Source organism: Fundidesulfovibrio soli, assembly GCF_022808695.1.
GTDB lineage: Bacteria > Desulfobacterota > Desulfovibrionia > Desulfovibrionales > Desulfovibrionaceae > Fundidesulfovibrio > Fundidesulfovibrio soli.
In genome coordinates this window covers 1-57,218 of record NZ_JAKZKW010000001.1, presented here as the reverse complement: position 1 = coordinate 57,218, position 57,218 = coordinate 1, and the positions used below count along the sequence as shown (strand labels likewise).

The 57,218-nt window shown below is 61.6% G+C and carries 51 protein-coding genes, 1 tRNA gene, 1 other RNA gene and 1 pseudogene (1 of these 54 running past the window's edge); 29 read left to right on the top strand and 25 right to left on the bottom strand.

The genetic code is table 11. The annotated features are described in order from the left end of the window. Nucleotides 1-804, top strand: partial view of a DNA mismatch repair protein MutS gene (gene mutS / locus MLE18_RS00260; protein WP_243366205.1) — the final stretch only. 1,893 nt of this gene lie to the left of the window's left edge; 804 of the gene's 2,697 nt are visible here — the last part of the coding sequence; its start codon lies off the left edge, out of view; its stop codon occupies nt 802-804. Nucleotides 805-808: 4 nt separating this feature from the next. After that, nucleotides 809-2,050 carry a diaminopimelate decarboxylase gene (gene lysA / locus MLE18_RS00255; protein ID WP_243366202.1) on the top strand — a complete coding sequence of 414 codons (1,242 nt, stop codon included), beginning with the start codon at nt 809-811 and terminating at the stop codon, nt 2,048-2,050. A gap of 426 nt (nt 2,051-2,476) precedes the next feature. Here the strand turns inward: lysA and MLE18_RS00250 are convergent, their stop codons facing one another. The 4 genes from MLE18_RS00250 to MLE18_RS00235 all read right to left on the bottom strand — a co-directional run bounded on the left by MLE18_RS00250 (nt 2,477) and on the right by MLE18_RS00235 (nt 6,752). Further along, on the bottom strand, nt 2,477-3,082 hold the full coding sequence (locus MLE18_RS00250) for a hypothetical protein (protein WP_243366186.1): 606 nt from the start codon (nt 3,080-3,082) through the stop codon (nt 2,477-2,479). 1 nt (nt 3,083) lies between these two features. Beyond that, entirely contained in the window at nt 3,084-3,575 is a 492-nt protein-coding gene (locus tag MLE18_RS00245; RefSeq protein WP_243366173.1) for a MamS/MamX family magnetosome protein, read from the bottom strand. Between the two features lie 50 nt (nt 3,576-3,625). After that, the gene (locus MLE18_RS00240) at nt 3,626-5,263 is read right to left on the bottom strand and encodes a hypothetical protein (RefSeq protein WP_243366171.1); all 1,638 of its coding nucleotides are present in this window, start codon (nt 5,261-5,263) and stop codon (nt 3,626-3,628) included. A 289-nt stretch (nt 5,264-5,552) separates the two neighbouring features. After that, nucleotides 5,553-6,752 (bottom strand): aminopeptidase, encoded by a 1,200-nt coding sequence (locus tag MLE18_RS00235; protein ID WP_243366169.1) that lies wholly within the window; start codon nt 6,750-6,752, stop codon nt 5,553-5,555. 137 nt (nt 6,753-6,889) lie between these two features. On the opposite strand from MLE18_RS00235, the gene MLE18_RS00230 reads away from it, so the two are divergent. Further along, nucleotides 6,890-7,975, top strand: a complete 1,086-nt coding sequence (locus tag MLE18_RS00230; RefSeq protein WP_243366167.1) for a two-component system sensor histidine kinase NtrB — start codon at nt 6,890-6,892, stop codon at nt 7,973-7,975. A gap of 40 nt (nt 7,976-8,015) precedes the next feature. Beyond that, nucleotides 8,016-8,234: a translation initiation factor IF-1 gene (infA, locus tag MLE18_RS00225; RefSeq protein WP_027190819.1), complete on the top strand. Its 219-nt coding sequence runs from the start codon at nt 8,016-8,018 to the stop codon at nt 8,232-8,234. Nucleotides 8,235-8,265: 31 nt separating this feature from the next. On the opposite strand, the gene MLE18_RS00220 is transcribed toward infA, so the two are convergent. Next, nucleotides 8,266-9,873: an MBL fold metallo-hydrolase RNA specificity domain-containing protein gene (locus MLE18_RS00220; protein WP_243366164.1), complete on the bottom strand. Its 1,608-nt coding sequence runs from the start codon at nt 9,871-9,873 to the stop codon at nt 8,266-8,268. An 88-nt stretch (nt 9,874-9,961) separates the two neighbouring features. Between MLE18_RS00220 and MLE18_RS00215 the strand changes: the two genes are divergently transcribed. Further along, nucleotides 9,962-10,483, top strand: a complete 522-nt coding sequence (locus MLE18_RS00215; protein WP_243366162.1) for a GNAT family N-acetyltransferase — start codon at nt 9,962-9,964, stop codon at nt 10,481-10,483. A gap of 17 nt (nt 10,484-10,500) precedes the next feature. Beyond that, nucleotides 10,501-11,160, top strand: a complete 660-nt coding sequence (locus MLE18_RS00210) for a MarC family protein (RefSeq protein ID WP_243366160.1) — start codon at nt 10,501-10,503, stop codon at nt 11,158-11,160. Between the two features lie 94 nt (nt 11,161-11,254). Here the strand turns inward: MLE18_RS00210 and MLE18_RS00205 are convergent, their stop codons facing one another. From MLE18_RS00205 to MLE18_RS00170, 8 genes are all read right to left on the bottom strand, one after another. After that, nucleotides 11,255-12,034 (bottom strand): bestrophin-like domain, encoded by a 780-nt coding sequence (locus MLE18_RS00205; RefSeq protein WP_243366158.1) that lies wholly within the window; start codon nt 12,032-12,034, stop codon nt 11,255-11,257. A gap of 347 nt (nt 12,035-12,381) precedes the next feature. Next, nucleotides 12,382-14,031: a phosphoglucomutase (alpha-D-glucose-1,6-bisphosphate-dependent) gene (pgm, locus tag MLE18_RS00200; RefSeq protein ID WP_243366154.1), complete on the bottom strand. Its 1,650-nt coding sequence runs from the start codon at nt 14,029-14,031 to the stop codon at nt 12,382-12,384. 17 nt (nt 14,032-14,048) lie between these two features. Next, a complete protein-coding gene (locus MLE18_RS00195) occupies nt 14,049-14,519 on the bottom strand; it encodes a hypothetical protein (RefSeq protein ID WP_243366152.1) in 471 nt (156 codons plus the stop codon). Between the two features lie 46 nt (nt 14,520-14,565). Next, entirely contained in the window at nt 14,566-15,234 is a 669-nt protein-coding gene (gene lolA, locus MLE18_RS00190) for an outer membrane lipoprotein periplasmic chaperone LolA (RefSeq protein ID WP_243366149.1), read from the bottom strand. Between the two features lie 10 nt (nt 15,235-15,244). Continuing rightward, nucleotides 15,245-16,237 (bottom strand): hypothetical protein, encoded by a 993-nt coding sequence (locus MLE18_RS00185; RefSeq protein ID WP_243366147.1) that lies wholly within the window; start codon nt 16,235-16,237, stop codon nt 15,245-15,247. 6 nt (nt 16,238-16,243) lie between these two features. After that, nucleotides 16,244-18,496 (bottom strand): DNA translocase FtsK, encoded by a 2,253-nt coding sequence (locus MLE18_RS00180; RefSeq protein WP_243366144.1) that lies wholly within the window; start codon nt 18,494-18,496, stop codon nt 16,244-16,246. A gap of 66 nt (nt 18,497-18,562) precedes the next feature. Then, nucleotides 18,563-19,120, bottom strand: a complete 558-nt coding sequence (gene efp / locus MLE18_RS00175; RefSeq protein WP_243366142.1) for an elongation factor P — start codon at nt 19,118-19,120, stop codon at nt 18,563-18,565. A gap of 16 nt (nt 19,121-19,136) precedes the next feature. Further along, nucleotides 19,137-19,604, bottom strand: a complete 468-nt coding sequence (locus MLE18_RS00170; protein ID WP_243366140.1) for a type II 3-dehydroquinate dehydratase — start codon at nt 19,602-19,604, stop codon at nt 19,137-19,139. A 78-nt stretch (nt 19,605-19,682) separates the two neighbouring features. Between MLE18_RS00170 and yihA the strand changes: the two genes are divergently transcribed. Further along, a complete protein-coding gene (gene yihA, locus MLE18_RS00165; protein WP_243366137.1) occupies nt 19,683-20,327 on the top strand; it encodes a ribosome biogenesis GTP-binding protein YihA/YsxC in 645 nt (214 codons plus the stop codon). A gap of 202 nt (nt 20,328-20,529) precedes the next feature. Here yihA and MLE18_RS00160 read toward each other — a convergent pair whose 3' ends face one another. After that, complete coding sequence (locus MLE18_RS00160; RefSeq protein WP_243366125.1) at nt 20,530-20,739, bottom strand: hypothetical protein; 210 nt, start codon at nt 20,737-20,739, stop codon at nt 20,530-20,532. A 130-nt stretch (nt 20,740-20,869) separates the two neighbouring features. Between MLE18_RS00160 and MLE18_RS00155 the strand changes: the two genes are divergently transcribed. After that, entirely contained in the window at nt 20,870-21,670 is an 801-nt protein-coding gene (locus tag MLE18_RS00155; protein ID WP_243366122.1) for an undecaprenyl-diphosphate phosphatase, read from the top strand. A 93-nt stretch (nt 21,671-21,763) separates the two neighbouring features. Beyond that, nucleotides 21,764-21,840 (top strand) — tRNA-Met (locus MLE18_RS00150). 220 nt (nt 21,841-22,060) lie between these two features. Here the strand turns inward: MLE18_RS00150 and MLE18_RS00145 are convergent. Then, nucleotides 22,061-22,768 carry a substrate-binding periplasmic protein gene (locus MLE18_RS00145; protein ID WP_243366120.1) on the bottom strand — a complete coding sequence of 236 codons (708 nt, stop codon included), beginning with the start codon at nt 22,766-22,768 and terminating at the stop codon, nt 22,061-22,063. A 379-nt stretch (nt 22,769-23,147) separates the two neighbouring features. On the opposite strand from MLE18_RS00145, the gene MLE18_RS00140 reads away from it, so the two are divergent. From MLE18_RS00140 to MLE18_RS00125, 4 genes are all read left to right on the top strand, one after another. Further along, the gene (locus tag MLE18_RS00140; RefSeq protein ID WP_243366118.1) at nt 23,148-25,571 is read left to right on the top strand and encodes a PAS domain-containing sensor histidine kinase; all 2,424 of its coding nucleotides are present in this window, start codon (nt 23,148-23,150) and stop codon (nt 25,569-25,571) included. Between the two features lie 66 nt (nt 25,572-25,637). Next, nucleotides 25,638-26,267, top strand: a complete 630-nt coding sequence (locus MLE18_RS00135; protein WP_243366116.1) for a DUF5671 domain-containing protein — start codon at nt 25,638-25,640, stop codon at nt 26,265-26,267. Beyond that, nucleotides 26,264-26,701, top strand: a complete 438-nt coding sequence (locus MLE18_RS00130) for a DUF1559 domain-containing protein (RefSeq protein ID WP_243366114.1) — start codon at nt 26,264-26,266, stop codon at nt 26,699-26,701. The genes MLE18_RS00135 and MLE18_RS00130 overlap by 4 nt, the downstream gene beginning before the upstream one ends. Before the next feature lie 192 nt (nt 26,702-26,893). Next, the gene (locus MLE18_RS00125; protein WP_243366111.1) at nt 26,894-27,178 is read left to right on the top strand and encodes a hypothetical protein; all 285 of its coding nucleotides are present in this window, start codon (nt 26,894-26,896) and stop codon (nt 27,176-27,178) included. A 40-nt stretch (nt 27,179-27,218) separates the two neighbouring features. Here MLE18_RS00125 and MLE18_RS00120 read toward each other — a convergent pair whose 3' ends face one another. Together MLE18_RS00120 and MLE18_RS00115 are read right to left on the bottom strand one after the other, a co-directional pair. Further along, nucleotides 27,219-27,914: a substrate-binding periplasmic protein gene (locus MLE18_RS00120; RefSeq protein ID WP_243366109.1), complete on the bottom strand. Its 696-nt coding sequence runs from the start codon at nt 27,912-27,914 to the stop codon at nt 27,219-27,221. 117 nt (nt 27,915-28,031) lie between these two features. Then, a complete protein-coding gene (locus MLE18_RS00115; protein ID WP_243366107.1) occupies nt 28,032-29,921 on the bottom strand; it encodes a two-component system sensor histidine kinase NtrB in 1,890 nt (629 codons plus the stop codon). 287 nt (nt 29,922-30,208) lie between these two features. On the opposite strand from MLE18_RS00115, the gene MLE18_RS00110 reads away from it, so the two are divergent. After that, entirely contained in the window at nt 30,209-31,495 is a 1,287-nt protein-coding gene (locus tag MLE18_RS00110; RefSeq protein ID WP_243366105.1) for an ABC transporter substrate-binding protein, read from the top strand. A gap of 25 nt (nt 31,496-31,520) precedes the next feature. On the opposite strand, the gene MLE18_RS00105 is transcribed toward MLE18_RS00110, so the two are convergent. The 4 genes from MLE18_RS00105 to MLE18_RS00090 form a co-directional block, all read right to left on the bottom strand. Then, the gene (locus tag MLE18_RS00105) at nt 31,521-31,910 is read right to left on the bottom strand and encodes a hypothetical protein (protein ID WP_243366103.1); all 390 of its coding nucleotides are present in this window, start codon (nt 31,908-31,910) and stop codon (nt 31,521-31,523) included. 239 nt (nt 31,911-32,149) lie between these two features. Further along, the gene (locus tag MLE18_RS00100) at nt 32,150-33,862 is read right to left on the bottom strand and encodes a methyl-accepting chemotaxis protein (protein WP_243366100.1); all 1,713 of its coding nucleotides are present in this window, start codon (nt 33,860-33,862) and stop codon (nt 32,150-32,152) included. A gap of 336 nt (nt 33,863-34,198) precedes the next feature. After that, the gene (locus tag MLE18_RS00095; protein WP_243366098.1) at nt 34,199-35,863 is read right to left on the bottom strand and encodes an AMP-binding protein; all 1,665 of its coding nucleotides are present in this window, start codon (nt 35,861-35,863) and stop codon (nt 34,199-34,201) included. 11 nt (nt 35,864-35,874) lie between these two features. Further along, nucleotides 35,875-36,438, bottom strand: coding sequence for a helix-turn-helix domain-containing protein (locus tag MLE18_RS00090; RefSeq protein ID WP_243366096.1), 564 nt, complete (start codon nt 36,436-36,438; stop codon nt 35,875-35,877). A gap of 126 nt (nt 36,439-36,564) precedes the next feature. On the opposite strand from MLE18_RS00090, the gene ssrA reads away from it, so the two are divergent. The 11 genes from ssrA to MLE18_RS00040 all read left to right on the top strand — a co-directional run bounded on the left by ssrA (nt 36,565) and on the right by MLE18_RS00040 (nt 51,369). Further along, nucleotides 36,565-36,914, top strand: a transfer-messenger RNA (tmRNA) gene (gene ssrA / locus MLE18_RS00085). Between the two features lie 207 nt (nt 36,915-37,121). After that, nucleotides 37,122-38,351: a tyrosine-type recombinase/integrase gene (locus MLE18_RS00080; protein WP_243366093.1), complete on the top strand. Its 1,230-nt coding sequence runs from the start codon at nt 37,122-37,124 to the stop codon at nt 38,349-38,351. Between the two features lie 28 nt (nt 38,352-38,379). Continuing rightward, entirely contained in the window at nt 38,380-39,159 is a 780-nt protein-coding gene (locus MLE18_RS00075) for a hypothetical protein (RefSeq protein WP_243366091.1), read from the top strand. A 144-nt stretch (nt 39,160-39,303) separates the two neighbouring features. Further along, on the top strand, nt 39,304-39,528 hold the full coding sequence (locus tag MLE18_RS18170) for a helix-turn-helix transcriptional regulator (RefSeq protein ID WP_419714879.1): 225 nt from the start codon (nt 39,304-39,306) through the stop codon (nt 39,526-39,528). A gap of 409 nt (nt 39,529-39,937) precedes the next feature. Then, complete coding sequence (locus MLE18_RS00070) at nt 39,938-41,026, top strand: DUF3987 domain-containing protein (protein WP_243366089.1); 1,089 nt, start codon at nt 39,938-39,940, stop codon at nt 41,024-41,026. Nucleotides 41,027-41,785: 759 nt separating this feature from the next. Then, on the top strand, nt 41,786-44,185 hold the full coding sequence (locus MLE18_RS00065) for a type I restriction-modification system subunit M (RefSeq protein WP_243366087.1): 2,400 nt from the start codon (nt 41,786-41,788) through the stop codon (nt 44,183-44,185). Beyond that, complete coding sequence (locus tag MLE18_RS00060; protein WP_243366085.1) at nt 44,176-45,354, top strand: restriction endonuclease subunit S; 1,179 nt, start codon at nt 44,176-44,178, stop codon at nt 45,352-45,354. Before MLE18_RS00065 ends, MLE18_RS00060 begins: the two co-directional genes overlap by 10 nt. Next, entirely contained in the window at nt 45,351-46,862 is a 1,512-nt protein-coding gene (locus MLE18_RS00055; RefSeq protein ID WP_243366083.1) for a Fic family protein, read from the top strand. The genes MLE18_RS00060 and MLE18_RS00055 overlap by 4 nt, the downstream gene beginning before the upstream one ends. Then, nucleotides 46,859-49,912, top strand: coding sequence for a type I restriction endonuclease subunit R (locus MLE18_RS00050; RefSeq protein ID WP_243366081.1), 3,054 nt, complete (start codon nt 46,859-46,861; stop codon nt 49,910-49,912). Before MLE18_RS00055 ends, MLE18_RS00050 begins: the two co-directional genes overlap by 4 nt. Continuing rightward, entirely contained in the window at nt 49,912-50,628 is a 717-nt protein-coding gene (locus tag MLE18_RS00045; RefSeq protein WP_243366079.1) for a M48 family metallopeptidase, read from the top strand. Before MLE18_RS00050 ends, MLE18_RS00045 begins: the two co-directional genes overlap by 1 nt. 216 nt (nt 50,629-50,844) lie before the next feature. Then, nucleotides 50,845-51,369 carry a hypothetical protein gene (locus tag MLE18_RS00040; protein WP_243366077.1) on the top strand — a complete coding sequence of 175 codons (525 nt, stop codon included), beginning with the start codon at nt 50,845-50,847 and terminating at the stop codon, nt 51,367-51,369. Nucleotides 51,370-51,790: 421 nt separating this feature from the next. Here the strand turns inward: MLE18_RS00040 and MLE18_RS00035 are convergent, their stop codons facing one another. Together MLE18_RS00035 and MLE18_RS00030 are read right to left on the bottom strand one after the other, a co-directional pair. Beyond that, nucleotides 51,791-52,297: a hypothetical protein gene (locus MLE18_RS00035; protein WP_243366075.1), complete on the bottom strand. Its 507-nt coding sequence runs from the start codon at nt 52,295-52,297 to the stop codon at nt 51,791-51,793. A gap of 850 nt (nt 52,298-53,147) precedes the next feature. Beyond that, nucleotides 53,148-54,283 (bottom strand): IS3 family transposase gene (locus MLE18_RS00030; RefSeq protein WP_243366073.1). Its coding sequence is split into 2 segments (ribosomal slippage): nt 53,148-54,031 and nt 54,031-54,283, totalling 1,137 coding nucleotides; the frame shifts between segments, so codons are not numbered across the junction. A 130-nt stretch (nt 54,284-54,413) separates the two neighbouring features. Here MLE18_RS00030 and MLE18_RS00025 point away from each other — a divergent pair. Genes MLE18_RS00025 through MLE18_RS00015 form a run of 3 tightly spaced genes read left to right on the top strand, consistent with a single transcriptional unit; the run spans nt 54,414 to nt 56,204 of the window. Further along, nucleotides 54,414-55,118 carry a tyrosine-type recombinase/integrase gene (locus MLE18_RS00025; RefSeq protein ID WP_243366071.1) on the top strand — a complete coding sequence of 235 codons (705 nt, stop codon included), beginning with the start codon at nt 54,414-54,416 and terminating at the stop codon, nt 55,116-55,118. A gap of 38 nt (nt 55,119-55,156) precedes the next feature. Then, the gene (locus MLE18_RS00020; protein WP_243366069.1) at nt 55,157-55,504 is read left to right on the top strand and encodes a transposase; all 348 of its coding nucleotides are present in this window, start codon (nt 55,157-55,159) and stop codon (nt 55,502-55,504) included. Next, nucleotides 55,425-56,204 carry an IS3 family transposase gene (locus MLE18_RS00015; protein ID WP_243366067.1) on the top strand — a complete coding sequence of 260 codons (780 nt, stop codon included), beginning with the start codon at nt 55,425-55,427 and terminating at the stop codon, nt 56,202-56,204. Before MLE18_RS00020 ends, MLE18_RS00015 begins: the two co-directional genes overlap by 80 nt. On the opposite strand, the gene MLE18_RS00010 is transcribed toward MLE18_RS00015, so the two are convergent. Next, a complete protein-coding gene (locus tag MLE18_RS00010) occupies nt 56,201-56,464 on the bottom strand; it encodes an IS3 family transposase (RefSeq protein WP_243366065.1) in 264 nt (87 codons plus the stop codon). The genes MLE18_RS00015 and MLE18_RS00010 overlap by 4 nt on opposite strands. Then, a pseudogene (locus tag MLE18_RS18165) lies at nt 56,461-56,667 on the bottom strand (transposase); the annotation flags it as partial. The gene MLE18_RS00010 and the pseudogene MLE18_RS18165, both read right to left, overlap by 4 nt. Before the next feature lie 82 nt (nt 56,668-56,749). On the opposite strand from MLE18_RS18165, the gene MLE18_RS00005 reads away from it, so the two are divergent. Next, the gene (locus MLE18_RS00005; RefSeq protein WP_243366063.1) at nt 56,750-57,034 is read left to right on the top strand and encodes a transposase; all 285 of its coding nucleotides are present in this window, start codon (nt 56,750-56,752) and stop codon (nt 57,032-57,034) included. The last annotated feature ends 184 nt before the right edge of the window (nt 57,035-57,218 follow it).

The following is a 57,218-nucleotide window of genomic DNA, read 5'->3' as shown; positions in this document are numbered from 1 at the left end:
GCGGGCAAGTCCACGGTGCTGCGCCAGGTGGCCATCATGTGCCTGCTGGCGCAGATCGGCTCCTACGTGCCCGCGGCCAAGGCGCGCCTCGGCCTGACGGACCGCATCTTCTCCCGCGTTGGCGCCTCGGACAACCTCGCCCAGGGCCACTCCACCTTCATGGTGGAGATGATGGAGACGGCGCGCATCCTGCGCCAGGCCACCCGCAAGAGCCTCGTCATACTGGACGAGATCGGGCGGGGCACCTCCACCTTCGACGGCCTGGCCCTGGCCTGGGCCGTGGTGGAAGATCTTGCCGGGCGCGGCCGCAAAGGCGACTCCAGCGACGGCGGCGGCATCCGCACCCTCTTCGCCACCCACTATCACGAGCTGACGCAGCTGGAAGGCAAACTTCCGGGCCTGCGCAACGTGAACATCGCCGTGAAGGAGTGGCGCGGCGACATCATCTTTCTGCGCAGGCTGGTGCCCGGCCCCTCGGACCGCAGCTACGGCATCGAGGTGGCCCGGCTTGCGGGCGTGCCCAGCCGGGTGGTACAGCGCTCAAAGGACATCCTGGCCGGGTTGGAGAAGAAGGCGCGGGAGACGCGCGGGGCCGCCCCGCAGCCGACCGCCCAGCGCTCCATGCTCCCCGGGCTCCCCGGGCTGGCCAGCGAGGCCCAGGAGTTCCCGCCCGAACAGGCGCACCCCGTGCTGGAAGACATCCGCAACCTCAAACTCGATAGCATCACCCCCCTGGAAGCCCTGAACATCCTGGGAGGCCTCAAGGCCAAGCTGGACGGGGAAGCAGGAACCCAAGGAGATTAGCCCCATGCATTTCTTCGAATACAAGGACGGCCAGCTCTTCGCCGAGGGCGTCCCGGCGGCCGAACTGGCCCGCAAGTTCGGCACCCCCCTTTACGTCTACTCCGCCGCCACGTTGCGCCGCCACTTCGAGGCCTTCGACTCGGCCTTCGCGGGCGTGCCCCACCTGACCTGCTATTCGGTGAAGGCCAACTCCAACCTGAGCCTGCTCTCCCTGCTCAAGGATTGCGGGGCCGGCATGGACATCGTCTCCGGCGGCGAGCTGCACCGCGCCCTGACCGCCGGCGTCGCGCCGGACAAGATCGTCTACTCCGGCGTGGGCAAGCGCGCCGACGAGATGCGCCAGGCCCTGGCCGCCGACATCCTGATGTTCAACGTGGAGTCCGCCGCCGAGTTGGAGCTGCTCTCCGCCGTCGCCACCGACATGGGCAAGACCGCGCGCATCAGCCTGCGCATCAACCCCGACGTGGACCCCAAGACCCACCCCTACATCTCCACGGGGATGAAGAAGAACAAGTTCGGCCTGGACATCGAGTCCTCCCTGGCCACCTACCAGCGCGCCATGGCCCTGCCCGGCATCGAGCCCATCGGCATCGACTGCCACATCGGCTCCCAGCTCACCAGCCTGGACCCCTTCCTGGAAGCGCTGGACCGCATCATGCGCTTCCATGAGCGCCTGACCGCCTTGGGGCTTACGATCACCCACCTGGACCTGGGCGGCGGCCTGGGCATCCCCTACAATGACGAGGAGCCGCCCCACCCCACCGAGTTCGGCGACGCCCTGGTGAAGGTCCTCAAGGACCACCCCATGACCATCATCCTGGAGCCCGGCCGCGTGATCGCGGGCAACTCCGGCATCCTGCTCACCGAGGTGGTCTACACCAAGAAGACCCCCACCAAGGACTTCATCATCGTGGACGCGGGCATGAACGACCTGGTGCGCCCCTCGCTCTACGGCTCCTTCCACGCCATCCGCGAGGTTGAGCCCAAGGGCCGCCCGGACGTGGACGTGGACGTGGTGGGCCCCATCTGCGAATCCGGCGACTTCCTCGCCAAGGACCGCAACATCCCCGCCGTGGAGCGGGGGGAGCTGCTGGCCGTGTTCTCGGCCGGGGCCTACGGCTTCACCATGTCCTCCAACTACAACTCCCGCCCCAGGGCGGCCGAGGTGCTGGTGGACGGCGACAAAGTGAAGCTGGCCCGCAGGCGCGAGACCCTCGACGACCTGATCGCCCTGGAAAAGAACTAGCCGCTCCAGACTGCCGCGCTAGAAACGGGCGTCCTTGTGATCGACGAGCACAGGGACGCCCGATCTTTTTTTGCCTCATTTTCCGGGAAAGCCTCCGGCGGCCAAAGGGCCTTCGGCTCTGGACTCCCCTATAGCTTCGCGTAGACCAGGGGAGAATAGCCTGGTTTGGCGCCGTGAACCTCGTTGTCTCCCCAGCGGACCTGGAGCGGACGGCGCATGACGATATTCTTCCGATATGTCGGCGTGCGCCGTCCGCTCCAGGCCCGCTGGGGAGACTCCAACCCGACACCTCCTGTTCGGGATTTAAAAGGGCGAAGCAGGACTTCGTCCTTTGGCCGCCGGAGGCTTCTCCCCTTGAAAGTATCCAACAAAAAAGCCGGAAGGACGCGCGTCCTACCGGCTTTCTCATTCGGTGCCTGTCGCCCGTCAGCGCCCGTACCGCACCAGCGACACCTGGTTGCCCTGTGTGTCGGAGATGCGCACGAAATACCCCACTTCCGGGGCGTACCACATCATGTAGTCACCGGTCCAACCGGTGTCGTTCTTCTTGGCCACGCGCAGGCGGAAGGCCTTGAAGGTCCCGGCGGGCACGGCGACCTCCTCGGCGGCCTCCACGGTGACGGTCATGGTGTAGTTCTGCGTCCCCTTGGGCGTTGTGGCGCTGTGGCGGAATGTCTGGCTGGCCCCGACCTTCATGGGGAAGATCAGGTAGGCGTCCTTGCCGCTGATGACGCCGTAGGAGATCTTGCCGCCCTTGGTGCCGGTGACGGAGAGGTCGCCCGCCAGGGTGGTCTGCCTGCCGATGTCGCCCCTGCCTCGCAGCACGATCTCGTCCCCCACGGAGACGACCTCCATGCGGTCGGAAACGGCGAAGGCGCTGCGGTTGTTGCCGGTGAACTCCCAATAGTCCCCGGGCTTCCACTTGGGCGCGCTGGCCTCGGGCATGGAGGCGACCGGAGCGCCCTTGGGAGCGCAGCCCCAGGCGAACGCCGCCAACAGAACCATCAGGAAAATCGGCGCTGCGCGGCGCACGCTAGTTGCCCGCCTTCTTTTCCTGGGCCAGCTCCTCGGGGCTGAGGGTCCACCAGGGGGTGCCGTCCTTGGAGCGGCGGACCTTGAGCTCCGCGCCCTCGTCCTTCTTGATCTTGGAGGCCATCACGACCTCCTTGCCGCCGATGGTGGCCCACACGCCGCTGACCTTGATGGTGTCGCCCGTGCGCAGGCCGATGCTCTCGACGTCCACGAAATCCTTGGGGCCCAGATGCACGGTCTCGGTCTTGTTGTCCTTCTTGTCGCGGACCACGAGCCCCACGCCCTTGGCCATGCCGGGCAGGGGCACGATCTCGATGATCTGCTCCACCTTGCCCTTGAAGGAGTCGGCCTCCTTGGCGTCATAGAACTTGTCGTAGGCGCCGCCCTTTTCCCAGCCCGCGATGTCGGGCTTGTCTTTGGCGGCCGAGGCCTGGGAGCAGATGAACACCAACGCCAGAACGGCGAACAGCAGCGGATTGAGGATGCGGGTCATGATACCTCCGAGGATTGTGAACAACGCATAGATGGTGAAGATAAATCCGCTCAATCGACGTGTAAAGCCCGGCGCAGAACTTCGCGCAACACCTCGGCGTCCCGAAGGGCCTGCATGTCGCCCCAGTCCCAGAGGCGCTCGGGGTGGACGTTCACGTCGCGGGGCGTTTCGTTCCAGGAGTCGCCCACCACGGCCCCCTTCAGGTTCGCAAATCCGCCCCAGGCGAGCAGCGGCAGCAGCAGCGCCGCCAGCAGCAACTTTCTCCCGGGGGCCGGTGCGCGCTCAAGGCACAGGCGAAGCCCCAGGACGCTCAACATGGCGAGTACTCCGTACATGCTCCCGAACAGGCGCGGGCCGTAGGACCACCCGCCCCACCACATGGGGAACATGGAGAGTGCGCCGAGAAACACGAGCAGGGCCAGCGAGGCCCCCCACCCGGCCCCCTGGTCCCAGGCGGAATCGGCGCGCGGACGCAATATACGCCAGATGGCGTAGCAGAACCCGGGCAGGAAAACGGAATTATACACCAGCAGCCCCCGGTTGGGGCTTACCAACAACCCCATGAGTGTGGCCGGGGCGGCGGAGAGGCTGCCGGACGGACCCTGCTCCAGCATGTAGGGCGGCAGCAACGCTCCGTACATCCATTGGTTCAGGCCCAGCCAGACGGCGGCGAACAGACCGCACCAGCACACAAATCGGACGAGCGCGCGGCGGCCGGCCAACCACAGCGTGGCCCCGCTGCCCAGGAGCATGAAGGCCATGTCGTGGCGGACCATGACTCCGAACACGCCCAGGATCGCCAAGCCCCAGGCAGGGACGTTGCGCCCCTCCAGGAGCAGCCGGAGCATGCCCAGGGAGAGCAGGCAGGCCAGATTGTGCGAGGCGAGCGCCCCGGCGTGGACCGAGAACTGGCTGGTGCACAGGGCGAACGCCGCTGCGGCCAGGCAGGCCATGCCCCACCCGAGGCAAAGGCGCAGGCAGACGGACAGGAACATGCCCACTGCCAGGGCGGCGATCAGCTTGGCCGAAGCCTCCGCCACCAGTGCCTCGGGCGTGTCCAGCAGATTTGTCCAGGCTGCCACGGGCACCAGGGCAAGGGAAAGCCCTGGTGGATAGTAGTTCACCACCCGGCCGTCCGGCAGGCTGCGTACCGACATGGCCCGGATGCCCGCCAGACGCTTCTCGTACGATTCAAGGCTCATGTCCCCGTGCAGCAGGGCGGCGGCGGTGGGCAGATACCAGCGGTTGTCGCCGGACTGCGCCCCGCTCGGCGCTGGGGCCGCCACGGAATAGACGGCGAAGCAGGCCAGGGCGGCGAGCGCCGGGGCCAGGAAGCGGCTGGGCCAGGCGAAGGCCGCCAGCAGCAGCGCGGCCAGCACCGGAAAGACTATCCTCAAGGATTCGGCCAGCAGGGAGAGGCGGGACTGACGCTCCAGCCGCAGCGTGATCGCGCCGTCATCGTCAGTCAGCTCCACATGGGCGGACACCATGCCGATGCAGAGCTGGCAGTCCAGCAGGTAGGCGCGCGTCTCCCTGCCGGACGCACCCTCGGGCGGCGGGAACGGGTCCTCCTTGATGGCGCCCATGGCGGGCAGGTTCCAGGAGACCGCGTAGCCAGCCCCTGCGGGGGCGTCCACGCTGAGACGCAGGATATCGAGTGATTCCAGCGGGAAGGAGGCCGTTTCCAACCCGGCGCCTCCCGGAGCTTGCGCCGGAGCCGGGATGCCAGGCCCCTGGTAGAGGATCTCACTTCCCTGGCCCCTGTATCCCCATCCGAACAGGCCAAGCGCCACCAAGAGAACGAGCGCGGTAAGCCTCCGCAGGAGTGCGCCCGGCGCCAGGCCCCCGTCCGGCGGGGCCTTGTCTTCTTTACTCATGGCGGCAAAATAGGTGCAACGTAGCGGAGTGTAAAGAATTCCACGAAAAAGTCCGGCCAGGGGCCGGACTTTTTCGTGGAACCAGAAGGGTCTTTGCTGCTCAGCAGGCGAACTGGCCGTCTTCGTAGATGAGCTTGCTGCCGCCGCCGCGCAGCTTGGCGGTGACGCGCTTCTTCTCGGTGTTCACCAGGTCCCAGTGCAGGGCGGAGTCGTTGAAGCCGAGTTCCGCTTTGCGGGCGTCGGTGAGTTCGGCCGGGTCGCCGTCGTAGGTGTCGGAGTAGGAGCTTCCGAGGGCCACGTGGCAGTTGCCGTGCTCGCCGCCAAAGTTCTCGTCGAAGAGGGTGTTGGCCATGAACTTGTCGATCTTGGAGAAGCGCTTGTCCGTGAGCGAGAACTCGCCCAACTTGTCGGAGCCGCCGTCCATGGCCACCTGCTTGCGCACGAACTCCTCGCCCTCCTCCGCGCTGACCTCGGCCACCTCGCCCTTGCGGAACACAAGGCGCACGCCGCGCACCAGGTTGCCGCTGCGGTAGGAAGGCTGGTCCGCATAGTAGACGCCCTCGGTGCCGCGCCAATCCGGCGAAAGGAAAAGCTCGAAGCTGGGGATGTTGTGCCCGGAGATGCCCTTGAAGCGCCTGTGCAGGCCGGGGGTCACGACCAGGTCCACATTGGCGGATTCGATATGGAACGACTCAACAGGCAGGGCGTTGAGCCAGTTTTTGATCTCCATGGCCTCGTCGAAAATCTTCTTCCACTCCTTCACGGGGTCGGCCGCGCGCAGGTGGCAGGCCTTGATGACCTGTTCGGTGAACTCCTTGCGGGTCAGGCCGGCGCAGCGGGCGTATTCGTCCGTGGGGTGCACGCACAGGGTCCAGCCGAAGTTCCCGGCCTCCTCGCGGCGCACCAGGATGTCGCGGTAGGGCTTGCGGGCGATGGCGGTCTGGGCGATGCGCTTGGGGTCGATGCCGGAGAGGTGGGTCAGGCTGTCCGGGGCCAGGATGTAGACCGAGCCGTGCAGGTTGTCGAACAGCTCCCGGGTGCCCGGAGCGATGAAGGAGAGCTGGGCGTCGCTCGCGCCCTTGTAGAAGTCGAGCTCCATGCGGGAGGTCAGGCCCATGCGCGGGATCACGTTGATGCCTCGCGCCAGCAGTTTGGCGAAGAGGGCCTCCGCCAGCTTGAGCCCGGCCAGGTCGAACTGGACAAGCACGTTGTCACCCGGCTGGTAGCCGGCGGGGCGGGAGGTCTCCAGGCCCCAGATGAGAACATCGGCATATTTATCAAGCAGTTTTGGGGTCAGCACGAGCAGTAGGCTCCCTGTGATGGGTTGAGGGTCGGTGTACAGGCCCTGTGCCCAAATACCACGCGGATGTAAAGCTTCCAGGGCGTCGCGGTTTCGTCACACGCATGTGCGAGCCTGGCCTGGAGGTCCCTTACGCCATGCTGCCTTTCATCCGCTCCTCGTACCTGAACTCCCTGCTGGAGTCGCTGGCCACAGGCGTGGTCATCGTGAACATCCGAGGGAACGTCTACGCCGCCAACGCCTCCGCCGCGCGCATGATGGGCCTGAGCCGGGAGGAGCTCCTCTCCTCCAGCCTGAACGGCCCCCGCCTGGACCGCTTCGAGAACCGCGCCGAGGTCCAGGCCCTGCTGGACGAAGCCCTGGACGACACGCGCATCCCGGCCACGGGCGACATCCTGGCCCGCTACGATCACCCGGAGCTGGGCCTGCGCCATTTCACCCTGGCCGTCTCCCGCCTGGTGGAGTACGAGAAGATTTTCGGCGTGATCCTGCAACTGAGCGACCTTTCCCACATCTACGATCTGCACCAGCGCCAGAGCCGGTTGCAACAGGAGCGCATCGACGGCCTGGCCAGGCTCTCCATGTCCATCGCGCACCAGGTCCGCAACCCTCTGATGACCATCGGCGGCTTCACCCGCCTGCTCATGAAGCGCGCCGACATGCCGGAACCCTCGCGCAACCACATGGATATCATCATGGAGGCGGCCATGCGCCTGGAGGACGTGGTCCAGGCGGTGACGCAGTTCACCGCCTCCCGCCAGCCAGCGCCGCAATTGCTGGATGCGGCTGGATTGGCGCGGGGCGTCCTTGCCGCCATGCCCGCCCCGCCCTCCGGGGTGGCGGTGGGCTTCGACGGCGAGGGCGCGACCCTCACGGCGGACCCCGCCATGACCGCCGACGCTTTGCGCGAGGTGCTGGCCAACGCCTTCGAGGCCCTGCCCGCGGGCGGCGGCTCGGTCAGGGTTCGGTGCGCGGTGGAGAAGGATTTCGTCCGCATCGAGGTTCTGGACGATGGCCCTGGCATAGCAGCGGACCACCTGCCCTTCGTGTTCGACCCGTTCTTCACCACCACATCCGTCGGCGTGGGCATGGGGTTGGCCAAAGCCAGGAAGTGGATGCGCGATCAGGGCGGCGAACTGGAGATTTCCCCCATCCAGGAGGGAGGAACCCTTGCTGTTTTGCGTCTGCCTGGAGGGGATGGCTTGAAGCCCGCTGGAAAATAGGTTACGGGTTGCCGCTTCGCAAACACAACAGGAGCGACATATGCCGAAAGAAGACGCCATAGAAGTGGACGGAACCGTCCAAGAAGCACTGCCCAACGCCATGTTCCGCGTTGAACTCGAGAACGGGCACGAAGTGCTCGCCCACATATCCGGCAAGATGCGCAAGTTTTACATCCGCATCCTCCCCGGCGACAAGGTCAAGGTGGAGCTCTCCCCCTACGACCTTTCCCGCGGCCGCATCACCTACCGCATGAAATAAGAGGCCCCCCGTCCGGGGGGCCTCTCTTCGGCTACATCTCCGAGATCAGCTCCATGAGGTCCTTGTTGACCTCCAGGAGCTTGTCGCGCAACTCCACCTGGTCCACCCACGGCTTCTCCGCCGTGCGGTCCAGGCGCTGGCGCAGCAGCTGGAACTTGGCTTCCGTGTCGGAAAGCAGGAAGCCCCAGTCCACCTTGGGCATTGCGCGTTCGGTGTCCAGGGTGACGGCGGTCTCGATGCCCGGCTTGAGGGTGCATTCCTCCAGGTATTCCGGCGTGTGCACCGTGAACCCGAAGCGCGACTCGATCAGCCCCGCCAGGGTGCTGATGGCGTTGCTTTCGCCGTGCACCAGGAACACCTCCATGCCGTTCTTCTTGAAGTGGCCCAGCCACTGAAGGATCTGGCTCTGCCCGGCGTGGGCCGAGAAGCCGCCGATGGTCCAGACCTTGGCCGCGACCTGCAGATCCTCGCCCATGATCTTGATGGTCTTGGCCCCGTCCACGATCTTGCGCCCCGGGGTGCCCTGCCCCTGGTAGCCCACGAACACGATGCTCGCGCCCTTGCGCCAGATGTTGTGGCGCAGATGGTGCTTGATGCGCCCGGCGTTGCACATGCCGCTGGCCGAGATGACGATGGCCGGACCGTCCAGGCTGTTGATGGAGCGGGATTCGTCCGCCGTGAGGGTGAAGCGCAGGTTGGGCAGGCTGAAGGGGTCCTCCCCGTTCTGCATGCCGCTGCCGATGTCCGCGTCCATGTATTCAGGGTGCTGGCGGAATATCTCCGTGGCGCGGATGGCCAGGGGGCTGTCCACGTAGACGGGCATGTCCTTGGGGAGCTTGCCGCCCTTGGAGAGCATGTGCAGCGAGTAGAGCACCTCCTGCGTGCGCTCCACCGCGAAGGCCGGGATGATGACCTTCTCGCCGTGGGCGTAGGAGTAGGAGATGGCCTGGGCCAGCTCCTCCAGGCTGGTGTTGGGGTCCTTGTGGTCGCGGTCGCCGTAGGTGGACTCCAGGAAGAGGTAATTGGCCGACTCGGCGAAGGTGGGGTCCTTGATGATGAGCTGGTCGGGCTTGCCCAGGTCGCCCGAGAAGACGAGCTTGTTGGTGGTGCCGTTCTCGGTGATCCAGATTTCGATGAAGGCGGAGCCCAGGATGTGCCCCGCGTCGCGGTAGACCACCTTCACGCCCGGGGCGGGCTCGAAGGGCTCGTTGTATTCCACCGTGCGCATGAGCGGCATCACGGCCGTGGCGTCGGACTGGGTGTAGAGCGGCTCCGCGGGCTTGCCGCCGCGCCGGGCGTTCTTGCGGTTCAACTGCTCTGCTTCCATCTCCTGGATGTGGGCGCTGTCCTGGAGCATGATCCAGAGCAGGTCCTTGGTGGGCGGGGTCAGGTAGACCTTGCCCGCGAAGCCGTTCTTGACCATCCTCGGCAGCAGGCCGGAATGGTCCATGTGGGCATGGGTGATGAGGAAGAAGTCAACCTTGTGGGGCTGGTAGACCGTGAAATCCAGGTTGCGGGCCTCGATCTCGCGGTTGCCCTGGTGCAGGCCGCAGTCCACGGCGAAGCGGATACCGCCGGTTTCCATCATGTAGCAGGAACCAGTGACGGTCTTCGCCGCTCCCAGGAACTTGATTTTCATCGGCACCTCTGTTTCGTTGCTGATTGCGCGATGTTTCGCAGGGTTGTAAACTACAACAATAACGCACGGATTCCAAGGAGCAGCGCGCTTGATCGAGATACTCGACGCCAGCACCCCCGGGCGCGTGGAGCAGGCCAGGAACCTCTTTGTCGAATACGCCGCCAGCCTCGGGCTCTCCCTGTGCTTCCAGAACTTCGAGCAGGAGCTTGCGGGGTTGCCCGGAGCCTACGCCCCTCCCCGGGGCGCTCTGCTCCTGGCTGTGGAGGGCGCCGAGCCTTTGGCCTGCGTGGCCCTGCGCCCGCTGGAAGGGCCGCTGTGCACCGCCGAAGGGGCGGAAGCGGCGTACCAAGCGCCAATCGGACTCGATGAGACCTGCGAGATGAAGCGCCTCTACGTGCGGCCCCAGGCCAGGGGGCGCGGGCTGGGCAGGGCCATGGCCGAACGGATCGTGGCCGAGGCGCGCCTGCGCGGCTACAGGAGGATGCGCCTGGACACCCTGCCCTCCATGGGGCGGGCCATCGCCCTCTATGAGAGCCTGGGCTTCAAGGACATCCCGGCCTACTGCGTGAACCCCCACGAGGGCGCGCGCTACCTGGAACTGGAACTCTAACCGCCTCGGCCATCCAAATGAACGACTTCGTCAACACCTTCCTGCTGGTTTACGCAGGCCTGTTCCCCATAGTGAACCCCGTGGGCGGCGCGCCCATCTTCCTGGGCATGACCCTGGGCAACTCCGAGCAGGAGCGCTCCGTCCTGGCCCGGCGCGTGGCGGTCAACGGGTTCTTCCTGCTGCTGTCGGCGCTGTTCGTCGGCTCACACGTGCTGGAATTTTTCGGCATCACCATGCCGGTGCTGCGCGTGGCGGGCGGATCGGTGGTCACCGCCTTCGGCTGGAAGCTGCTGCACGCCGGGGAGCACCCCAAAGACCACGACGGAACCGACTCCTCCGGCGGCAAGGTGGGGCTGGCCGACTCCTTCTATCCCCTGACCCTGCCCCTGACCATCGGCCCGGGCTCGCTCTCCGTGGCCATCACCCTGGGCAGCCGCAGGCCCCTGGGCGACATGGGGCTGGCCCAATCCGTCCTGATGGGCTGCGCGGCCGTGATCGGGCTGGCGGCGGTTTCGGCCACGGTCTACCTGTGCTACCGTTATGCCCGCAGGATCGTGCAGATCTTCGGCCAGAGCGGCATCAACGTGCTGCTTCGGCTCTCGGCCTTCATCCTGGTCTGCATCGGGATGGAGATCGTCTGGACCGGCGTCTCCCAGCTGCTGCAACTGCCCCGCTAGCCCTGGGGGCCGGGTCCCTTCGCACCGGCCCCCTTCCCCGCTCCACCATCCCGCCTCATCTGGCTGCCCAATCAGTCCGCGGATCAGCCCCCATTTAACCCATGGACTGCCGCAGCTCGCGCAGGACCTTGTCGAAATCGTCCACGCGGATCACCCCCAGCCTGGGGAATTCAAGATCCATGATGACGAATACCGTCACAGCCATGAGCGCGGCAAATCCCAGTATGTGGACCCAGCTCCTCGACTTGGCCAAGGCATGGTCGTAGCCGACCATCACCATGCTGCCCAGAACGAGCCCGAACATCAGGGCGAAGATGACCGAGGGCGGGTGGAACAAGGTCGCCATGGTTCTTGTGGTGGTGATGTCGATCATGTTGTTGAGCGCCGGGAGGACCAGGATCATGGCGCGCTGACCCTCCTCCGTCCGGCAGGCCGCCACGGAGGCCTTCCATATCTCGTTCTGCAGCAATACCGTGCGGCCCAGTTCAGCTTGGGCGGCGTCCACATCGGGCATTGCGGCGTAGGTCGCCAGACGCGAGTCGAGGTACTTGCGGAACAGCTCCTTTACGGCTGGCTGAGCGCTTTGCGGAAGCACATCCAGGCGCAGCCAGGCCGTGCCGATGGCGTTGGCCTCCTCCACGATCAGATGGCGGCGATGATCGAACCTGGACGTGGCTCCGCTGAAGGTGAAGGCGATGAGCAGGCCCACCAGGCCGAACACGGCGGCCTCCAGCGTCGCGGCGGCCTTGCTTTTGGCCTCGTCCGGCCTTCTCTCCGCCGACCTCGTCCCCAGCCATTTGCCCAACTCCAGACAGCCCAGCATTCCCAGACAGAATCCAACAGCGAGCAACACCATCGTGGCGGTAAAGTTCATGGAGCTCCCTCACTTTCCAGTTGGCAGAAGTCCGGGGAACGACGAGCAGGCCCGGCTCATCATACAGGGGCGAGTCTATCCGATACGTCAAAGGCCATACCTGGTCGAGTACAGAATTCCCTTGCCCATGACATGGCCCTCGCCGAACTATACGAAAGCATGACGGTTGTTGCGCCAACGGGTGGGATTGCCTGCCCGCCGCCCCTGCGCCCCCAAAAAAGAAAGCCGGGCCTGGGCGTCACCCGTCTCCGGCGCTTAGGCCGAGGGTATGAAACCATCGGCGGCGCGGGAGGGGAAACAGCCCAGGCCCGGCTTGCGAATGCAGATCGTACTTTCGGCTCGTTGCGCTAGGCCCCCGCTGCCTTGAACGCCTCGTCCAGCATGGCCTTGGCCTCGTCCTGGATGCGGTGCAGATGCTCGACGCTGATGAAGCTCTCGGCGTAGATTTTGTAGACCGCCTCCGTGCCCGATGGCCTGGCCGCGAACCAGCCGTTCTCCGCCACGACCTTCAGCCCGCCGATGGAGGCCCCGTTGGAGGGGGCCTTGGTCAGCTTGGCGGTGATGGCCTCCCCGCCCAGGCTGGTCTGGAGGATGGACTCCGGGGTCAGCTGGGCGAAGGCCTGCTTCTGGGCGTCCGTGATGGGCGCGTCCACGCGCTCGTACACGGGTGAGCCGAAGCGTGCGGAAAGCTCGCCGTAGAGTTGGGCCGGGTCCTTGCCGGTGACGGCGGTGATCTCGGCGGCCAGCAGGTCCATGATGAAGCCGTCCTTGTCGGTGGTCCAGACAGAGCCGTCCTTGCGCAGAAAGGAGGCCCCGGCGCTCTCCTCGCCCCCGAAGCCCAGTTCGCCCGAGAGCAGCCCGTCCACGAACCACTTGAAGCCCACCGGCACCTCGCGCATGGCGCGGGGCAGCGCGGCGGCCACGCGGTCGATCATGGCGCTGGAGACCAGCGTCTTGCCGATGGCGGCGTCCGCCCTCCAACCGGGCCTGTGCTGGAAAAGGTACCAGATGGCGGCGGAGAGGTAGTGGTTGGGGTTCATGAGCCCGCCGGAAGGGGTGACGATGCCGTGGCGGTCGTAGTCAGGGTCGTTGCCGAAGGCCACGTCGTAGGTGTCCTTCAGGCCGATGAGCCGGGCCATGGCGTAGGGCGAGGAGCAATCCATGCGGATCTTGCCGTCGCGGTCCACGCTCATGAAGCTGAAAGTGGGATCCACGGTGTCGTCCACCACTTCCAGGTCCAGCCCGTAGCGCTCGGCCATGGGCCGCCAGAAGGCGATGCCCGAGCCGCCCAGCGGGTCCACTCCGATGCGCAGGCCGCTAGCCTTGATGGCCGCCATGTCCACCACGTTCTCCAGGTCCGCCACATAGGGGGTGATGAAGTCGTGCGCGACAATGTTGGAAGCCTTGAGCGCGCGGGAGAAGTCCATGCGATTCACGCCCGAGAGCTTGTTCGCCAGGTAGGCGTTGGCCATGGCCTGCACCCTGCGGGTGATGTCCGTATCCGCGGGGCCGCCCGCGGGGGGGTTGTACTTGAAGCCCCCGTCCTGGGGCGGATTGTGCGAGGGCGTGATGACGATGCCGTCCGCCAGGCCGGAGGCGCGCCCCTTGTTCCAGGTCAGGATGGCGTGGGATATCACCGGCGTGGGGGTGTAGCCGTCCCAGCACATGCGCGCCTGCACGCCGTTGGCCGCCAGCACCTCCAGGGCGCTGGTCATGGCCGGGGCCGAGAGGGCGTGGGTGTCCATGCCGATGTAGAGCGGGCCGTCGATGCCCTTGGCCTTGCGGTAGTCGCAGATGGCCTGGGTGGTGGCCAGGATGTGGGCCTCGTTGAAGGTGCCCGCCAGCGAGGTGCCCCGGTGCCCGGAGGTGCCGAAACTCACGGCCTGGGCCGGGTTCTCGGGGTCTGGGGCGAGGCTGTAGTAGGCGCTGACGAGCTTGGGCACGTCCACCAGCAGGGAGCGCGGGGCCTTCTTACCGGCCAGGGGATGAACGGACATGGAGCGGCTCCTGTGGATTAGTGTTTGTAGTCCGAGCTGGCGTTGAACTTGTCCAGCTTGAGGGCGAAGTCGGTGACGAAGGTCTTGAAGTCCTCGAAGGTCATGTCCGTCTTGATGGCGATGCCGTCGGAGGAGAAGCAGTGGGCGTCGCTGAAGCAGCAGATGTCCAGGTCGATGTCCACGTAGACCGTGTTGGGCTTCTCGTAATAGCGGGTGAAGATCAGGCTGCCGTCGGGGTCAAGCAGGTCGATGCGGGCCGCGCCGTAGCCGCCCACGATGGCCTGGAGGCCGTCGATGGTGTACTTCACCGCGTCGGCGTAGAGGTTCATCCTGGCCCCGGAGTAGTCGTCGGTCACCTGCAGGGCCGGGTTGAACACGGGCTTGCCGTCGATGGTGGTGATGATCTCCACGGAGTAGCCCGCGTCGGTGGGCTGCATGTCCAGCGCGATGCCCAGACTGCTCGAATTGACCTTCAATGTGCACTTCATCGTCTGTCCTTTCCTTGAATGCGTATATGTCCGCGCCTGTTGGTCGCTATTGGGGCTTCTTGCCCTGCAGGGCCTCGTTGTCGAAGATGGAATACCCCGCCGGGGGGGTGTACTGGAACTGCTCGGGCGAGGTCTTGGCGTTGAGCGTGACGTTTGAGAGCGTCAGGTCGTTGATGTTGCCGTAGAAATCCTCGATGGAGATGCGCGTGAGCATGTTGGTGCGCTCGTCCACCCAGGCGTAGGCCAGCACCAGCCCGGGCTCCGCCTCGCGGGGCACCAGGCGCAGCTTGACCTGCCCCGCCGTGGCATCGGGCTCCTGCTGGATGTGGAAATCCTCGCTGAGGCGCGCCTTGCCGGACAGGAAGCGCAGCATGGTCTTGGATCCGAGCACCTCCTCCACGGAATAGCGGTAGGCGCTCTTCTCCTCGGGGAAGGCGTTCCAGACGGCGTCCTTGCCGACCACCAGAAGCTCCTTCTCGGGGACCACGGTCTCCCAGCGGATGAGTGCGGGCTGGGCGAACACCAGCTTGCCGGTGCGGACTTCCGTCTCCTTGCTGGTGGCGTTCTGCAGCCGCTGGCTGAAGTCCGCCGAGAAGGAGTTCATGGACTGGTACTGCTTCTGGATCTTGGCCGTGAGCGCGGCGATGTCCGCCGCCTGCGCGCCGGTCGCCGCCAGAAGCAGCAGCGCCAGCAGGACCGTGATGCGAGCGATCATATATACTCCGTCAGTCCACCCCGCGAACGATGTCGAAGACGGCCTCGGCGTCGAAGACCACGGACATGTCCTGGGTGTGTTTGTATGTGAGCACGTGGATGCCGTGCCTGAAAAGCGCCTGTGAGAAATACGCGCCCAGCGCGCCGGGAAGAGCCAGAAATCTCGCGGCGTGCAACGGAAGGCGCGACAGGATCAGGCGGCCCACGGCCTCCCGCAGGGCGTTGGGGTCGAGGTCCGCAGCCACCTGGAAAACAGCCGTGACGGATTGTTCCGCGTCTGCCAGGACGAGCTCCCCGTGCTGGGTGTAGGCAGTCCTGTGGCCGAGGTTGCGGGATTCCGAGAATTTGTCCAGTTGCTCGCGCAGGCTGCGCGTCGCGAGCTCCAGCAGGCGCGGCGAGGGGAGGTCGCGCCCGGCGGAGCCATGTCCGGGGCCGGATGCGGGGCCTGGGCCGAAATCCAGGCCGTGGCTCTCGGCAGGAAGCAGCCCCTGCGCCTTCCAGGCCTGAAAGTCCCTGACGGCGCGGACGAAGCGCGCGACTCCTGCCGGGGCCGTGTCGGCCCCGGCGCTGGAGATGACCAGCGCATCCCTGGGCTCTCCCGCTTGCGGCACGGCCTGCAGGACGGTGAAATCGCATTCGTGCGCCCCCAGGAACTGAACAAGCGGGGCCGGGGCCGCATAGGCAAGAAGCACGTCGCGGCCGAAGCGCAGCAGCACCCCGCTTGCGCCGCCGTCCGCCCCGGACACGTCGAAGTCCAGCTCGCAGACCGGCTCGAGCGCGGCCTTGTCCGCAGGCAAGCGAAGTCCCAGGCGGAGCCGGAAGAGCCCTGGCTCCTCCACAGAGGAGAACCAGAAACATTCCGAAGTGTTCCAGAATGTCTCGCCCTCCCAGGCGCGCCCGCTCCACTGGACGTCCGCCGTGACCTTCGCGGCCGCGTTCTTCAAGCAGAGCATGAACTTTTGCAGGGCTGCCCGCGCCGTTTCCTGATCCTGGATGATCTGCATGGCCGCCTAATCCTTGCCCCTGAGCACCACGCGGGGCTTGCTGCCGTCCGCCGGGCCCAGCAGCCCGTCGCGTTCCATCTGCTCGATGAAGCGCGCAGCCCTGTTGAAACCGATGCGGAAGCGCCTCTGGATGAGTGAAATGGAGGCCTTGCCCTGCTCCATCACGAAGTCCAGGGCCTGGGGGTAAACGGGGTCGTTCAGCGAGTCCCCTCCCCCATCGCCGCCTCCGAGGCCGGAGCCGTCGTCCTGGGCGTCGTCCTTCCAGCTGCCAAGGTCCATGAGGTAGCTGGGGGCCTGGCGATCCTTCCAGTAGTCCACAACATGGGCGGTCTCCTCGTCGGAGACGAAGGCCCCGTGCATGCGCGTCATCTTGCCGCCGCTGGGCTTGAACAGCATGTCGCCGCGCCCCAACAGGTGCTCCGCGCCCACGGTGTCCAGGATGGTGCGGGAGTCGTGGCGGCTGGTCACCTGGAAGGCGATGCGCGTTGGGAAGTTGGCCTTGATCAGGCCGGTGACAACGTCCACGCTGGGGCGCTGGGTGGCCAGGATCATGTGGATGCCCGCCGCGCGCGCCAACTGGGCCAGGCGCACGATGGAGATCTCCACCTCCTTGGCGGCGGTCATCATCAGGTCGGCCAGTTCGTCGATGATGAGCACCAGGTAGGGCATGGGCTCGAGCACCGTTCCGTCCGGTTGGGGTTCGCCGCCGGATTTGGCCACCTTCTCGTTGTAGCCGTCCAGGTTGCGCACGCCGAGCAGGGCCATGGCCTCGTAGCGGCGGTCCATCTCGGCCACGCACCAGTCCAGGGCGGACTTGGCCATGGCCATGTCCGTGACCACGGGGTGCACCAGGTGCGGCAGATCCGCGTAGACGGCCAGCTCGATGCGCTTGGGGTCGATGAGCAGCAGCTTCACCTCGTCGGGCTGGGCCTTGTAGAGGATGGAGAGCAGGATGCCGTTGATGCACACGCTCTTGCCGCTGCCCGTGGCGCCCGCCACCAGCAGGTGGGGCATGCGGGCCAGGTCGGCCACGAAGGGGCGGCCCTGGATGTCCTTGCCGATGGAGAGCGTCAGCCGGGAGGCGGAGCCCGTGAACGGCTCGGCCTGCAAAATCTCCCGCAGGTAGACGGTCTGGCGCTTGGCGTTGGGTATCTCCACGCCCACGGTGTCCTTGCCGGGGATGGGGGCCTCGATGCGCACGGCCAGGGCCTTCATGGCCAGGGCGATGTCGTTGGAGAGGCCCGCGATGCGGCTGACCTTCACGCCCGGCGCGGGCTTGAACTCGAACATGGTGACCACCGGGCCGGGCACGATGCGCATCACCTCGCCCTGGATGCCGAAATCGGCCAGGCAGGTGGTCAGGCTGGCGGCCTGGGCGCGCAGGGACTCCTCGCTGGGGCCTCCGGCCTGGGCGGGCGGGGGCGTGAGCAGGTCCAGCGCGGGCAGGTCGCCCGAGGCGAAAGAATTGCGCGCGGCTTGCCTGGGCTGGGCTTTGGGCTTGGCGGGCTCGCGCCGCTGGGCTTTGGCCTGGGGTTTCACCTCATGCACGGCGTCCGGGTCCGAGGCGTCCGGGAACAGCTCTCCCTGCTCCATGGCCTCCATGGCCCGTTTGCGCTCCTCGGTGAGCTCCTCGCGCTCCTGCTTGCCGGGGCCGAACAGGAAGCGAGTGACCGAGGGGCCTATCACCTCCCAGATGTCCGCGAAGAAGGCGTGGACGCGCACGCGCTGGCTGTCCCAGGAGATGCCCAGGAGCAGTTGCACGGAGACGATGCCCAGAAAGGTGACCAGCAGGTACATGCCCACGGGGTGGATGAGCTTGGCGCCCAGGCGGTAGAAGGCCCCGCCGAGCCAGCCTCCCCCTTCGAGCTTGCCCAGGGCCAGCCCGGGCCCGGGCCAGTCCGACCCGAGGCAGATGAGCACGGCCACAAACAGGCCGAAGAGCCCCGCCCAGTGTCTGCGGGTGATGCCCATGAGCGGGAAGAGCCTGCGCACGCCCGCGTAGCCGATCAGCGCAGGCACGAAATAGGCCGCCAGGCCGAAGAGGTCGCAGAGGATGCCCGCCAGGTAGGCTCCCACCACGCCGGTCATGTTGGCCACCTCCCGCCCCTTGATGGAGGTCTGGTTCAGGGAGGGGTCGAGGGGGTCGAAGGAGAACAGCGCCAGGGCGAAGAACAGCGCCAGGAAGAATAGCGCCACCCCTGTGAGTTCATCCAGAATCTTTCTGGCTTCCGTAGTAAGCTCCGCTCGTGTCGTTTCCATAAAAAGTGAGAAGGGCCGTGGAGCCCGCGCTCCACGGCCCTGTAGCCTTTTTTTGCGCCGAACGCACTATACGCGGCCCAGGTATTCCCCGGAGCGGGTGTCCACTTTCACCTTTTCGCCTTCGTTGACGAACAGGGGCACGTTGATGGTCAGCCCGGTGGAGAGCGTGGCGGGTTTGGTGGCGCCCGAGACGGTGTCGCCCTTCACGCCGGGTTCGGTGTGGGTGATCTCCAGCACCACGGAGGGAGGCAGGTCGATGTCCAGGGCCTTGCCGCGGTACATGAGCATGGTCAGCTCCATGCCGTCCACCAGGAAGCGGCCCTTGTCTCCCAACACGTCGTCCTCCACGGAGAACTGCTCGTAGCTTTCCATGTCCATGAACACGAAACCGGTGCCGTCCTTGTAGAGGTACTGCATGGAGCGGGTCTCCATGTCCGGCTTGCCCATCTTCTCGCCGGAGCGGAAGGTGTTCTCGACCACGCGGCCGTTGAGCATGTTGCGAAGCTTCGTGCGCACGAACGCGCCGCCCTTGCCGGGCTTCACGTGCTGGAAATCCACGATTTCATAGGGGATGTTGTCCAGCTCGATCTTGAGGCCGCGGCGGAAGTCGGTGGTGGAAAGCATTGTATCTCCTTGAAACTCAGGTATTTTTTGTGAGCCAGTGCTGCCAGAGCGCACGGACGGCCAGGGCATAGCTCATCATGCCGAAACCCGCAATCACTCCGATGCAGCTTTTGCCGATAAGGCTCTGCAGGCGCAGAGGCTGGTCCGTACGGGCGAGAATGTTGGAAAGGTGGACCTCCACGCAGGGGATGCCGATCCAGGCCAGGCAGTCGGCCAGGGCCAGGCTGGTGTGGGTGTAGGCCCCGGCGTTGAGCGCGATGCCGTCGATCTGGTCGCGCCAGGCCTGCTCAAGCCGGTCGATGATCTGGCCCTCGCCGTTGGCCTGGAACACGCTGTGCTCGATGCGCCCGGCGGATTCGCCCATCATGTCGGCAAGCATGTCCCCCAGGGCGTCCATGCCCTGCGAGCCGTATATCTCGGGCTGGCGGCGGCCCAGGAAACCCAGGTTCGGGCCGTTGACCACCAGGATGCGGCAATTCGTCATCTTGAACCTCGCCTTGCTTTCGGAGGATTTGCGGGTATGCTCACGCGCACGACAAGCCGTTAACCGGGACCGACATCCATGCGCAAGACGCTTCAGATAGAAAAAACCATCTACACCATCGCCGACCTGATCCTGCCCGACGCCCCCCAGGTGGCATTGGCCGGGCGCTCAAACGTGGGCAAGTCCTCGCTGGTGAACAGGCTGGCCGGGCGGAAGCAACTGGCCAAGACCAGCTCCACCCCGGGCAAGACCCAGAGCATCAACCTCTACTCGGTGGCCCCGGGGGCCTACTACCTGGTGGACCTGCCGGGCTACGGCTACGCCAAGTACTCCAAAACGGAGCGCGCCAAGTGGGCGAAGCTGATCGAAAAATATCTCACGGGCAACCGTCTGCTGCACGCCGTGGCCGTCCTGCTGGACTGCAGGCTGACGCCCCAGGCCAGTGACCTGGACATGGTCGCCTGGCTGCGCGCGGAGAGCATCCCCATGATCGGGGTGCTCACCAAGGCCGACAAGTGCACCCAGCGCGAACGCCAGGCCCAAAAGGCGCTGTGGACCCCGCTGCTTGCCGGTGCGGCTCCGGTGCTCTTCTCCTCGGTGACGGGCATGGGCTATGACGATCTCTGGGCGCGCTTCGACGCCGCGGTCGGCTACGCCCCGGACGCGGAAGGCGGCCCAGAGGCGGCCCAACCCACGAGCGATGACACGGAGCCTCCGGCCTGACCGAAGGCGTGGCCTCAACCAGGCCGGTGGAGAAAGCCCCCGGCCTGGGCAAAACCATGTCGCTCCAACCCGCCGGGACACCCGGAGCCCTGAACAGGCCGAAGGACTTGCGGCGAACGGACCGATTATCCGCAGCCCTTTTCAGTCCCGGGCCTGCACGCGGCGTAGGGAACCGGCCTCGGCCGCCTGGCGGCACACCCGTCTAGTCGACATCCTTCCCGGCGGCGAACGTCTCGCCCTCACCCTCGGCGAACAGCTTCTTCAGAAAATCCTGGTCCGCGGGCCCCAGGTTGAAGCGCATCCCGGCTTCGTCCATCAGCGAGCCCAGGGCACCGCCCTTCTCGGCCTTGCGCTCGGCCACCCAGGCCGCGGCGCGGCGCACCAATTCCTTCTGCGGCATGACGGTGGTCATGGCGTATCTCTCCGGTGTTGCTGTTGATTACCAATCGGCAATGTACCATGTACCCGAACGCTCCGGGGGTTGCAACCGCGCAGGTATTGCCGTACCTCCGCCGTGTCTGCGACAAGAGAGGACATACATCATGGACCCGTGGCTCAGTACGATCATATTGGGCGTGGTGGAAGGCGTGACGGAGTTTCTACCTGTCTCCTCCACCGGCCACCTCATTCTCACCGGGGTGCTCCTCGGGCAGGAAGGCGACAAGGCGGCCTCCTTCGACATCATCATCCAGCTCGGGGCCATTCTGGCAGTGTTCGCCATCTACCGGGACCGCTTCATGTCCCTGCTGGTCCCCAAGCCCCGGGAGCGCTTCGCCGGCAAACGCGGCATCTACCTGCTGATGCTCACCAGCCTCCCGGCCGCGGTACTCGGCCTGGTGGCCCGCAAGGCCATCAAGGCGCACCTGTTCGCCCCCCTGCCCGTGGCCCTGGCCCTGGTCTGCGGCGCGGTGCTCATCCTCATCGTGGAGAGCAGGCGGACCGCTCGCAGCAAATATCACGACCTCGACGACATCTCCCCGGCCCTGGCCCTGGGCATCGGACTCTTCCAGTGCCTGGCCCTGTGGCCCGGGTTCTCCCGCTCCGGCGCGACCATCCTGGGGGCCATGATCCTGGGGGCGCGGCGCAAGCTGGCCGCCGAGTACTCCTTCATCGCGGCGGTGCCCATCATGATCGCGGCCACCTGCTACGAAACCTACAAGAGCTGGGGCGAATTCAGCGTGGCCGACATCCAATTCCTGGCCCTGGGGTTCGCCGTGGCCTTCGTTTCGGCCTGGGTGGCGGTGCGCTGGTTCATCGGGCTGGTCAGCCGGGTGACGCTGCGCCCCTTCGCCGTCTATCGCATCATCCTGGCGGCCGCGGTGTTCGTATTCTGGCCGCACTGAAAATCATGGAAAAAAGGTATTGCCAACCCGGGCTGGACTGTGTAGATAGCCCGTCCTGCCGCGAGCGCAAAAAACGCACCGCGGCAACAACGTGGCGAGGTAGCTCAGTCGGTTAGAGCATGCGGCTCATATCCGCAGTGTCGGGGGTTCAATTCCCTCCCTCGCTACCACTCAAAAGAAGGCCCTTCAGTGCAACACACTGGAGGGCTTTACTTATTTCAGCCATACCCTGCCCCTGGCAGTCCTTCATTCCGCCTCAATCCGCCCGCAGGGAGCTCACGAGTATGTTGGCTGGCACGTAGAGCGCCAGTCACCTGAACCGCTCTTGGCGGTCAACGACGAGTACATGCGCTCACCACATAAGGGGTGGGCCAGCACCCCGCCGTGAAGCTATTGGGCTGGCGCGAAGTAGCGGGCGTACGTTCCGTCGGCTTTCATCGACCTCAACGCCTCCGCCAGGGGGGCCACGAGTTCCGCGTGCTTGGAGTTCAGGTAGAGAAACATCTCACGCTTCGCGAGAGGCGGTTCTACGGCGTATCCGCCTGCCACTCCGTGTTCCTTGAGGTGGTAGTCGCCTCCGAACCGATCATAGAGGACTATGTCCGTGCGCCCTGCCTTGAGAAAGGAAAACAACTGCGTAGGATTTACGACCTTGGTGACATCCTGAGCCTTGACGTTGTCCTCAAGAATTTTCCAGCCGATGACGTATGAAACTCTGTACGGGTCAAGATCATGCCAACCGTTGATAGACAGGCCGGGCTTCGTGGCGAAGGCCATGAACTCGTAGGTCATGTTGCTTTCGGGAAGCTGAATCAGATTGGGATAACGGTTCTGAAGCCCGGCAACGCGGTTGTTGTCGCCGTCGATGAGCCCGGCTTCGGCGTCGGCGAGTGAACGTTCGCTCGGCAGGGTAACAAACTCCACCTGAACTCCGGCACGCCGAAATGCCTCCTTGAGCATGCGGTCAAGCATCCCGCTCTGGTCTGGAAGGCTGAGTGGGGGGGCGTATGTCGTGCCAATCACGAGGGCGGGAGGCTGGGCAAAAGCCTGGTGCGCCACTGCGAGCAGGATGATGAGGAGGGCGACTATTTTGTGCACATTGAGTCTCCAACTCCGACCTACACGGACACTACCAATCCGGACCTGCCTCTTTCTAAAAGAATTCAAGCGGTGACAGACCCATGCCCAACCTAAGCGACATTCCCAGGTGGGTCAATCTGGTGAATCACTTGAAAGGCATTGCCCGCAGTGCTGTGAGTTCATAACCTAGGGGGTATCGCAGGGTTACCGGTTGACCGCATTGCCTACCCTATGACGTGCGCCGCGTTGCCGGATTGTTCCGGTTGGCACTGGGAATAAACGGCGGAGCAGGCGATTGCGCCCCCTGTTGACCAAATGAAGATAATCGGGCTTACTGGCCCCGTTTGATTCCTGATTGAGCCTCGATGCCGATGAAACGGGAGCTTGGTGGTTGCCTGTGCAAAACAAAGAGAACACCTCGGCCCTCCTGGCGGAACTGAAAGCGGCCCGGGCACGCATCGCCGAACTGGAGGCCGAGAGGGACGCCAGGATCAAGGTCGAGGAGGCCCTCCGAGCGAACGAGGCTCTGCTGCAAGCCATCCTCCGCGACCTGCCCTTCGACTTCTGGGCCCGCGACACCAACCAGCACGTCATCATGCAGAGCAAAGAGTCCATCCGCCTCTGGGGTGACTTGTCTGAGGTGCCGGTAGCTGAAACCTTCGCCGGTTTCGGGACATCCGACATCTGGAAGGCGACCAACCGTCGCGTCCTGTCGGGCGAGGTCGTTACGGGCGAGAACGAGTACGCGGCGCTCAACAGCGAATTGCGCACCTACCACTGCATTGCGGCGCCCATCCGCGACGGGGATGCGATCCTGGGTGTCGTGGGCATCAACCTGGACATCACTGAGCATAAAAAGACCGAGCAGGCCCTTCAGGACGCCCACTCGTTCCTGAACATCGTCATCAACAGCCTCCCGGACCCCATCTTCGTAGAAGACGAGCAACACCGCCACGTGCTGGTCAACCAGGCCCTCAGCGAGCAGCTGGGCATACCCGTGGACCTGTTCCTAGGCAAAACGGTGCGTGACATCATGCCGCCTGAGCTGGCGGAGACCAAGTGGGCCGACACGGAACTCGTCCTGAAAACCGAAACGGTGAGCACGGCCGAAGAGAAAATCGTCGACGCCCAGGGAAGGATTCGCGAGATCCTCACCCGGAAGGTCCCTTACAGGGGGGCCGGCGGTGAAAAGCTCGTCATCGGCGTCACCACGGACGTCACGGACCGCAACCTCGCCGACGAGGCTCTAAGGGCCAGCGAAGATCGCTACAGCACCATCGTGCGGACCACTGCCGAAGGCATCTGCATCCTGGACCAGGACAGCAAGATCACATTCATAAACCAGGCCATGGCCGACATGCTCGGTTTCGAGATCAAGGAGGTTGTGGGGCTATCCGCGTCCAATTTCCTCTTCCCCGGGGACATGGCGGACTTCGACGAGCGGGTGCGCCAGCGCCAGTTCGGCCAGCCCCTACGCTATGAAAGACGCTTGCGGAGAAAGGATGGGGGGGAGCTCTGGACCATCGCCAGCACCACCCCGCTCTTCAGCAAGGACGGCGAGTTCCTGGGCAGCTTCGGCATGCTGACCGACATCACCGCCCGCAAGCAGGCGGAGGCGGAACTAGTGCGGCAGAAGCAAATGCTCTTGTCCATCATCGAAAGCACTTCCGACGCGATTTTCATCAAGGATGCCGCCGGCCGCTACGTCCTGGTGAACAACGTGACGGCCAGCTTGTTCGATTTAAGCAAGGAAGAGATGCTGGGGTGCGACGACACCGCCATTTTCCCCCCGGCGCAGGCGGAGATGCTCAAGAGGAGTGACCTGGCCATCCTCGAACAGGACGCCCCCAAAACCATCGAGGAGCGCCTGACCACCCGGGACGGGGACCGGATCTACCTCACGACCAAGGGGCCGCTCTTCGACGAATCGGGCCGCAAGACCGGCATCTTCGGCATCGCCAGGGACATAACCGAGCGCGAGCAGATGGCGGAGACCCTGATTCAGACCGAAAAAATGGCCAGCGTAGGCGGGTTGGCCGCCGGCATGGCCCACGAGATCAACAACCCGCTGGCGGGCATCCTGCAGTCCGCCCAGGTGATCGCCGCGCGCCTCCGGCCGGACAACGCGGCCAATACCAGGGCTGCGGAAATCTGCGGCTGCCCCATGAAAGGCCTCCAGTGCTACCTTGAGAACCGGGATATCCTGACGCTGCTCGACGGCGTCCGGGATGCTGGCAAGCGTGCAAGCCTGATCGTCGCGAACATGCTCGATTTCAGCAAGCGGCATAACGCCGACATATATCCGATCAACATCATCAAAGTAATAGAAAAATCCATCGAGCTTTGCCAGCAGGACCACAATCTAGCGGAAAAATACAACCTCAAGAACATCTCCATAACACGGGACTACGAATCGAATGAACTCACCGTGCCCTGCTCCGGCAACCAGGTACAACAGGTCATCCTCAATCTGCTGCGCAACGCCGTGCACGCCATGTCCGAAGCGGAGACACCCGCACCCTCCATCACACTGCGCGCCAGGACCGATGGAGAGAATGTCCTGATCGAAGTGGAGGATAACGGCCCGGGCATGGAGGAGCGCGTGCGCAGGCGCGTTTTCGACCCGTTCTTCACCACCAAGGCACCCAGCAAGGGCACGGGCCTGGGGCTCTCGGTTAGCTATTTCCTGGTGGTAAACCGGCATGGCGGCGTTCTGGACGTCCATTCCGCCCCGGGCAAGGGCACCCGGTTTTCCGTAAAGCTGCCCCTGAAGCCCCGTTATGGGAAGAAGGCCTCGATCACCGAACCGTCCTTGAGGTGACCAGGCCGTACTGCGCTCAAACGGCTGGCCCATGGAGGCCCGGCCGGGAACATCCAGGAGGATGCATTGCAGACAGAACTTGTGGACTTCACGAGGAAGGCGCTCGAGCGCGGCATAGAGCGCGACAGGATCATCCAGACGTTGCTGGATGCCGGCTGGAACAAGGCCGACGTGGCCTCCGCAATGGCCTGTTTCGCGAACATCGACTTCCCTGTGCCAGTTCCCAGGCCCAGGCCATACCTCTCGGCCGCCGAGGTGTTCCTGCACCTGCTGATGTTCGCATCGCTCTATTACGCGGCGTTCAGCCTGGGCTCCATCGCATTCCACTTCATCGACCACTCCTTCCCTGACCCGGCGAGCTTGCGCCGCATGGCCCAATTCCGCGAGGCCGTGCGCTGGGACGTCTCCGCCCTTCTCATCACGTTCCCCCTATTCGCGGTGGTTTTCCGGTCCATCAACAAGGCCATGGCGGCCAACCCTTCGCGACGGCAGTCCAGGCCGCGCCGGTGGCTCACCTACATGACCCTCTTCATCGCGGCCATGATCATTGCAGCGGACATGATCACCCTGGTCAACAGCGCGCTCGGCGGCGAACTCTCGGTCCGGATCGCCCTGAAGGTAGCCACTGTCATGGCCATAGCCGGGAGCAGCTTCCTGTACTTCCTGACTGACATCAGGAAGGAGGAGGCGGAATGAGAGCGCAGCGCTCCAACCTGTTTCTCGGCGTGATGGGCCTGGCCGTCCTCGTGGCGTTGGCCGCAGGACTGAACGCCATCGGCACGCCGGAGGAAGCCCGCATGCGCCGACTCGACACGCAGAGGGTCAACAACCTCAGGAATATCTCGAATGCCATGGAGAATTATCATCGCAGCCATGAGAATCTGCCAGCCAGCCTGGATCAGCTGCAACAACCCAGTGGCTTCAACGGCTTGCATCTCAATGACCCGGAAACGAAGCAGCCCTACGAATACAAGCCGCTCACCCAGGACACCTACGAGCTGTGCGCTCAATTCCAGACCGTCCAGGACGCCGGCGCTGAAGAAAGAGCCGACAATCCCTTTTGGCACCATGGGGCAGGCAGGCATTGCTTCGCTCTCAAGGTGAAGGCAGTCGCAAGGAAACCGGGGTAAGGTGTGCTCCCCGGCAGCCGAAAAAGAGGCTGAACGCCCTCCCCTGCGCCGTTGACCGCCATTAGCCTGTTGAATCGGGGCCCTGATCGGAGTAGTTCAATTGCTGGGCCTGGCCTCCAGTGCTGCGCGGCATCACCAAGCAGGCGATTGCGTGGAGCGGGCATCAAACACGGTCAACCTGAAGGAGCGTCCATGAAGAGAATCTGGTGGATCGCCTTGGTCGTCCTGTCGCTGTCCCTGAGCTCCTGCGCCAGGCCTGCAAGCAAGATGATCGCCATCTCCCCGGGCATGTCGAGGGAGGAAGTCATCGCCGCGGTGGGCAAGCCCAACAACATCGACTACGCGGACGGCGTGGAGCGGCTGTATTATGCCGTATTCGACTGGCCCCTGGACTCCAGCGTGTCCAAGTACGTGATCGTGCTGGTGGACGGGAAGGTCTATTCCTATGGGGCGCAGTCCTCGACAGACGAATGGTGAGGCACTCGTAGACACCCGCCCGCGGGAAGCGTGGGAGCGGTTAATTCGGCCTGCTGTCGGAGAAGATAAGGTCGTAGGTTCCATCCCGACGCATGGAGCGCAGGGCTTCTTCAAGGGGATGCACCAGGGCGGCGTGCTTGCGGTTGAGGTAGAGGTACATCTTCTCGCGCGCCAAAAACGGCTGCTGCATGCGGATGCCCTTGAGCCCCAACTCCTTGATCAGCTCCCGGCCGCCGTGCGACTCGTAGATCGCCACGTCCATGCGCCCCGCATCGAGCAGGGCCAGAAGCTGCCTTCCTGATACTGCCCGGACCACCTTCGAGGTGCGGACCTTCTCCTCCAGGATCTTCCAGCCGATGATGTAGCCCACGGTGTGGCCGGACAGATCCCCCCAGGAGCGTACCGCAATCCCGTCGCCCTTGGTGAAGGCCGCGAATTCCCAGACCATGTTCTCCACATCCAGCCGGACCAGGTTCTGATATTTCGCCTCAAGACCTGCCACGCGGTTGTTGTCCCCGTCCACGACCCCCGCATCCGCGTCGGAGAGGGCCCGTTGGCTCGGCAGCATCTGGAACCGGACCTCCCTGCCGATGCGCCGGAAGGCCTCGCGCAGCAACCTGTCGAGCATGCCCGTGCCTTCCGGAGTGCTCAGGGGGGGGTAGTCTTTGGTGGCAATGGTCAGGGGCTGCTGGGTTTCGGTCTGTGCAACGGCCGGGGGGGCAGTCAGCCACGGCATGCAGCAGGCCAACGCGAACAGGGTCGCCAGCAGTGAACGATGGGCGAGTCGGTGAACGCCCTGGTAACGAGCTTGGGCGAAAGGGAGCGGCATGGTTATCCTTCCGTTGCTACCTTATCAGACCGCCGTCCGCTCCTCAAGTGAAGCCGGAGATGTACAAGATTCGACAAGAGGCAGCCGGACGGTGAAGCGGCTCCCCTTGCCCGGTTCTGTCTGCAGATCGATTGAACCGTGATGGTTTCTTGTGATGATGAAATAGGAAACCGAAAGCCCCAGCCCCGTGCCCTCTCCAGGGCTCTTCGTGGTGAAGAAAGGTTCGAACACCCTGCGGCTGACGTCCTTCTCCATTCCTGGCCCGTTGTCCTCAACGCTCATCACGGCGAAATCGCCGTCGCGGGCGATCCGCAGGGATATCCGGGGCGGCACCGAAGCTTCCGTCCGCAGCGCAAGAGCCTGGGCGGCGTTGCGCAGCAGATTGAGCAGGACCTGTTCGATCTCCATGGCAGAGCATGGTACTGGGGGCATGTCTGGCTCAAAGTCTCGCACGATCTGCACGTGCCTGAAATCGTACTTCTTTTTGAGGTCGTAGTCCGTCGCGGCGATGGTGATCACCCTGTCGGCCAATTCGCCAAGGTTCACGTTCCCGTGGTCCTGGCAGGTGTTGCGGGTGAAGCTGAGCATGTTCTGGACGATTCGCGCCGCCCTCTCTCCGGAATCGCGGATGCCCTGGAGAAAAGCCGGGATCTGCCTCGCCTCCAGGAAGACGGCCAACTGATCCATGTCCACCCCGTGTTCCTGCGCGGCCTGGACATTGACCTCGCGCGAGGGGTCGAGCCTGCGCTGGATGTTCTGCACGCTATGAAGAATGCCCGCCAGCGGGTTGTTGATCTCGTGGGCCATGCCCGCAGCCAGCCCCCCCAGTGACATCATCTTCTCGGTCTGGATGATCAGTTGCTCGATGCGGCTCTTCTCGGTGACGTCGTCCAGGCGCAGGACGGCCCAATGCGCCCCCTGGCTGCGTACGGGATAGACCAGGAGGTCGCAGATGCGGTCGGCGCCCTGCATCCCGAAGCGCAACCCCGTGCGGGAAACCGGCTCCATGCGCTCGATGGCCTGCTTGATATCCGCCGCGTACTGAGCCAGTTGCGGCAATGCCTCGGCCAAAGGCCGCCCCAGCAGATGGGCGGCGTCCAGGCCGGTCTGGAGTTCGGTGGTCCTGTTCCAGTGCGTGATGCGCTCCTGGCCGTCGATGCCGATGACCAGCGAGGGCATGGAGTCCATGATGCTCTGGATCCGGTCGCGAGTCTGGCGCAGTTCGAGGAGCCTGCCCTGAAGCTCGGCCACCATCTCGTTGATGGCGTCCTGAAGCCGGTCAAGCTCCGCCAGTTCAGGCGATATGGGCAGGCTGGCCGCGTCGGCCCGCCCGCAACTGACCTGGACGGCGTATAGCTCCACCTCTTTGAGGGGGCGGACCACTCTCCGGTTGAGGATGACCCACAACAAGCTGACGATGCAGAGGTTGACCACAAGCGTCTGGAGCACAACGGCAAACAGGCGGGACTCCATCTCCTGACGAAGGAATTTCTCGGTCATCCAGATGTCGACGGTGGCAATACGTCTGTCGTTGAAGGTCACTTCGGCCTGTTTGTGCAGCAGTACCTCATCGGATTGAAGCGGGGCGTCCGCCGAAGGGCGCCACTGCATGTCGCGGTAGCGCTGGGTCAGCACACGACCGGTGAGCATGTCCGTGACCAGCACACCGGCCACACGTTGCTGCAGCATGAGACTTTCGACCACTTTTTCGGCCTGCTCGTACTGGAAGTTCCAGATGGGCAGCGCAAGGCTCAGCGCAAGTTGCTCAGTGCTGACTTGAAGGCCGGATTGCAGTTCCGCCTTGCTTTTGGAGTACTGGGCGTAAAAATCAACAGCCCCGAACACAGCCAGCACGAGCGTGGTCACGGAAATGAGGGCGAGAGAAATCGCGGATGCAACAGTCCTTTTTCGCATGTGACCACCGACGCTAGAGAAGGAGGGCAAGCCCCGAAGGGCAGGAACGACTCAACTGGATGAAGGCTACCCCAAAGCTGGGGCGTATGCAACGAGACCGGACGGAGGATATAGGAAAACATCCCCCTCCCGGACAGCGTTGAAGGCATTCTTGAAGTCCGTCAACCATGGATGTTGTAACTGCATGTCATTTCTGATAGTCAACCTGAAAAACAGCAACACCACTACAAATTAGTGTGCGATTGCGGACCATGCCCCCAGGAGCCTGCTCGAGGATGCATCCGGCCATGACCCACCCCACCCCAGTCGTTCTGCGCTTCGCCCGGCAAGCAGTTCTCGCCCTGTTCATGGCTCACATCGCCGCTTTGCCTGCCAGCAGCGCCCAGATCACACTGCTGCATTATTGGACGGGCTCTTTAGCCGGGGGCATCGCCCAAATGGTTGAGAGCTACAACGCCACAAGTTCCAACTCCCGCATAGTCGCCCAGGGCATGGAGCACGAATCCTTCAAGCCGGGCATCAAGTCCATGCTGGCCTGGGGCTCCGCTCCGGACATTTTCTCCTATTGGGCTGGAGCCAGGCTGCGCTCCATGGTCGACGCCGGCTACGCCGCACCCCTTGACGAACTCTGGGAAGGCCACGCCCTGGAAAGGCTCTTTGCGCCGAGCGTGGCGCAGGCCTGCATGTACGACGGTAAATACTACGCCGTCCCCGTCACGCAGCATGTGGTGGGCATGTTCTATAACAAGGCCGTGTTCTCACGGCTGGGCATCGCCCCACCCGCAACGTGGGAGCAGTTTCTCGCCGCGTGCGAGCGCATCCACAAGGCGGGAATCAGCCCGATCGCGCTGGGCGCCCGGGAGCTTTGGCCCGCGCAGTACTGGTTCGACCAGATCCTGCTGCGCACCGCCGGCCCCGAGTACAGGCAACGCCTGACCGAGGGCAGGCAGTCCTACACCGACGAAGAGGTCAAGGCAGCTTTCGCCGAATGGGGGCGTCTTCTGCAGAACGGATATTTCCACCCCGACCATGCCACCTGGGACTGGGCCGGAGCTGCCGACGCCGTGCGCAGAGGCCAGGCCGCCATGACGCTCATGGGGACCTGGATCATCGGCTATTACGGCAACGACCCCTCCTGGCGCATGGGCAAGGACTACGGTTTCTTCCCCTTCCCCGCTATCAAGCAGAACGTGCCCCAGGTGTGCAGCGGCCCCATCGACGTTCTCGTCCTGACTCCCAAAGGAAAACGTGAGGGCGGCATGCAGGCCATGGGCTTTTTCTCCTCGGTGCTCCCCCAGGAAGCCATGTGCCGGGGCTCTGGGGCCTTCGCCCCGAACCTGTTCGCTTCCACTGCGGAACTGGGCTCCGAGCGGCTGGCCATCCTCAAGATGATCCGCTCCGCGCCTATGTGGGTCTTCCCCTATGACTTGGCTGTCCCGCCTGCGGTCGCGGACATAGGCCTGGGCCTTTTCGGGGCCTTTCTGCGGACCCCGGGAAACAGTGAGGCGCTGCTACTGGGAACCCAGCAGAAGATCGCCGCAATCTACGGCGCCAGCCCAGACAAGAGGAATTGACGGCCGGACGATGGCCCGCCCTGCTTCAGGAACTGCGCAGCGAGCCCAGGAACAGCCCCAATCCGCCCACCATCAGCACCAGGATGACCAGCAGGTCGAACAGGGACATGCCCACCAGCGAGAATTCGATGGAGGCGATCACCCCCGCGCAGATGGCCACCAGGCTGCCAAGCCCCAACAGCCAGCCCAGCGGGTTGCGGGCATTGATGAAGATCATGCCCACGCCGATGACCAGCGGGATCAGGATCATACCCGAGGTCAAACGCATCCCCCCGAATGACATCAAGGGATAGCCGAAGTTGAAGATGTGGTAGACCCTGATGGATTTCAGGAATAGGTAGCCCCCGGCGATGAGCATCGCCAGCCCCAGAAAAAATTTGCCCGCACCGCCAGGGGTGCCGCCCGCGTTGTTCATTCCCATGCGTGTTGGGTTATAGAATCGGGCGAACGTGTGCAAGAGGCTCCTCGAACCATCTCAATGGAGCCTAGCTTTAAGCGTCCCTAATGGGGACCCAAACCATTCCTTTCCCCTGCTTCCCCGACGAGGGCGTGCGGAACCGCCGGGTTCGGCTGAAAAAAAGCGGGGGAGCCGAAGCCCCCCCGAATCATAACACAGCGCCGCCCGGTCATGCCGGATCAGCAAGTTCATGCATCTCAGGCGGCAAGCGCTTTGCGCCCGTCCTCTGCTCCATCGCCGGACTGCCCCATCTGAGTGATCAGATCTTTCAGGCGTGTGGCCATGTCGGAGAGGTTGGCCACGATGTCCACCGTCTCGGTCATGCCGGCCTCGGTTTCCTGGGCCACTTCGTTCACCTGGGAGATGCTGCTGTTGATGTTCTCCGACGCGGAGGATTGCTCCTCGGCAGCGGCGGCGATGCTCTGGACGTTCTGGGTGTTGACCTTGGTCAGGGCCACGATTTCCCGCAGGGATTCGCCCGAGGCGCCCGCCAATTCGTTGGAGGTGCTCACCGCCTTGGCTGCGTCCTCCATGTCCTTCATGCTGCGCTGCACGGACTGCTGGATGGCCAGGATCTTCTCGCCGACCTCCTTGGTCGCGCCCATGGTCTTTTCAGCCAGCTTGCGCACTTCGTCCGCCACCACCGCGAACCCCCGGCCGGCGTCGCCAGCGCGGGCGGCCTCGATAGCCGCGTTGAGGGCCAGCAGGTTGGTCTGGTCAGCAATGTCGCTGATGACGTTCATGACCTGCCCGATGGAGGCCGCCTGTGCGTCGAGCTCGCCCATGTTCTCCTTGAGCCGGCCCGAAACCCTGTTGACGCGCTCGATGGCCTTTACGCTCTCGGTCACGATGTCCGCGCCGTCCTGGGCCTTCTCCAGGGACTTGCCTGCGCTGTCAGCAGCGTCGCTGGCGTTTCTCGCCACGTCCAGCACGGTGGCGTTCATCTGCTCCATGGCGGAAGCCGCCTCGGAGAGGCGTTCCTTCTGGATTTCAGCGCCCCGGCGAACCTGCTCGACCTGGGCGGAGAGGCGCTCGGCGTGCTCCGTAAGCGTATCGGACAGGACGAGAGATTCGCTGGCGATGGAGCGGATCATGTTGAGCATCTGCTGGATGTGCGCCTCTTTCTGTTCGGTCTGCGCCAATGCCTGGCTGGCTGTCTTGGAATGCTCGTCAGCCTCACGCGCCTTCCGGTCCGATTCTTCGATCTTGTCCCTGAGGCTGGAAACCATCTCCCCCATGGAGACCGAGAGCCTGCCCAGTTCGTCCTTCTGCGTCAGGGAACATTCCTGGGTGAGATCACCGCCGGCGATAGCCGCGGAGCAGTCCGCCAGAAACTTCACAGGACGGGAAATGCTTTTTGAAATCAGATAGCTGAGAAGCACAGCCATGCACAACGAAACCGCGATGGCCGTAAAGGAAAGCAGCTTGGTGAACTGGATGCCGCCCATGACTTCCTTGCGGTTCATCTCGATGCCGGCCTTCACCTTGTCGCGCATGGACGACAACTGCGACTGCACCAGGGCAAGCTGCTTGAGCGTCTGGTTGTCGTACACATCCGTTGCGGCGGCCAGGTTGGCGTCCTTCTTGAACCGCTGGATGGATATGGCGGTTTCGTGGAGTTTGGTGTGAGGCTCCTCAATGGCCGCAAGCATGGGCTTGAGTTCAGGGCTGGTGGACTCCAGCCCGGTGCGCTCGTCGCTGTAGAACCAGCGGCCGAAATTGCACTTTCGGGCGTCTGAGGAAACGGAAAGCTCCTTGGCGTTGGGGTCGTGCACGAACTGGCCCAGGGATTGGGCCCACTTCAAGTGGTCGATCTCCCGCTGCAGGAGCGTCATTGAGAGTTCGTTCTGAACCAACGCGCCGCCCGTGTGCCCCTCCACATCGAACAACTCGATGGCCACCCAGATCATGGCGGCGAGAAATATCGCCGCAATGGAAAAGAACCCAGTTCGTATCTTCTGCCCAATTCGCATGTCAGACCAACGCATACTCCCCCCCAGAGAATGAATACGGCACGTACAAATTCCATACCGCTACGACACCTATTTATAACACACAATTTATGGACTGAATAGGTGGGGATTCCCTCTATATCATACTTGACATAGGTCAGGACAACCCGGTCACGGAAGTGCTCGATGCCCCGGGAGCGGAGAATCACGGTGGAATCGCGAGAGGGAAAGGACAGGAAGAAAGCGGTGAATGGCCCGGGCGGGAGAGGCCTCCCGCCCGGGATGATGCAGTGGCTAAACGGTCGGTTCGGGATTCTTCCCTTCGTCCTTGGCCCTGATCTCGGCGCGCTTGATCTTGCCGCTGATGGTCTTGGGCAGTTCGGGGAGGAACTCGATGATCCTGGGATACTTGTACGGAGCGGTGACCTTCTTCACATGGTCCTGCAGCTCCTTGACGAGTTCCGGCGAGGGTTGGAGCCCGGCGCCGAGGACTACCGTGGCCTTGACCACCTGCCCACGGTCGGGGTCGGGCACGCCGGTGACCGCGGCCTCGACCACAGCGGGGTGGGAGACGAGGGCGCTCTCCACCTCGAAGGGCCCGATACGGTACCCGCTGGACTTGATGAGGTCGTCGTTGCGGCCCAGGAACCAGTAGTAGCCGTCTTCGTCGCGCCAGGCCTTGTCGCCGGTGTGGTAGTAGCCGCCGAACAGCACGGAGGAGGTCTTCTCCGGCTCGTAGAGGTAGCCGTCGAAAAGCCCAAGGGTCTTGCCGCTGCCCAGGCGGATGCAGATCTCGCCTTCCTCGCCGGGGGGGCAGACGTGCCCCTTGGCGTCCAGCAGCACGATGTCCCAGCCGGGGCAGGGTTTGCCGATGGAGCCGGGCTTGATCTCCATGTTGGGGAAGGCGCCGATCTGCAGGGTGGTCTCGGTCTGGCCGTAGCCCTCGTAGATGGTCAGGCCAGTGACCTTCTTCCAGGCCTGGAACACGCTCTCGTTGAGCAGCTCGCCAGCCGTGGTGCAATGGCGCAGGGCCGAGAGGTCGAAGGAGGCCACGTCCTCGCGGACAAGGAACCGATAGATCGTGGGGGGCGCGCAGAAAGTGGTCACCTTGTGCTCGCTGATGACGCGCAACAAGTCCGCCGGGACGAACTTGCCGCGATAGTCCCAGGTGAACACGCAGGCGCCCGCCATCCACTGACCGAAGAACTTGCCCCAAATGGACTTGGCCCAGCCGGTATCCGCCACGGTGAGGTGCAGGTCGCCGGGCTTGAGGTCGTGCCAATAGACGCCCGTGGTGATGTGGCCCAGGGGATAGTTGTGATTATGCACAACCATCTTGGGCATCCCGGTGGTGCCGGAGGAGAAGAAGATGAACATCACGTCTTCCGCGCCGGCCGAATCGGCAGGCCGGGGGAACACATTGGAGGCGTTGGCCCCGATCTCGACATAGGAGGCCCAGCCGGGTGCAGTGGCCTCGCCGCCCACCTGGACGAAATGGGCCAAGCAAGGGCAGGCGTGCCGAACGGCGTCCACGCGCTCCACGAAATCCTGCTCCACCACGCACGCCTTGATCCCGGCCTTGTTGACCCTGAACTCCACGTCGTGGGCGGTGAGCAGATGGGGGGAAGGCACGGGCACCGCACCGATCTTCACCAGGCCCAGCACCGTCACCCAGAATTCCACCCGCCGCTGCAGCACGAGCATGACCTTGTCGCCCCGGCCGATGCCCATGGCGCTGAAGGCGTTGGCCATACGGGCCGACTCCCGGCTGAAGTAGCCGATGTCGAGGTCGCGCCGGTTGTTGTCGTTGTCGACGTGCACCATCGCTGGGCGTGTCGGATCGACGGCGGCCGTGGCGTCGAGGAAATCGAAAGCGAAATTGTACTTGGGGGGAACATCCACGGAGAAATCGCGTTTGAAGTCGTCAAACGTCTCGAATACTTTGAATTCTTTCTGCATGAGCTGTCCCTTTAGATGATGACGTCCAGAAACACCGCTTCCTTGCCGTCCAGAGCGCGCATCGCGTGCGGGATCGTCGAACTGAAATACAGGCTGTCCTCCGGTTCGAGGATCACCGTCTCCTTACCCAGCACCACTTCCATGCGCCCCTTGAGCATGAAGACGAACTCCTCACCGGCGTGCTGGTTGAAATCCACGTCCTGCTTGGGGGGCGCGGGCGGCACCGTGACGATGAAGGGCTCCATGGCGGGCCGGCTGAAACGGTAAGCCAGGGCCTGATACTTGTAGGCTTTGCGCCGAGTGACGGAGAGGCCTTCGGATTTGCGCACCAGGCAGTACTGGTGGAGTTTGGCCTCAGACCCCGTAATGAGCGCAGTGAGGTCGACGCCGGTGGCCTTGGCGATGGTGTAGAGGTAACTTACGGGGACCTCGCGGCTTCCAGACTCGAATGCGAGGATATCCTGAACAGAAACACCGGTCTTGTCCGCCAGGTCCTCAGGCGTGAGGGCGAGCACCTCGCGGAGATCCTTGATGCGGCGGGCGATGTCGCGATCAAAGGATGATACGTGGCTCATGACGACCTCCCAAAGGCAGTGATTCAGGCCAGATACCCTATTTCGGTCTGAAATACGAGAACTATTCACACATTTGGGGCTTGCCGTATCATGTGCATGTCGTATATTTAGTTGATTCCACTGCCTGGGGGCGCACTGGTTTCGACGGGGATTGTAAAGACACAGTTGCAGGCCGAGGGGTCGCGTGGCCTCGTAAAAACGCGAAAAACAATCAGTAGCCAACGACTACGATTACGCCCTGGCCGCTTAAGGCCAGCCTCCCTCTAGCCTAAGTCTGGTAAGCTGGATGCGGGGGACACCCCACTGGACTGGCGAGCGCAGTTGTCCGTTGTAGCGTTCGCGAGAACTTAAATGGACTGGGTTCATTCAGCCCGACCAGGAGGCTCGTCTGAACTGAGATCAAATCCCGGTCTACGCCTGTAGATGCTATGTTGGAGCGTTCTCGGACGGGGGTTCGATTCCCCCCGCCTCCACCAACCGGACTTCCAACCAAGTCCAATAAAGTCCAAAACCCCCAGGAATTTCAAGGAAAAGGCGGGCCGCAAGGTCCGCCTTCGTCCGTTTTGGGCCGTTGACAGCCACCATTCCGGCGGGTAACTGGGCGGGTAACGAAGGCAAGCGGGTAACAGTGCGGTGGGTAACCGCAAACCCCGCGCCGCACCTTGAACGCGAGGTTACCCGTCATGCCCCTTACCGATGTCGCTGTCAGGAACGCCAAGCCCTTAGATAAACCTTACCGGCTTCGGGACGAGCGTGGCCTGTTTCTGGAAGTGAGCGCTGGAAAGGACGGCAAACCCCGGAAGTGGTGGCGACTGCGCTACAAGCTAAGGGGACGGGAGAACATGCTTTCCCTTGGAGTCTACCCGGACGTCACCCTAAAGGACGCCAGAGACCGCCGCGACGAAGCCCGTCGGTTGCTCGCGCAGGGGATTGACCCTGGGCAAGTTCGCAAGTCGGTAAAAGCGGAAGATGCCGAGGACGCCGAAACATTCGAGCGTGTCGCCCGTGAGTGGTGGGCCAAGTTTCAACCCACGTGGACCGAGGAACACGGTACGCAAATACTTCGTCGCCTGGAACTGAACGTCTTCCCCTGGATCGGCTCGCGGCCTATCAAAGACATCACTGCTCCAGAAGTCCTGACGCTTGCCCGCCGCATCGAGACGCGTGGGGCGCTGGAGATGGCACACCGGACGATCCAGGGGTGCGGCCAAGTCTTCCGTTATGGCGTAGCCACTGGCAGGTGCGAGAGGAATCCCGCCGCCGACTTGCGTGGGGCTCTCCCTCCAGTCAAAGAAAAACATCACCCAAGCATCACAGACCCCAAGGCCATCCCTGCCCTCCTCCGATCCATGGACAGCTACCAGGGCTCACCTGTGACCTCCTGCGCCCTGCGACTAGCCCCGCTGGTTTTCGTGCGCCCTGGAGAACTCAGGCACGCAGAGTGGACCGAGATCGACCTGGAGAACAGGGAATGGCGGATTCCAGGCCACAAGATGAAAATGCGCGAACAGCATATCGTGCCCCTTGCCATACAGGCCGTCACCATCATCAAGGAATTGCGCCCCCTCACCGGCCACGGAAAATATCTTTTCCCGTCCATGCGGACCCTGGAAAGACCCATGTCCGAGAACACGGTCAACGGTGCGCTCCGCCGTCTAGGTTACACCAAGGACGAACTGACTGGGCATGGGTTCCGTTCTATGGCCTCTACACTGCTCAACGAGCAGGGCTGGAACCGTGACGCCATTGAGCGCCAACTCGCCCACGCCGAACGTGACAATATCCGGGCGGCTTACAACTATGCCGAGTTCTTGCCCGAGCGCCGCAAGATGATGCAGGCATGGGCAGATTACCTGGACGGACTCAAGGCTGGTGCCAAGGTTACCCCCTTCCAGCGACAAGCAAGCGTCTAGCAACAATAAGGTGTGAACGCAGGTCACTATGTCACTGATTTCAGACCAAGACTATTGCCTGTTCCACAGGTTCTGGGCTTTTGAGTACGGGAAGAGGAATACTGACTTTTTAGATGCAATCAAACATGTTTTTCGAACAAGTGACAATGAAGTTAAACAAGCACACAAGAAAAAACTTACATCGTGGGGCTTCAATGGATGGATTGACTATTACTGCCATAATTTTGAAGAAAAAATTGACATGCTGGGAGTAATTGAAGGAACATCCAAAATACAATACCCAGACAACCCTTTGTTTCTCGACAACAATGTAACGATTTTATCGTACAACGGAAAGGATGAAGACCTCAGAATTCCTAAGGGACATAAGCTAAAAAAAGGGCAATGCCTTGCAAAAATTGACTTCTCCGTGTCTCTAAAAGCTTTGATCCAGTCAATAGCAGAACAATATGAAAAGTATCATGGCTCTGAAGAAGTCGTTGAGCACCAACAAATGAATTTCAGTGACCCAGGTGATATATTTGCCTTAGAACGCAGAAGAATTTCTTCAATGGAAGACGTCTCATTTGAAATTGACAATATTCCAAGGGCAGTTGGCATCTGGATTTGGGATTACGTTGAATCAAAATGGGGCGTGCATCCTCCTGCAAAAAATACTGGCTTCTTGGCTGAAGCTATAGAGACCATCAAATCTGTTTCACCTGGAGTCAACAAGCGGTATGGAGTTTCAGGGCATCAAACATTCAGCAAATTATACAACAGAACAGCGCTCTGCATCAATTCAGTCAGAGTGTTGACCTTAAAGTAGCTTAAGTAGCCCCCACCCCCTCTCCCCTCGGCTTGCAATCCACTTTTAGAAAAATTGGCTTGCTATGCCCGGACATCATTTTTTGGCATCCACTGGACCGTTCCGCCCCATGAGGGTGGCAAACTCTTATATCCTTAAAGGAGAATGAGTTCTGTGGAAATTGTTTCCCATACCAAAGACCGCCTTTGCCGTCTTCCAGAAGTCCTCAACCGAGTCGGATACAAACGTAGCCGATTCCTTGAACTCGTCCGACTCGGAGTGTTCCCTCGTCCCGTTAAAATTGGGGTCCGTGCTGTTGCTTGGCCGGAGAGTCAGATTGATGCTCTTGTCGAACGTCTCGCGTCCGGCCAGGGGGTGAACCATGCCTAACGCCATCGGCACAGTGGCACCCGCCCTGCAGGCGGTCCCGAACCGCGCTCTCGTTGGTGACTACGTCCCCGCTAGCGACCCCTCCCTGGAAAGATGGGAGCCGTCAGCCCTCAAGCCTTGGCCTGTCCTTGACCGTGCTGCCCTTCCCGGTCTTGCAGGCGAGTTCGTTGACTTGGCCACGGCCAACAGCGAAGCCGACCCGGCGGCGGTTCTTGCAACCTTCCTGGTAAGGTTCGCGTGTGAAGCAGGAGGCCCAGACCCTGCCACAAGGCCGCATATCCTCATCGGCGACTCCCGGCATGACCCTCGCCTTTTCGCAGTGGTGGCCGGACAATCAAGCAAGGCACGGAAAGGCACCAGTGCCGCACCGGTCACCCGCCTTTTCACTCTACCCGACTCAGGTCTCCCCATGGCTGCCATCAGTCCTGGCCCCCTGAGCACCGGAGAAGGGATCGTATTCAATGTCAGGGACGAATACCGCACCTGGGAGGAGGACAAGAAAACCTCCCCCGGAGAATGGAAGCTGAAAGACCCTGGGGTCCCTGACAAACGCCTGATCATCATGGACGAGGAATTGGCAGCAGGATTGAGGTGTTCAAAGCGGGAAGGCAACACCCTGTCGCCAGCTCTACGCTCGTTCTGGGACAGTGGATGCGTTCAGCCGCTGACAAAGTCCAGTCCAACGAGAACGACAAACGCTCACGTCAACATTGTCGCGCACATCACCCTCGAGGAACTTGAGCGAACCCTCGGCGAAGTCGAACTCTTTAACGGCTTCGCAAACCGCTTCTTGTGGGTGCTTGCCCGGCGCTCGCGCCTTATCTCCAGGCCTAGCCCGATGCCTGCTGAAGAACTGCTGAAACTCCAGGCTGTCCTGCTGGACCGCCTGAAGTTCGCGCATAGTGCCGGGCTCATGACCCTTGACGACTCTGCATATGAACTCTGGGATAGGGTCTATCCGTCCCTGGCGATGGAACGCGGCGGGCTATTCGGAGCCGTGGTGGGGCGCTCGGAAGCGCAAGTCCAGCGACTCGCCATGATCTACGCACTTCTGGATCGTGAAGCGGTCATCGGCATCAAACATCTGGAAGCAGCCCTGGCGTTCTGGAATTACTGCGAGGCCAGCGCCGCGTACATCTTCAAGGGTCGGCAGGCCGATCCCTTACAGGAGAAAATTCTGGCAGCCTTGAAGGCTTCACCTCATCCCGTGACCGCGACAGAACTCCATCGCGCCTTGGGCAACAGCTACTCGCAGGACCAGATGAAAAAGGCTCTGGGTTCACTCACGTCAAGTGGCATTGTCATTCACGAGAAGGAGGCGACGAAGACCAAGCCGCGCAACATCTTCCGACTGAACGAAAAAACAGAATTTTTCGAACATATTTCCAGTGCCGGAGAACCGTCGGAAAATTCGGATCATTCGCCAGAGTGCGAGAGAAGACCAGAGGAGGAAAACTTGCCTGCGGTCCTCGCATTACCCGAGGGGGGGGCGAGATGAGATCACCCAACTTCCAAGGTAAACGCCGCAGTCCCCTTGATGGAATCCGCGCATACTGCCTCTGGTGCTGCGGGGGGTCGCCGTCCGAGGTCAGCCGGTGCCCTTCAACCGATTGCGCTTGCCATCCCTATCGCCTCGGTGTGATCCAGCCCGGTGCGCCACGATCCCTGATGGCGATCATCAAGGCCCGGTGCCTGGACTGCATGCCGGAGGGAGCGGCAGCGTGTGATGCCTACCAGGACTTCGGGCACCACCCCCCCTGCCCATTATGGCCTTTCCGCCTCGGCCGGAACCCTAACTACGGGAAGGATCTGCGGCAGGAGCGCAGAGATCGGGGAAAGCAGCAGATGAATTTTGCTGCACCACAGCCGGAATCGGGCTCCGGGAGCGCGTCCACGGTCAAACCTGAGCGCTTGCCCATTGAGCGTCACGCAGGGACTTTCTCGGGACCAGATAAGTCTGTCCCCCCGGAGTCGAGCTTGCAAACGAGACTGACTCAAAGATGTAAGCCAGAAGTCGAGCAGGAGGTGCGGCCCCAAGGCTCCTGATGAACCAGACCTGATCCAGGTCGGCGTAAAGCCCGTTCCATCACCAGGTGGACGGGCTTTTCTGATTTCAACCGGCAAGCCTGTACGTCACCCATACCAGGCAAGCCGCCCATAATTCTTGACAGCCTTTGGCCGATGGGGTTTGCCTATCAGGTTGCCGAGGCCAGCGAGGCTCGGCGGGACGCGAAGAAAGAAAAGGAAAATCCACCAGATGGCTCTCAAGAAGTCCGAACTCTACTCCTCCCTCTGGCAGTCCTGCGACGAACTACGAGGCGGCATGGATGCCAGTCAGTACAAGGACTATGTCCTTGTCCTGCTCTTCATCAAGTACGTCAGCGACAAGTATGCGGGCATGCCGTTTGCGCCCATCACAATCCCAGCGGGGGCCAGCTTCGCGGACATGGTGGCGCTCAAGGGCAAGCCGGACATCGGCGACCAGATCAACAAGAAGATCATCGCCCCGCTGGCCGACGCCAACAAGCTCTCCGACATGCCGGACTTCGACGACGCCACCAAGCTCGGGACCGGCAAGGAGAAGGTGGAGCGACTGACCAACCTCATCGCCATCTTCGAGAACAAGGCCCTCGACTTCTCCAAGAACCGCGCCGACGGCGACGACATTCTGGGCGACGCATACGAATACCTCATGCGCCACTTCGCCACGGAGAGCGGCAAGAGTAAGGGCCAGTTCTACACCCCCGCCGAGGTCAGCCGCATCATGGCAAAGATCATCGGCATCCGTGACGCCCAGACGACCAGCACCACGACGGTCTACGACCCCACCTGCGGATCGGGTTCGCTGCTGCTCAAAGTCGCCGACGAGGCCACCACTAATGTCACCCTCTACGGGCAGGAGAAGGACGCGGCCACCAGCGGTCTGGCCCGCATGAACATGATCCTGCACAACAACCCCACCGCCGAGATCGTGCAGGGCAACACCTTGGCCTCGCCACGTTTCAAGGAAGGCGACACCCTCAAGACTTTCGACTTCGTGGTCGCCAACCCGCCCTTCAGCGACAAGCGCTGGAGCACCGGCATCGACCCGCTGCACGACCCCTACGACCGCTTCCAGCCGTTCGGCACGCCTCCTGCCAAGCAGGGCGACTACGCCTACCTGCTGCACATCATCCGCTCGCTCAAAAGCACGGGCAAGGGCGCGTGCATTCTGCCGCACGGCGTGCTGTTCCGGGGCAACGCAGAAGCTGACATTCGCCGGGCGCTCATCCGAAAGGGCTACATCAAGGGCATCATCGGCCTTCCCGCGAACCTCTTTTACGGCACGGGCATCCCAGCCTGCATCGTGGTGGTGGATAAGCAGGACGCCCATGCCCGCAAGGGTGTCTTCATGATCGACGCCAGTTCGGGCTTCATGAAGGATGGCCCCAAGAACCGTCTGCGCGACCAGGACATCCACAAGATCGTGGACGTTTTCAACAAGTGCATCGAGGTCCCCAGATACTCACGCATGGTGCCAGTGGAGGAGATTGAGAAGAACGAGTTCAACCTCAACCTGCCTCGCTACATCGACAGCCAGCAGGCCGAGGACCTCCAGGACATCGAGGGCCACTTGAAGGGCGGCATCCCGGTTGCCGACGTGAATGCCCTCCAGCGCTACTGGGACGTCTGCCCGCAGCTCAAGCAGGCCCTGTTCAAGGACAACCGCCCCGGCTACCTGGACCTCGCCGTGGACAAGGCCGTCATCAAGTCGGCCATCTACGAGCACTCCCAGTTCGCAGACTTCATTACCGGCATGAACGCCCACTTCGACGCCTGGAGGCAGAAGAGTGCCGCAACGCTCAAACAGTTGCAGTTCGGCTGCCACCCGAAGGAGGTCATCACTGCGCTGGCCGAGGACCTGCTCACCCACTATACCGGCAAGCCGCTCATCAATCCCTACGACGTCTACCAGCACCTGATGAACTACTGGGCCGAGACCATGCAGGATGACTGCTACCTTATCGCTTCCGACGGGTGGAAGGCCGAGACCAGCCGCATCATCGTGAAGAACAAGCAGGGCAAGGAGAAGGACAAGGGATGGACCTGCGACCTTGTGCCCAAGGAACTGGTCGTGGCCCGCTATTTCGCCAAGGAGCAGGAGGCCGTTGACCAGCTCGCAGCCGACCTGGAGGCCGTCAGCGCAAGCATGGCCGAACTGGAAGAGGAACACGGGGGCGATGACGGGGCGTTCTCCGAACTCGACAAGGTGAACAAGGCCAACGTCGCCGCCCGGCTGAAGGAGATCAAGGGCGACAAGGAGGCCAAGGAAGAGGCCGCCGTGCTGGGACAGTGGAAGAAGCTCAACGAGGAAGAGGCTGACCTCAAGAAGAGCCTCAAAGAGGCCGAGACCAATCTCGACGCGTTGGCCTACGCCAAGTATCCCAAGCTCACCGAGGCCGATGTCCAGTCGCTGGTGGTGGACGACAAATGGCTTGCCGCGCTGGTCGGGGCCATCCACGGCGAGATGGACCGGGTCAGCCAGTCGCTCACCCAGCGGGTGAAGGAACTGGCGGAACGGTACGAAGCCCCGCTGCCGCAGATGGTCAGCCGCGTGGCTGAACTGGAAGAGAGGGTGAACAAGCACCTGGAGAGGATGGGGTTCTCATGGACGTGAAGCCCGGCTACAAGCAGACAGAGGTCGGGGTGATCCCGGAGGACTGGAAAGCTGGCGTTCTCGGTGATTTTGTGGCTCTCCAGCGAGGCCATGATTTAACAGACCGAATGCGTTGTCCGGGTAATATCCCTGTCATGGGCTCGGCAGGCCAAAATGGGTTTCACGATACTGCGCTGGCGAAGGGTCCAGGAGTCATTGTCGGTCGAAGCGGGGCTTCTTTTGGTCAAGTTCATTACTGCAAAGACGACTATTGGCCTCACAACACAGCTCTGTATGTAACCAACTTTCTTGGAAACGACCCACTCTTCACATTTTACTATATTAGCCATATCAATTTCACCAGCCACAACTCCGGCGGAGCTCAGCAATCGCTCAACAGGAACTTTATTTATCCAATTAAAGTCGCAACTCCGCATTACTATGAACAACGCGTCATCGCCACCGCACTCTCCGATGCTGACGCCCTCATCGAATCCCTGGAGCAACTCATCGCCAAGAAGCGGAGCATCAAGCAGGGGGCGATGCAGGAGTTGCTGACTGGGAAGAGGCGGTTGCCGGGGTTCAGTGGGGAGTGGGAAGTGAAGAGGCTGGGAGAGCTATTCGAGATTACATCCAGCAAACGTGTTTTTCAGCGCGACTGGAAGTCAGATGGGGTGCCATTCTATCGTGCCAGGGAACTAGCGATCCTTGGTGAAGCAGGCCATGTAGAAAACGACCTGTTTATTACGAAATCGTTGTACGAATCGTTTAGGAGTGTTCATGGTGTGCCCAGCGTCGGTGATATGCTTGTGACTGGTGTGGGAACCCTGGGAAAAGTTTTCACTGTGACCGACGATAAAGAATTTTACTTCAAGGACGGGAACATCATTTGGTTTAAGATCGGTGGGAAGGTGTCAGTTGAGTTCCTTCGACAGCTATATTTGACCACGATAGTCATGAAACAAATTACCGATGCGTCTGCTGGTACTACGGTCGGAACCTATACAATTTCTGGAGCGAAGAAGACAGAAATCCCGCTGCCCTCTATCCCCGAACAAGAAGCCATCGCCACCGTCCTCTCTGACATGGACGCCGAACTCTCCACCCTGGAGTCAAAGCTCTCCAAGGCCCGCCAGATCAAGCAAGGCATGATGCAGGAACTCCTCACCGGGAGAATCCGGCTGGTATGAAACCAATCCGCCTCTTCATCAGCAGTGTGCAGAAGGAGTTCGCCGCCGAGCGGGCCGCGCTCCTTACCTTCCTGACCGGCGACCCGCTGATGCGGCGGTTTTTCTCCCCGTTCCTCTTCGAGGACATCCCCGCCGCCGACAGACGGGCCGACCATGTCTACCTGGATGAAGTGGCTGCTTGCGCCATCTACGTCGGCCTGTTCGGCCTGGACTACGGCTACGAGGACCCCGAAGGCGTCTCCCCCACCCAGCGGGAGTTCGACCAAGCCACGCTGCTCCACAAGCACCGTCTGATCTTCATCAAAAGCGCCGACGCCTCCTCGCGCCACCCTAAGATGCTGGCCTTGATCCGGCGCGCAGAAGCCGAGCTTGTCCGCCGCAGCTTCGGTTCGGCTTCGGAGCTGGTCACGAACATGTATGCCGCGTTGATCCAGTACCTGGAAGCCAAGGAGCTGATCCGCACCGGCCCCTTCGACGCGTCCGCCTGTCCCAAGGCCACCCTGGACGATTTGGACGCGGAACGCATGAGCATGTTTATCCGTCGCGCCCGGCTGGCCCGCAACTTCCCCCTACCGGAGGAGGCCACCCCCGCCGAGCTGCTCACCCATCTGAATCTTTTCGACCGGGGCAGCCTCGCCAATGCCGCTGTGTTGCTCTTCGGTCGTCAGCCGCAGCGATTCTTGATCTCCTCGGAAGTGAAGTGCGCCCATTTCCACGGTGTTGAGGTCGCCAAGCCGATCCCGTCGTACCAAGTCTACAGGGGCACGGTCTTTGATTTGGTCGATCAGGCCGTGGACTTCGTCATGTCCAAGATCAATCTGCGCGTGGGCACCCGCGAGGCTGGCCCGGAAGCCCCGGTGGAGTATGAAATCCCGCGCGATGCGGTGGCCGAGGCCATCGTCAACGCGGTGGCGCACCGCGACTACACCAGTTCCGGCAGCGTGCAGGTGATGCTCTTCGCCAACAGGCTGGAAATCTGGAACCCTGGCACGCTTCCCCCCTCGCTGACCCTGGAAAAGCTGCGTCATGCCCATGGGTCGGTGCCGGGAAACCCTCTGCTGGCCGAGCCGCTGTATCTGGCGAAATACATAGAACGCATGGGAACGGGGACGGGTGACATGATCCGGCGCTGCCGCGAGGCTGCCCTGCCCGAACCCGAGTTCGCGGTCTCCGATGGTTTCACCACGACGCTGTGGCGCAGGCCCGTTGTCCCCACCCAGCAAGTCACCCCCGAAGTCACCCCCGAAGTCACCCCCGAAGTCACCCCCGCAGTTGTCCAAGTAGTGCGGGCCATGGCGGGAGAGGTGAGCCGGATCGACCTCCAGAAGGCATTGGGGTTGAGCGACGAGAAGAACTTCCGCAAGAACTACCTCCTCCCGGCCCTAGAGGCAGGGACCATCGAGATGACCAGCCCCGACAAGCCCAGGAGCAGCAAACAGCGCTACCGGCTCACGGACCAGGGAAAGAGGGTGCTGGAGACTCTTGAAAAGGAACAGGGTGGAACATGACCGACATCGGCAAGCCGGAACGCGTCACCCAGAACCGGGTCATTACCCTGTTCCGCGACGAGCTGGGGTACCGCTACCTGGGCGATTGGTCAGACCGCGAAGGCAACACCAACGTCGAGGACGGTTTGCTTGAAGCCCACCTGACCAAGAGCGGCTACTCCCCTGCCCAAATCAGCAGGGCCATTCACATGCTGCGCACAGAGGCCAACAATCACGGGCGTAGCCTCTACGGGAACAACCAGGCCGTCTACAGCCTGCTGCGCTATGGTGTGCCGGTGAAGACCGAGGCAGGCCAGCCGACCGAAACCGTCCACCTCATCAACTGGAAGGACCCGCAAAAGAACGACTTCGCCATCGCGGAGGAGGTGACTCTCAAAGGCAACCTCAACCGGCGTCCTGATCTGGTGCTCTACGTGAATGGCATCGCCATCGGCGTACTGGAGCTGAAGAACAGCCGCACCTCCATCGGCGACGGCATCCGCCAGAATCTTTCCAACCAGCTACCCGAGTTCAATGCATGGTTCTTCAGCACGGTGCAGTTCATCTTCGCGGGCAACGATTCCGAAGGAATGCAATACGGGACCGTTGGCACCCCGGAGAAGTACTTCCTGAAATGGAAGGAAGACGAGCAGGACAACACCCGCTTCAAGTTGGACAAGTACCTGCTGAAGATGTGCAGCAAGGACCGGCTGATCGAGCTGATGCACGACTTCGTGCTCTTCGACGGCGGGGTGAAGAAGCTGCCCCGCGTCCACCAGTACTTCGGGATCAGAGCCGCGCAGCGTCATGTCCGCGAGCGAAAGGGCGGCATCATCTGGCACACCCAAGGCAGCGGCAAGAGCATCGTGATGGTTCTCTTGGCCAAGTGGATACTGGAGAACAACCCCAACGCCCGCGTGGCGATCATCACCGACCGCGACGAGCTGGACAAGCAGATCGAACGCGTCTTCAAGGAAGCGGGCGAGGCGATCAAGCGCACCAGCAGCGGGCGGGATTTGATGAATCAACTTGGTCAGGCCACGCCACGCCTCTTGTGCTCCCTGGTTCACAAGTTTGGCCGCAAGGACGTGGACGACTTCGACGCCTTCATCAAGGAGCTTGAAGCAGCACCCAGCCAGACCGTGGGCGAGGTGTTCGTTTTCGTGGACGAGTGCCACCGCACGCAGACCGGTAAGCTGCACCGTGTCATGAAGGCCATGATGCCCAACGCAGTGTTCATCGGTTTCACGGGCACGCCCCTCCTGAAGAAGGACAAGCAGACCAGCCTGGAAGTGTTCGGCGGCTACATCCACACCTACAAGTTCAGCGAGGGCGTCGAGGACGGGGTCGTGCTGGATCTCATCTACGAGGCGCGGGACATCGACCAGCGGCTTGGCTCCGAAGAGAAAATTGATGCCTGGTTCGAAGCGAGGACCAGGGGTCTCAACGACTGGCAGAAGGACGAGCTGAAGAAACAGTGGGGCACCATGCGGAACGTGCTGTCCTCCAGGTCGCGCATGGAGCGGGTCCTGAACGACATCGTGTTCGACTTCAGCGTGAGGCCCCGGCTGTCCAACAATCGCGGCAACGCAATACTCGTGGCCTCCAGCATTTACGAGGCGTGCAAATACTACACCCTGTTCCAGAAGACGCCCTTCAAAGGCAAATGCGCGGTGGTGACCTCCTACAACCCGCAAGCCAAGGATGTGACCAGGGAAGAGACCGGAGCGAACACGGAGACCGACAAACAGTTCCTCTACAATACCTACATCGATTTGCTGAAGGATGTCGAAGCCAAACCGGGAATGACCAAGACCGAAACCTACGAAGAATGGGCCAAGGGGCTGTTCATCAAGGAACCGGCAAACATGAAGCTGCTGGTGGTGGTGGACAAGCTGCTCACCGGCTTCGATGCGCCGTCCTGCACCTACCTCTACATCGACAAATCCATGCAGGACCACGGCCTGTTTCAGGCCATCTGCCGCACGAACAGGCTGGACGGCGACGATAAGGACTTCGGCTACATCGTGGACTACAAGGACCTGTTCAACAAGGTCGAGAACGCCATCGCCGTCTACACCTCCGAGCTGGACCACAGCGCGGGAGGTGCCAGCCCTGAAGTGCTCCTGCAGGATCGCCTCAAAAAAGGGAAGGTGCGGCTCGATAACGCCCTGGAAGCCGTCATCCTGCTCTGTGAGGCAGTGGAGCCCCCAAAGGGCGAGCTGGAGCATATCCATTATTTCTGCGGCAACACGGAGATCCCCTCGGACCTGAAGGAGCGGGAGCCCCGTCGGGCAGCGCTCTACAAGGCCATCGTGGCCCTGGTCCGCGCCTACGCCAACATCGCGGACGAGATGGAGTCGGCAGGCTACACGGCAGCCGATGTTGGCCGCTTCAGGCAACAGATGAACCACTTCCTGAATCTCCGGGAGATTATCCGCAAGGCCAGCGGGGAAGAACTCGATCTGAAGGCGTACGAGGCCGACATGCGGCACTTGATCGACACCTACATCGAGGCTGACGAACCGAGGAAGATTTCCCCCTTCGACAATCTGGGACTGCTGGATCTGATCGTGAAGACCGGCATCGCCCGGGCCATCAACGACCGCCTGGGTGGGATCAAAGGCAACAAGGACGCAGTCGCCGAGACCATCGAGAACAACGTCCGCAGGAAGATCATCAAGGAGCACTTGAGCGACCCAGACTACTTCGAAAAGATGTCCGCGCTGCTGGACGAAATCATCGCCGCCCGCAAGGCGAAGGCCATCGAATACGAGGAGTACCTGAAGCGCATCGCAGAACTGGCAGTGAAGGTGGAAGCCGGGCAATCTCCAGAGACCCCGAAGTCGCTGGACACGGCTGGCAAGCGGGCGCTGTACAACAACCTGAAGCAGGACGAGGAGCTGGCCCTGAAAGTGGATCACGCGGTCAAGAACATACGCCCAGATGGCTGGCGAGAGCACTTGGCCAAGGAGAACATCATCAAGGCGGCGCTGCTGCCGATCTTGGACGGCGACACGGCAGAGGTGGAGCGCGTCTTCCTAATCATCAAGGCGCAGGGCGAATATTGATGGTCACCAGGATCAGCCTCGGCGAGATCGAGGTGGATGTTGTGCTGAAGGACATCAAGAACATTCACTTGAGTGTCTATCCCCCGCACGGAAAGGTCCGCGTTGCCGCACCGTCGCGCATGGACCTGGACACCATCCGCGTCTTCACCATCTCGAAGCTCGATTGGATCAGGAAGCAGCAAGCGAAGTTCCGCGACCAGGAACGCGAAACGCCGCGCGAGTATCTAGAGAGAGAGAGCCATTTCCTTTGGGGACGGCGCTATCTCATGAGAGTGGTTGAAGAGGATGAGGTCCCCCGTGTTGAGCTTGAGCACCGCACGATGACCTTGAGGGTCCGCCCCGGAACGGATGAAAACAAGCGGCAGGATATTGTCGAAGGGTGGTATCGGGGCCAAGTCAAAGCTGCGGCTACCCCACTCATCAAAAAGTGGGAGAAACGCCTTGGGGTTCAGCTTGAACGGTTTTCCGTGCGCAGGATGAAAACCCGATGGGGAAGTTGCAACCCCACGACCCGGAGCATCCGGTTCAACACCGACCTCGCCAAGAAGCCCAAGGACTGCCTGGAGTACCTCGTCGTCCATGAACTGGCCCACTTAGTGGAACCCACCCACAACTCACGATTTGTCGACCTCATGGACCGGCTCATGCCAAAGTGGAGGTTCCACCGGGAGCAACTCAACCAGTTGCCGGTGAGGCATGAGGATTGGTCGTATTGAGTAATAGTTTGTGTTTTTCCCCATGCGCAAGCTGGGTCTTGTCATTGTTTAGAGAAATACCATGTCACGCCATCCGAATTCAACTCCAACCTACATGAATAATAATTTTCGATGAAGTCATAATTGAATCAACCAAAGAGAGATGATCATAAATAGATCTTGCCACACAATTGAATCATGATAAAGTCCACACCTCATTCTCATGGAGGGAAGCAAGTGGACAACTTGGCAAGATTCATGGATGTCATACTCTTTGCAGAGGCACTGGCGGTGAAGCTTGAAAACCATGTCTCAGACAGCGACATGCCTGCACTGGCAAGACATCTGAAAACAACCGTATCCGTACTTAACAACATAGCCACGTGCGCGGACATTCCGACAAAATGTTTTGAGAGAAAATTATTGCGCTTTTTCAAGATGAGCAAACACATATTTATTCAATATGGTTCTACAAAGTACAGACATAGAGTGTGTAGAAAATACGAAGAATTCTTCTCTGAAAAAGATGATGAAGAATCTAAGTATGCCAGAGTTCTAGACCTTGCAGAGCGTCACTCAGGGTTTTATCGATACAACGAATGCAAAAACACGCTCCTAAACAAGGCCCTACAAGAGCGCACAGACAAAGAAGCGTTCTACGCATCAATACGTTGCCTAGGAGAGGCATTTGTTATTAGCGAGCACAATGCCAAAACGAAACAAATGCGCAAAGCGAGTGTTATTAAAATGCTTTTTAAATAGACCTACAGTCGTCACAGACCGGAGACCGGACCACCTTTCTGCGCTTGGAAGTTGCCCGTGAACCTTCCCCCGGTGGATGGAACCTGGATGCCATCCCCGGCCTCACTCTGACACCTTTTTAAAGGGCGGGGCCAACTGCCTGCGTGGTCTTCTTAAGCTTCGGAATCTCCACCTCGATTTCAGGCCTACCCTGACTCCTTGGAATATAGAAATTAAGCAACCACGGTGATTCCCGGACGAGGCCATAGACCGAAACTCCCAGATTACGGTACTCGGGATGCGTGTTTCATCTGTCACTTCGGACAAAATCGGACACGTTGTGGACAGCATCGGACAAGATCGGACACGTTGTGGACATGCATCGGACAATCGCTGGACACTTCACCAGCCATCCTTCAAGCGACCTCAGTATCATCGGTGGTCAACCAAGTTCACGATTGAAATGGCTTGCTACAAGTACGTTTTCGATATCGAGGAACCCTGCGTAGTCATCCCACCCTGCGTGCCCGTGACTTAGGGAGAAGTGAATTTGATGCAGATTCGGGAGGAGCACGTCCAAGCCCGGCCACTCGGCGTCATCGACATCAGTGATTTCACAAGGCCGGACAGCCGGGTTCTCTTCAAAAGGCTCATCCGCAAGGTTCACCCCCTTCTCTTCGAGCGTCCGCACGACAAGGTCTTCGAAGCTCGGATCAAGGTGGAGATATGAATTGGACTCACCACGATACACGAACACAAAGTGCTTACATCCACCGCGCTCCGAGGTGCATTTCTCTTGGCAGATGGGGCACACGAACACAGGCTCAACTCCATCGTCAGGCGTTCCAGAAAATTGCCAATCGTCGGGCAATTCAACAGGGATCGCCTCCTGCTGGGCCTCGCTCAACTCGCTGTACCGCCAGAATCCGTCAAGTTCATCCCGCCCCATATGTCTTCTCCTTTGATCTGATCGGTGTTGCAAACACAGTTACTTATGCGAACACCATAGGCTGTTCATTACCTCGTTGACATGCTGTGGAGTGTTTTGCCCTGGTTAACACCAGGGATTTGATCATATTCTTGTTTTTGATTGTTGCATAAGTACACAAATTGCTGACAGCAACGCATTTGCGCGAGATGAAAGCCATGCCTCTTAGTTATGCGAGAATCTCGAAAGCGAAGGACCAGAACATCGACCTCAGAGGGGTTGACCAAGAGGCCTACGAGAAGACCACCCAACTAGCCCCAATGAAGTCACCCAGGGATCGCTCTACCCCACACGGCTTCATCGTCTTGAGCCAACTATTCGCAAAAGCCGAAGCCATTTATCCCCTCCCCGGACGTTTCGCAAGCGACAACGCGGGGCGGATGGAACCACTGAACGGGGGCCAGGGGGGGGTACCCCCCCCTTATATTCTCGGAGATTCCCACCCGAAAAAGGATTGTTTGCTCGGCGCTAGGGGATCGGCAGTTGAGGGACAAGAGCACTTCCAGGCGGGTAACTTCGCGGGTAACTTAATTACGTTGAAAACAATTTATTTTTAAAATTCAGTAAATTATGCAACAGACTCGACTCCCCCCGCCCCACCAACAGGACTTCCAACCAAGTCCAATAAAGTCCAAAACCCCCAGGAATTTCAAGGAAAAGGCGGGCCGCAAGGGCCGCCTTCGTCCGTTTCAGTCCTTTGACATCCACTTTTTTTGTGAGTAACTCTGTGAGTAACCGCGAAGGACGGCTGAGGTGGTCCCGGTAGGTTGGACAGGTTGGCGGCGTTTCTAAGCTAAAGTCCGGTTGATTATCATGCCGCCTTCTGGGAGGCCGTTCCTTCCCGGTAGACGTCCATGGGCCGCTGTCCGTCAAAGGCGGTATGCGGTCGCTGTTCGTTATAAAAATGGAACCAGTGCTCAAGCGCACGTCGCGCCTGGCTGCCGGTTTCAAGCTCTCTCAGGTAGAGGCATTCCCATTTCACCGAGCGCCACAGGCGTTCGATGAAGACGTTATCCATCCAGCGCCCTTTGCCGTCCATGGAAATGGCCACTCCGGCGTTTTTGAGGGTCTGAGTGAATTCCTGGCTGGTAAACTGCGCTCCCTGGTCGGTGTTGAAGATTTCCGGAACTCCGTGTCGATTCAAGGCCTCTTCCAAGGCCGCAACACAGAAGTCCGCGTCCATGGTGTTGGACAGCCGCCAGGACAGCACCGCCCGGCTGTGCCAGTCCATGATCGCCACCAGATACAAGAATCCCCGCTTCATCGGCACATACGTGATGTCCGCACACCACACGCGATTCGGTCGATCAATCCGCAGTCCTCGCAAGAGATACGGGTAAATCCTGTGCTCGGGGTGCGGGGCGCTGGTCCTGGGCTTCTGGTAAATCGCCGTCAGCCCCATCTTGCGCATCAAACGCCGAACTCGCCCACGCCCCACCAGGATGCCCTGATTCTTGAAATGGAGCCGCATCTGCCGCGAACCGTAAAAGGGCGTCTCCAGAAACTGGGCATCAATCAGACGCATCAGCCCAAGATCCATAGCACTCTCTCCCTTGCGGCGATGATACCATGTCGACCGGGGCAAGCCGAGCATCCGGCATTGCCGGGAAATACTGAGCCTTGGATGACCTGTTTCGACCATCCCACGCCTTCGCTCCCGACTCACCGTCGAGCGAAGGCTCTCTCCAAAAAATCCTTTTCCACGGTCAGTTGGCCGATCTTCGCGTGCAGATCGCGAATCTCAGCCTCGCCATCCTTCTTCACGGCAGCGGCCTTTCCGGAGAATGCCGACACCATACCGTCCTTGGCCTGACGCTTCCAAGACGCGATCATCGTGGGATGCACGTCGTACTTGCTCGCCAGTTCAGACAAGGTCAATTCGCCGATCAAAGCCTCCAGGGCCACCTTGGCTTTGAACTCCGCAGAAAACTTCCTTCGCTTGGACATCGTAGACCGTCCTCCTCGCTTGAGGACTCCAGCTTAGCGAACTGTCCAATTTTCCGCATCCACCTCAGGCAAAAGATGCGTGAGTAACTCTGGCAAGCCGCGCCCTCCTTAGCCCCCGGAGGTTACTCACATGGCGCTTACAGATTTAGCGGTGAGAAACGCAAAACCCGGCCCTACACTTATCCGCATCGCTGACGAAAGAAGCCTGAGCCTGGAAATCTCCCCAAATGGCGGGAAGCGTTGGCGCTTCAGATATCGCTTCAACGGCAAGGCAAAGATGCTCTCTCTTGGCGTCTACCCTGACGTGAGCCTGAAGGACGCCAGGGAACACCGGGATGAAGCCCGCAGCCTTCTTGCTCAAGGGATTGACCCTGGAGAAGTGCGGAAGGCCCAAAAAGCCGAAGCGGAGATTGACGAAAACACCTTCGAGCGCGTGGCCCGCGAATGGTTCGGCAAGTTTCAGCCCACCTGGAGCCCCTCCCATGCCGACAGGATCATCCGTCGCTTCGAGAAAGATATTTTCCCTTGGGTGAGTAACAGACCTATCCGAGACATCCTGGCCCCGGAGTTACTCACAGTTGTTCAGCGAATCGAAGCACGCGGGCGGATCGAGACGGCTCACCGGGCCTTGCAGAATTGCGGGCAGGTATTCCGCTATGCCATAGCCACAGGCAGGGCTGACCGTAACCCCGCCAGCGATTTGCTCGGAGCCCTTCCCCCAGTCAAGGAGAAGCACCACCCAAGCATCACGGACCCCAAAGAGATAGCTCCCCTCCTCCGCTCAATGGACAGCTACCAGGTATCCTGCCCCCGGCTTGGTGAGCGGTTGCGCTAGCGGAGTTTTCGTGGCTGATTCCCAGGAGGAGATCGGCCATGAAACGACGGAAGTGGACCCCGGAGCAGAAGGCGCTCATCGTGCTCGAAGGCCTTCGAGGACGGACAATCGGCGAGTTGTGCAACGAGCACGGCATTTCCCAGGCTCAGTATTACCAGTGGCGCGACCGCTTCCTCGGCAACGCCCATCGCGTGTTCGAGACGGCCACCGTGGACAAGCGCACCCAACGGCTTGAGTCTGAGAATGCCAAACTCAAGGGATTGGTCGGCGAGTTGACCTTGGAGTTAAAAAAACGGACGGTTGGCCGTGAAACGGCGCGGCTCTTACGCCAAAGTCGCCGCCCGAAACGCCGATCTTCTGGACCGTATTCGCTCACTCAAGGCTGACCATCCGTTCTGGGGCTACCGGCGTATATGGGCTCATCTGCGCTTTGTTGATGAACTGACCGTCGGCAAGAACCGAGTGCACCGGCTTATGAAGGAGCACGGGTTGACGGTGCGTGGCAGTCAACTGCTCAAGGCCAAGCGCAAGCCGACCGGCAACAAGCCCAGGCCCAGCAGGCCGAATCAATGGTGGGGCATCGACATGACCAAGGTCATGATCGAGGGCTTCGGCTGGGTCTACGTGGTGATCGTGCTGGACTGGAACACCAAGAAGGTCGTGTGGCATTATGCCGGGTTGCAAGCTAGGGCTTGGCACTGGCTGGCCGCCCTGAACAAGGCCGTCAACCGGCAGTTTCTAGATGGCGCGAGGGGATCTGGCCTCAACTTGATGTCCGACAACGGCTGCCAGCCGACATCAGTGAGCTTCATGAAGGCTTGCCGGATCATGGGCATCAACCAGGCCTTCACCAGCTACTCCAACCCCAAAGGCAACGCGGATACGGAGCGCTTCATGCGCACGCTCAAGGAAGAGTTGGTCTGGATCAACGAGTTCACGAGTCCGGTTGCCTTCTTGGAGGCTCTGGACCGCTGGATCGACGGCTACAACGCAAACTATCTGCACTCGACCCTCGGCTACAGGTCGCCGGAGGCTTTCGAGGCAGAACAGCTCAGCCGCGAGACTCACTTAGCGGACGCTTGCTAAATGAGGGGCAGTACACTGGGCTTGCTGCCGGTCGGTTTGCGCTTGGCCTTGAGCAGCTGATTGCTCCGCACCGTCAACCCGTGCTCCTTCATAAGCCGGTGCACTCGGTTCTTGCCGACGGTCAGCTCATCAACGAAGCGTAGATGAGCCCATATACGCCGGTAGCCCCAGAACGGGTGATCAGCCTTGAGCGAGCGAATACGGTCCAGAAGGTCGGCGTTTCTGGCGGCGACTTTGGCGTAAGAGCCGCGCCGTTTCACGGCCAACCGTCCGTTTTTTTTAACTCCAAGGTCAACTCGCCGACCAATCCCTTGAGTTTGGCATTCTCAGACTCAAGCCGTTGGGTGCGCTTGTCCACAGTGGCCGTCTCGAACACGCGGTGGGCATTGCCGAGAAAGCGGTCGCGCCACTGGTAATACTGAGCCTGGGAAATGCCGTGCTCGTTGCACAGCTCGCCGATTGGCCGTCCTCGAAGGCCTGAGGTGGATGCGGAAAATTGGACAGTTCGCTAAGCTGGAGTCCTCAAGCGAGGAGGACGGTCTACGATGTCCAAGAGAAGGAAGTTTTCTGCGGAGTTCAAGGCCAAGCTGGCCCTGGAGGCATTGATCGGCGAATTGACCTTGTCTGAACTGGCGAGCAAGTACGACGTGCATCCCACGATGATCGCTTCCTGGAAGCGTCAGGCCAAGGATGGTATGGTGTCGGCATTCTCCGGAAAGGCCGCTGCCGTGAATAAGGATGGCGAAGCTGAAATTCGCGATCTGCACGCGAAGATCGGTCAGCTGACCGTGGAGAAGGATTTTTTGGAGAGAGCCTTCGCTCGACGGTGAGTCGAGAGCGGAGGCGCGGGATGGTCGAAACTGGCCATCCAAGGCTCAGTATTTCCCGGCAATGCCGGATGCTCGAATTGCCTCGGTCGACATGGTATCATCGCCCCAAGGGAGAAAGTGCCTTGAATCTTGGGCTGATGCGTCTCATTGATGCCCAGTTTTTGGAGACGCCCCTTTACGGCTC

Bases quoted from the DNA above. Each gene is read 5' to 3' on its own strand.
- lysA (WP_243366202.1), top strand. From the start codon at position 809: ATGCATTTCTTCGAATACAAGGACGGCCAGCTCTTCGCCGAGGGCGTC.
- MLE18_RS00245 (WP_243366173.1), bottom strand. From the start codon at position 3,575: ATGACCCGCATCCTCAATCCGCTGCTGTTCGCCGTTCTGGCGTTGGTG.
- MLE18_RS00230 (WP_243366167.1), top strand. From the start codon at position 6,890: ATGCTGCCTTTCATCCGCTCCTCGTACCTGAACTCCCTGCTGGAGTCG.
- infA (WP_027190819.1), top strand. From the start codon at position 8,016: ATGCCGAAAGAAGACGCCATAGAAGTGGACGGAACCGTCCAAGAAGCA.
- MLE18_RS00220 (WP_243366164.1), bottom strand. From the start codon at position 9,873: ATGAAAATCAAGTTCCTGGGAGCGGCGAAGACCGTCACTGGTTCCTGC.
- MLE18_RS00210 (WP_243366160.1), top strand. From the start codon at position 10,501: ATGAACGACTTCGTCAACACCTTCCTGCTGGTTTACGCAGGCCTGTTC.
- MLE18_RS00205 (WP_243366158.1), bottom strand. From the start codon at position 12,034: ATGAACTTTACCGCCACGATGGTGTTGCTCGCTGTTGGATTCTGTCTG.
- pgm (WP_243366154.1), bottom strand. From the start codon at position 14,031: ATGTCCGTTCATCCCCTGGCCGGTAAGAAGGCCCCGCGCTCCCTGCTG.
- MLE18_RS00195 (WP_243366152.1), bottom strand. From the start codon at position 14,519: ATGAAGTGCACATTGAAGGTCAATTCGAGCAGTCTGGGCATCGCGCTG.
- lolA (WP_243366149.1), bottom strand. From the start codon at position 15,234: ATGATCGCTCGCATCACGGTCCTGCTGGCGCTGCTGCTTCTGGCGGCG.
- MLE18_RS00185 (WP_243366147.1), bottom strand. From the start codon at position 16,237: ATGCAGATCATCCAGGATCAGGAAACGGCGCGGGCAGCCCTGCAAAAG.
- MLE18_RS00180 (WP_243366144.1), bottom strand. From the start codon at position 18,496: ATGGAAACGACACGAGCGGAGCTTACTACGGAAGCCAGAAAGATTCTG.
- efp (WP_243366142.1), bottom strand. From the start codon at position 19,120: ATGCTTTCCACCACCGACTTCCGCCGCGGCCTCAAGATCGAGCTGGAC.
- MLE18_RS00170 (WP_243366140.1), bottom strand. From the start codon at position 19,604: ATGACGAATTGCCGCATCCTGGTGGTCAACGGCCCGAACCTGGGTTTC.
- yihA (WP_243366137.1), top strand. From the start codon at position 19,683: ATGCGCAAGACGCTTCAGATAGAAAAAACCATCTACACCATCGCCGAC.
- MLE18_RS00160 (WP_243366125.1), bottom strand. From the start codon at position 20,739: ATGACCACCGTCATGCCGCAGAAGGAATTGGTGCGCCGCGCCGCGGCC.
- MLE18_RS00155 (WP_243366122.1), top strand. From the start codon at position 20,870: ATGGACCCGTGGCTCAGTACGATCATATTGGGCGTGGTGGAAGGCGTG.
- MLE18_RS00130 (WP_243366114.1), top strand. From the start codon at position 26,264: ATGAGAGCGCAGCGCTCCAACCTGTTTCTCGGCGTGATGGGCCTGGCC.
- MLE18_RS00125 (WP_243366111.1), top strand. From the start codon at position 26,894: ATGAAGAGAATCTGGTGGATCGCCTTGGTCGTCCTGTCGCTGTCCCTG.
- MLE18_RS00120 (WP_243366109.1), bottom strand. From the start codon at position 27,914: ATGCCGTGGCTGACTGCCCCCCCGGCCGTTGCACAGACCGAAACCCAG.
- MLE18_RS00115 (WP_243366107.1), bottom strand. From the start codon at position 29,921: ATGCGAAAAAGGACTGTTGCATCCGCGATTTCTCTCGCCCTCATTTCC.
- MLE18_RS00110 (WP_243366105.1), top strand. From the start codon at position 30,209: ATGACCCACCCCACCCCAGTCGTTCTGCGCTTCGCCCGGCAAGCAGTT.
- MLE18_RS00105 (WP_243366103.1), bottom strand. From the start codon at position 31,910: ATGAACAACGCGGGCGGCACCCCTGGCGGTGCGGGCAAATTTTTTCTG.
- MLE18_RS00100 (WP_243366100.1), bottom strand. From the start codon at position 33,862: ATGATCTGGGTGGCCATCGAGTTGTTCGATGTGGAGGGGCACACGGGC.
- MLE18_RS00095 (WP_243366098.1), bottom strand. From the start codon at position 35,863: ATGCAGAAAGAATTCAAAGTATTCGAGACGTTTGACGACTTCAAACGC.
- MLE18_RS00090 (WP_243366096.1), bottom strand. From the start codon at position 36,438: ATGAGCCACGTATCATCCTTTGATCGCGACATCGCCCGCCGCATCAAG.
- MLE18_RS00080 (WP_243366093.1), top strand. From the start codon at position 37,122: ATGCCCCTTACCGATGTCGCTGTCAGGAACGCCAAGCCCTTAGATAAA.
- MLE18_RS00075 (WP_243366091.1), top strand. From the start codon at position 38,380: ATGTCACTGATTTCAGACCAAGACTATTGCCTGTTCCACAGGTTCTGG.
- MLE18_RS18170 (WP_419714879.1), top strand. From the start codon at position 39,304: ATGAGTTCTGTGGAAATTGTTTCCCATACCAAAGACCGCCTTTGCCGT.
- MLE18_RS00070 (WP_243366089.1), top strand. From the start codon at position 39,938: ATGGCTGCCATCAGTCCTGGCCCCCTGAGCACCGGAGAAGGGATCGTA.
- MLE18_RS00065 (WP_243366087.1), top strand. From the start codon at position 41,786: ATGGCTCTCAAGAAGTCCGAACTCTACTCCTCCCTCTGGCAGTCCTGC.
- MLE18_RS00060 (WP_243366085.1), top strand. From the start codon at position 44,176: ATGGACGTGAAGCCCGGCTACAAGCAGACAGAGGTCGGGGTGATCCCG.
- MLE18_RS00055 (WP_243366083.1), top strand. From the start codon at position 45,351: ATGAAACCAATCCGCCTCTTCATCAGCAGTGTGCAGAAGGAGTTCGCC.
- MLE18_RS00050 (WP_243366081.1), top strand. From the start codon at position 46,859: ATGACCGACATCGGCAAGCCGGAACGCGTCACCCAGAACCGGGTCATT.
- MLE18_RS00045 (WP_243366079.1), top strand. From the start codon at position 49,912: ATGGTCACCAGGATCAGCCTCGGCGAGATCGAGGTGGATGTTGTGCTG.
- MLE18_RS00035 (WP_243366075.1), bottom strand. From the start codon at position 52,297: ATGGGGCGGGATGAACTTGACGGATTCTGGCGGTACAGCGAGTTGAGC.
- MLE18_RS00025 (WP_243366071.1), top strand. From the start codon at position 54,414: ATGGCGCTTACAGATTTAGCGGTGAGAAACGCAAAACCCGGCCCTACA.
- MLE18_RS00020 (WP_243366069.1), top strand. From the start codon at position 55,157: ATGAAACGACGGAAGTGGACCCCGGAGCAGAAGGCGCTCATCGTGCTC.
- MLE18_RS00005 (WP_243366063.1), top strand. From the start codon at position 56,750: ATGTCCAAGAGAAGGAAGTTTTCTGCGGAGTTCAAGGCCAAGCTGGCC.